The sequence below is a fragment of the Aquimarina sediminis genome, assembly GCF_002895435.1.
GTDB lineage: Bacteria > Bacteroidota > Bacteroidia > Flavobacteriales > Flavobacteriaceae > Aquimarina > Aquimarina sediminis.
Window position 1 is genome coordinate 403,700 of sequence record NZ_POYJ01000001.1, and the last position, 57,671, is coordinate 461,370.

Below are 57,671 nucleotides of genomic sequence, written 5' to 3' on the forward strand. Positions count from 1 at the left end.
TTTAAAAAACAAATTACTCAATGTTTCAAGCATAAAAACCAGCAAGAAAGCTCCTGTATTAATGAGTATAGTATTCTTTATGGACCTATTAAACATATATGTTTTTCTTAAAAGGATATAAAGATACTATCTATACCCAGCAGTTACTATAATTTCTTACAAAAGCTATATATCAATGATGAAATGATTTTGTCATTTAACTTTTGCGTTTATCATATTTATGTTGTTAAACATAAGTTATGCGATAATTTAGTATTGCAAGTAGTAAAAATAAAGCAAATATGAAAATTACTAAATTATTAACATTAATATGTATAATAGTGTTAAATACTGTCTTTGCTCAAGAAAAGGCAGAAAAAGATCCTGACAAACCAGTAGTTACCTTAGGCGAAATATCTTCACTTCATTCAAAAGTCTTAAACAAAACTATTCCACTATCAATCCATTTACCTGAGAACTACGATAGCTCCAAGAAAAGCTATCCCGTGCTGTATATGTTGGGTTCAGATTACCGAGCACGGTTCGCCATGTTAGCTTCTACACTAGACTACATGGGCGAGGGACAAATTCCTGAGATGATACTTATTGGAATAGATTTACCCGAAGGAAATAGTATTTTGTTGCCAACAAGGAAAAATCAAGACACAAAAATTCCAGATAATTATATTAACTTTTTTGAGACAGAGCTGATACCGCACGTTGATAATAATTACCGGACTGCTCCGTTCAAAGTTCTTTTTGGCGGTTCTAACAGTGGATTTTTCTGTGTGTACACACTACTCAACAACCCTCTTCTATTTAATGGCTACTTCGCAAGCAGTCCATCCCTTATGATCATACCGACAGAGCTTCAACAAAAAATAAAATCAGGTCGGTTAAAAACGCTTTCGGAAAACAGATTTCTACACATCATTTACAGCGATGATGAGGGATTAACAAATCACGTTTCTGAATTCACTCGTGTTTTAGCAGACCATAAACCAGAGAGTTTTACCTATAAAGTGGATGAATTGGTGAACCAAGGTCATGTACCAGCGATGGATTTCACAATGTTTCTTCTCGCGCTATACCCTGACTTCAATCCCTACGAAAAATTGGACTCCTTGGATAAAGTTATACAACATTTCGAAATGCTATCAAAACGATATGGATATGAAATCCAGCCACCTGTATCGGTCATAATGGACCTTGGTTTTGACAACATAATAAGTAAGAATTTAGTTGTCGCAGAAGAAATATTTCAACGTTCCTTACAACTGTATCCTGAAGCTAAGGAGTTTTATGTCGGAATGGGTGTTGTACGAAGAAATCAAGGTCAGCTAGAAAATGCTAAGGTCATGTTCGAAAAAGCATTGGCAATTGACCCTGATTTTTCTCTCGCTAAAAGGTGGCTAAAAAGAGTCGAGAAATGATATCTGGCTTTACTCATCGAAGATCTACTGGGTGGGTACTCAGGTTTTTGAACACCTCAGATCCGAAGAATATCTATAGAAGCATCAAACTCCTTAACGACTAATAAACATAAATCAAATCAAAAGAAGAATTTCTTAAAAAGCTATTAATAATGAAAAAAAGTGTCACAATCTTCCTCCTCATCATTCTTTTTCAATCATGTGCAGAAGAATCGAATACCGATACTACAGTTGATATCATTAAAAAGGTAGAAAATGGTCTCACAACTCGTGTGCACATAGATGGTGATTCAACATGGTCTATACAAGAGCGTATGAAACATTACGGAATTCCGGGTGTTAGTATTGCGGTGATACATAACGGCAAAATTGCCTGGACAAAAGGGTATGGTGTCGTGGATAAAGAAAGTAAAGCTCCCGTGACAGAACAAACACTTTTCCAGGCAGCCGCAACTAGTATGCCGGTAACGGCTTATGGAGCATTACGTCTTGTAGAACAAAATAAAGTAGTCTTAGATAAAAACATTAATAGCTACCTAAAATCCTGGAAAGTACCAGAAAATGAATTCACTAAAGAAAAGAAAGTTACCCTAAAAAATCTTTTGAATCATTCTGCAGGAATACATCCTCGTGGAACAGGATCATATAGTATAAATGAAAAAAAACCAACACTTGTAGATATTTTAGGCGGAACTTATCCAGCCAAAAACGATCCAGTTACAGTAAACAAAAAGCCTGGTGAAAGTGTTCGTTTTGCATATACTAGTTATGTACCTATTCAACAAATGATGCTGGATGTTGAGAAAAAAACATTCCCAGAGATCATGCATGAACTCGTGTTACAACCCTTAGAAATGGATAATAGTACTTTTAATCAATCTCTTACTACAGAGCAATTGACTAAAGTAGCAACGGGTTACTTAAAAGATGGTTCTGTGGTAAAAGGTAAAAGAAATATCTATCCTTCAATGGCTTCATATGGGTTATGGACAACCGCAGAGGATTATGCAAAATTTATAACCAATGTACAACAAACCTTAAAAGGTAAGAGTACTAAAGGATTATCAAAAAACCTGACAGAATTAATGGGGACACCATATGGAGTGAGTAATTCTGGTTGGTCATATACACTGGGGTTAGGGTTTCAACTTTTGAATAAAAGAGATGAAATCTACTTAAGGCATCACGGATGGAATAGAGGTTTCTATGCTGAGATTGTGGCTCATAGAGACAAAGGTTATGGTGTGGTAGTGTTCACTAATTCTACTTTTCCAGCTTTTAATGCCGAAGTGATTCGTTCTGTTGCTCTGGCTTATGATTGGGATAATTATGTTCCAGTACATAAAAATATAGAGATTGAACAGTCTTTAATCAACAAAATTACTGGTAGATATATGTCCAATGGTAGGATTGTAGAAGTTTTTCAAAAGGATAATCAACTGTTTTATAAAAATATACTTGACGTACAAGCAGAAGAACTCATCAAAATCTCTGATAGTAGTTTTGTTAGAAGAAATTCTAGTCGATTTATTCAATTCAAACCAGATACTGCAAATAAAACAGTGAATTTACTTTACCTGAATAGAAACGATGGGACAGTAGCTGCAACTTTTGTTAAGATGAATACTTATAAAAAAGAACCAGTAGAATTCCTTCTGGAAGGCGACTTTGACAAAGCACTTAATGCATATAGAACCTTAATCGAAGATGACCCAACTTATCTTACTGTTACTGAAGACTATTTAAATGATGTAGGATATAGTTTTTTCCATGAAGATAGAATGAGATTATCACAAGACATTTTCAAAATGAATATGATACTCTATCCAGATAGTTTTAAAGTGTATGATAGTTATGCAGAAGCTTGTACGAAAATAGGAGAAATTGATCTGGCAATTAAAAACTACACTAAATCGCTTGAGTTAAACCCTAAAAATAACCGTACCAGACATAAGCTTGAAGAACTACAAAAAAGTGAATAATACTACCATAAAAGAAATAGAATCAAAAATATATTAAAACGAAAAATTTAATAACGACTATGAAAAACAAAATAGGATTATTATTTATCACTCTTCTTGTTATTACGATTAGTAGCTTCGCTCAACAAAAAGAGAATCATGCACCAATGGTCACAACCGCAGAAGCAGAACTCTCATTTTGGGATATTCCTTATTTAGAAAAAGCCTTTATTGATACAGCACCACAGGCTAGAGAAGATAATATTCTGGTTGGTAAGCTAGGAGTTGATGGTGGTAATAAAGCAATGGTTCTAAAACTAGCCCAAGAGATTATTGATACGACGCTACATGGCGATTACGATGCCTTACTTATTTCACACAAAAACAAATTGGTTTTTGAATCCTATTACAGAAAAGGTCGTGTCGATCTGCCACATCCGCAAGCTTCAGCAACTAAAGCCTATACCAGTTTGTTACTTGGTCGAGCTATACAGCTAGGCTATTTATCTATGGCTGATTTAGACAAACCTCTAATCAGCTTTCTCAAAGAACTGGATACAACAAATCTTGCTAAAGGTGCAGAAAAAATCACGCTCCATAAAGCATTGATTATGCATGGGGGTCTTGGTATTAGTGAAGAACAGCGTAAAAAATTAGAAAAACCTTCTAGTGAGTTAAAAGGGCAAGGATTTGTTCAGACTCTTTTGGAATATAGTACACCAATCACTCAAGACACTCAGGTATACAAATATGGTAACTATAATCCCATTTTGGTAATGCAAGTAATTGATGCCGTTGTACCTGGAAATGCCCAAGATTTTATTAAGAAAGAGTTGCTAGACAAATTAGGTATCACCAATTATCATTGGAAGAATGCCGTAAGTGGTCAGCCAGAGGCGGGATGGCGTGTAAGTCTAAAATCACGCGATATGTTGAAGTTGGGCTCCTTAATTGCCAATAAAGGCAAATGGAATGGAGAACAGCTTATTTCAGAAGATTACCTAGCAAAGGCTATCAGTAACGTTACTAAACCTACTCAAGATTGGATGCCCAAAAATTATAACTACGGTTATTTTTTTTACCAAACAGATATCACAGTTGAGGATATAGATTATAGTACCAGTTTTGCTTGGGGAGGAGGAGGACAATACATTATAACAGTAGAAGAATTGGACTTGATTATTGTGATTAATGGTCATGACAGGGAGGATACGATAATGACTCAGGTTTCAAAAGTAATCATTCCAGCATTTGTAAAAAGTGGTTCTCCATCCTTTGAAGATCGTTATTTAGGGCAAAAACGACCCGGTTTAACGCCCAAAGTTTTCGCTCCTGATATTGTTTCTACGAAAGGATGGGAAGTAAGTGGTGTCTTCACGCCCGACTTTAAAGAATTCTATTTCATCAGAGAAGCTGGAGAAAATAAAAAACAAGAATTTGTAGTTTTTCAATATAAAAATAATCACTGGCAAGAGTCAGTAATATCTCCAAGAGTGGGACAACCTTTTATCTCTCCTGATGGTAAGGTTATACATTTGGGCAAAAATTATAAGGAACGCACTATGACAGGAGGTTGGTCTGAGTTAAAAAGTTTAGGAAAACCTTTTAAAGACATCCACATCATGCGTCTAACAGCTTCATCAAAAGGAACCTATGCTTTTGACGAGGCAACCAGAGACGGTAATGGTGTTCTTCGTTATTCACGATTAATAGAAGGTAAACGTGAGGATCCTAAGCCATTCAGCAAAGAAATAAACGCTGGAAAATGGAATGCTCATCCATTCATTGCTCCAGATGAATCGTATATCCTGTGGGATTGTGAAAGAGATAGTGGGTTTGGCGATGCTGATATCTATGTTAGCTTTAAGCAACAAGATGGTTCATGGGGGAAAGCTATCAACTTGGGTGAAAAGGTAAACACCGACGCTTGGGAAGCGGGTGCACGTGTAACGCCAGACGGGAAATACCTTTTCTTTAATAGAAACATGGGTTCTGACCAATATGAAAACATAGATATATTTTGGGTGGATGCGCAGATTATTGATAATTTAAGACCTAAGCAATAGTGTATTTAATTAATTGAGGTTGGTTAGTTGTATTTGTTTTTTGTCATCATTTCCCAAAAGGATCACAATTCAGAAACCAATTACGACATTTCAAAATATTATGATTTCATTTTTTTGTGAATCCTAAGATATTTGAATTGCTAATAACAGTATTCCTTTTGGTTTGTATGCAATTCAAATAATTCCGTTATTCGTATTAACCTAAAAGTAATATCACTAATAAGCTTATAATTAATGGCACTATTTAATAAAAAAAGACGCATACAGTATTTAGGCTTTAATGATATTTGGTTTTCTGTAATTGGTATTCTTATTATAAGTCTTATTACAAACTATTTATTCAATAATCCATCAGAAAGAGCATCAATAGTATTAGTAGTTATAGGTTGGTTTGCTGCATTAATTAATGTCATTTGTGATTGGTTTATCATAAGGTCTATTTTGATTTTTTTACGAAAAAAATATCCCGATTTCAAAGATGATTTTAAGCGTATTATTTTCTTGCTTTTTGCAATTATTTGTGTAATCCTATTTGTTGATTTTACAATGGGTTTTTTACTTGCACAATTTTTTATCTTTTTAGGATTCGAATCTTCACATATGGTAATTTTGAGGGTTCTTTTACCCGTTTTTTTGATTATTATTATGACAATGGCAATATATGAGGCAATTTATTATTATGTTAGGCTTAAAAAATCAATTCGAGAAGAAGAACAAACAAAACAGGTAATGATACAGGCGCAGTTAGATACTTTAAGAAATCAAGCGCAGCCTCATTTTTTGTTTAATAGCTTAAATACCTTGCGAGATATTATTGACAATGACACTAAGGAAGATGCTAAAGATTTTGTAGATAATTTATCTGGTGTATATCGCTTTATTATCGAATCTGATAATTCAAATTTAATTTCCTTAGAAAAAGAGTTGAAATTTGCTAAAGCGTATATTCATATTCAATCAGAGAGATTTGGAGATAACCTAAAAGTGAATTGGGATATCCCCGAGGATAAACACTCCGCAATGATAGTGCCTATGAGTATACAACTTTTGCTAGAAAATGCCATAAAGCACAACATCGTTTCTAAGGCCAAACCTTTACTTGTCACTGTAGTCATTAAAGGCGATACCTTGGTTGTAAGTAACAAAATTCAAGCAAAATCAACCCAAACACCATCTACAAAAATCGGGTTAAAAAATATTGAACAACGATATATTTTAATTTCTAAAAAATCACCAGAAATTATAAATGATGGAAATCAATTTACCGTTGTGTTACCTTTATTAAAATTATCCGATCAAAATAAAAATTATGCAAATACTAATCATTGAAGATGAACCGAGGGCTGCAAGGCAATTACAAAATTTATTATCCAAAAGTGCCTTTAATTTTCAGTTATTAGATATTATTGATACTGTTGAAGATGCAGTTTTATGGTTTGCGCAAAATACTTCGCCAGATCTTGTATTCATGGATATTCAATTAGCAGATGGGCTGAGTTTTGAAATATTTCAGAAAGTAGAAGTCGTTGCCCCGATTATTTTTACAACAGCCTTTGATCAGTATGCTATTCAGGCATTTAAAGTAAATAGTATCGATTATTTACTTAAACCTATTCAGAACGATGAATTGGATACAGCCTTACAAAAATTTATGAATTCTAATAAGGCAGCTACTCAAATTGAACCGGTACTTCTAAAAGAACTTCTTAGTTCCATGCAAACACCACAAAAACGATCGGGTATACTGGTTAAAGAGGGTAGTGGGTTTGTTCAAATTAGAATCTCAGAACTCTTATACGCATATTCTCAGGATAGTATCACTTTTGGCGTGACTCATACTAAACGATACATTATAGATGAGACGATGGATCAATTATTTGACTCGTTAGACGATACTAAGTTTTATAGAATTAATAGAGGTCAGATTATATCCAAAAATTCAATCTATAAAATTGACCCTTATTTTAACCATCGTGTTAAGTTATCTATTACCAATCCCCGTGATCAAGAGTTTATTGTAAGTAGACAAAAGACAAGTGATTTTAAAGAATGGATGAATAGATAGATAGCGACATTTCAAGTATTAATACCTACGTTTCAACAGAAGGTACTACTATAGAAGATGTGTTAAAACTATGTTTGTGATGTAATCAAAAGCAACATCATGAAACTAAAACTAATTGCGATAACAACTCTATTTGTTACTACAACACTTTCTTCTCAATCCCTAAAACCAAGCAATACTTACCAGCATTTTGTAAATTCTACCAAAGAGATTTTTGATAGCTTAGTCAAAATAAGACGTGATTTACATATGAATCCAGAAATTTCTAAGCAAGAAAAAAGAACATCTAAAATCGTTGCTAAATATTTAAGGGATTTAGGATTAGAAGTAAAAACTAATATCGGAGGTAATGGAGTCGTTGGAATTTTAAAAGGAGGTAAAGAAGGTAAAAAAATAGCATGGCGAGCTGATATGGATGCTATAAAAACAAAAGAACCAGATGTTGTTGATTTTATATCCAAAAATGAAGGTGTACGACATATTTGTGGCCATGATGTGCATACCACAATTGGTTTGGGTATTGCGACTGTTTTATCACAGCAAAAAGAAAACCTGAAAGGTACTGTATACTTCATTTTTCAACCAGCAGAAGAAACCTTTACTGGTGCAAAAGATATGATTGAGGACGGCTTATTTGATATTATTGAACCAAATGAAATTTATGGATTACATATCGGCCCAGGTGAATCGGGTGTGATTAATTTTAAATCTAATGAGTTGTTTGCATATCAAAGATCTCTAAAAGTAACATTCCAACCTAGTGCCAATAAAAAGGAATTAGAAAATTTTATGAATGATATTTTAAACGGGTTTTCTCGTAATCCCCTTAAAGGTTCACCTTGGGATATCATAAATAATACAACTGATCCTAAAATAGGAATTACAAGTAAAGAAACAATTTATAGAGATTACTTTTTTATTGAAGGAACAAAGCTTTATAAAGATCAGGGGACTACTATTTTTAGCGCTAGTTTCTTCGAAACTAATAGTAGCAATACGTATAGTATCCCTCTTGAAATAAAGAACCAAATCCTTAATTCTAAATATAAAAATCTTTTTATTTCTATTGGCTATTCAAGGGATAATCCAACCCCTATAAATGATTCTGAACTTACAAAAATGGCATCAAAAACAATTTCTAGTTTCTATAACAAGGAAATGTTTAAACCTTTGTATGGGCAAATTCCATTTTTTGGCGAAGATTTTATTTACTATCAACAAAAAGTACCGGGCGTATTTTTTCTCTTAGGCGGATCTAATATTGAAAAAGGCATCAATTCTATGCCACACACACCAAATTTTGCTGTGGACGAAACCACCATAAAATATGGCGTGCAATCTTTTGCTACTTTAATTTTTGAACGAGCAAACAGTAAATAAAACATTCATTTTTAAATCACTAATACATAATCAAAATTCCCGAAATATAAATTCGGGCTTAAACATAGCATCATGAAAAAAATATTAATTATTCTCAACCTAATCCTATTTTCTCAACTATGGTCACAAGAAACCGTAACTACAGCCCAATGGCAAGAAGATCTTCGTTTTATTCAAAATACCGTGCATAAAGACTACTTATTTCTTTTTGTAAAAACGACCAAAGACATATTCGACGCAGAAGTAGAAACCTTATATAAGAACATCCCAAATTTACAGGAACATGAAATCATCGTTGGCATGGCAAGAATCATTTCCTTATTCAAATATGGGCATACCTATATTAGTTTTCATCAAAAACCTTTTGAGTTTTCGCAATTGCCGTTCAATGTATATGAATTTAATGATGGAATCTATATTCAGGGAGCACACAAGGGCTACCCAGAAGCAGTTGGAGCCAAAGTCATAGCGGTAGAGGGGAAGCCAATTACAGAAGTTCTAAAAGCAATCGAACCGACCGTAGAAGTAGAGAACTCACAATATTTTAAAGCCTATGGAATTAATAATATACGATATCCTGAAGTCTTACATGCCCAAAAAATTACAAAAACCCTTCAAAACAAGGTTGCACTGACATTAGAAAAAAATGGAAAAGTATTTACCCAATCTTTTACTGCATTGGCCAAAGGAGAAAGAGTACCAACACACCGTGGTTTTGTTCATCAAAATGAAAATTGGTTAGATGCCAGAGATCAGTCGACAACACCTTTATATTTACAGCACTTGGACAAGATTTATTTTTCAGAATACTTAGCCAAAGAAAAAGCGATGTATATAAGACATAGTAGAATTGCTGATGAAGCTGAAGAAAGTACCAAGGATTTTTATACCCGTGTTTTTAAAGATATAGAAACTAATGACACAGAGAAGTTAATTATTGATTTGCGTTTAAACGGTGGAGGAAATAACTACTTAAATAAAGATGTTATAAAAGGTCTTATTAAATCTGAAAAGATAAATAAAATAGGAAAGTTATTTGTTATTATCGGAAAACGTACTTTTTCTGCTTGTCAAAACCTGGTTAATGAAATTGATAATTATACCAATGTTATTTTTGTAGGAGAACCCACAGCAGAAAATATTAATTTTTGGGGTGATAACCGTCCTGTAACACTACCAAACAGTGGAATTGATATCTCTCTGTCGTATTTATGGTGGCAAGATAAGCCCGCATTAGAAAATGCAGATTGGATAGCCCCTAGTGTTCCAGTTACTATGAGTTTTGAGGAGTACGCTAGTAATCAAGATCCTGTATTAGAAGCAGCATTAACGTTTAACGCACCAGATTTTAAACCTAGACCAATGGATTATGTAGTAAGTTTATATTTATCTGGACAAACACAAAAACTGGCAGAAGAACTTCCAAAAATGATCCAAGATCCACTGTATGCTTTTTATGATTTTGAGAAAGGGTTGATTGTTGTAGGGAACATTTTATTACAAAGTGGTCGCGTACCTCAAATTCAGGCTTCAATTCAAGTGTTTTCTATGATTTTAGGGTTATTTCCAAATTCGGCTACAGCTTATAAATATCTTGGAGAATCGTATATTGCTGCAGGAGAGACTCAAAAAGCCAAAGAAGTACTCAAAAAAGCTATTTCCTTGGATGTCGATGGAGAAATAGGCAAAAGTGCCAAAGAAATTCTGAATTCAATCACCTTATAAATTTTACCTTAAAATAAGATCTGGATAACAAGAGCACGATAACTATTTTGTGCTCTTGTTATGTTATGTTAAGTACTTTAAATATGGATTGAAAAGTTCTTCAATCCATATTTAATATTTTTATACTCTTTAGATGTATTTTTTATTTTCGGTCTCCTGCCACATTTTATTATAGTAATTCTGTTCCTCAACATAAAGATTTAAACAGAAAGATTTGGGTAAACCTGGAAGATTATGTTTTACACAAAGAAACTGAAAATAAAGATTTAAAAGTTTGCGTGTTTACCGGACCAGTTTTATCATCCAATGATCCCGAGTTTGTAACTAAAGTCAATGATACATACATTAAAATACCTAGATTATTTTGGAAAATAATTGTTTACCCAAAGAGTGATGGGAAACTATATCGAGTTGGGTTTATGATGAGTCAAGAAAGCTTAATGAAATTTCATAATGCTATTGATTCTTATACAGATAATAGAAGCAAAGAGCTTGTTTTAAGAGAAATTGATATTGATCCTGATTTAGAAAGTTATTCTGTAGAACAATATTTAAGTTATAGTATCGAGAATATTGTTTTATAAATATTTCTCCATTATCCTTATCCTTGAGAATCGCATATTTAATAATTTATATACGATTGTACAGAATATGCGAATTATTGATTTGACTTTGAAATACACTAAAATATTTTTCACAGAATTTATTATTGCTTAAGCTCAGAATAAAGCCAGTTTTCACGCTTTTTTCATGAAATTTTTCACATAGCGGATTCTCGTAGGTACTATTAATTATAGAGATATCATTTTGTATAGCTAAGGATAGTCTATATTTTAAATAATCCCTGTCCATATTTTAAATTGTCAGTAACAACCATTGTACGGAATATTCGATTTATGAGAATTACGGATTTTACTTAGAAAAGTATTTTTCACAGAATTTTATATTGCTAAACTAGAAATGAAGCCAATTTTCACGAGTTTTTCACGAAATTTTTCACAGGACAAATTCTTGTAGATATTGTGAATGCTGAAAAAGTATTTTTAGAGTCTCAAAAAAATTCCACATTTTAAATTATTATAATCCACATTTTAAATTGTCAGTAACACAAGCATCCGCCAATTTGCTACAATACATTTGTACTATAATGTTCTGCGTTATGTAACTTTGCTTTGGAAAAAAGCTTTTACGAATACTAATCTTCTTTTATTTTTTTCTTCCTAAATGTTTCTTTAAAAATGTAATGGAATACGCTTTGCCCGAAGCGACGATAGGAGTGAAGCGGGAATGTGTATGGAATGGGATTACAAATCTAAGAGTTCATTAATTTGTTCATCTGCCGTTTTATCATTAGAATCTGAGGGAAGACTATTTTCCTTTTTTTCAATAAGAAAAGTATTTTCATCAGCCACGTTTCCTAAGATTAAATTTGCGAGAGAATATCTATATGAAGAGATTTTGGAAGGAGACTTTTCACCTCCAAAATTCAAAATTATTCGTATTTCATTATTTGCTTGAATCAATTGTTGAGAGGTTACTATCAAATTAAATTCAGACATACTAGGTCTACCATTACTTAATATTTTCATTCCTGGACTATTATAATTTCCTCCAAATTGCTCATTATTTACAATGATAATACCAGGAGACGCTACAACTCTAATAAAGACATTTAAATCATTATTAAATTCAGATGTGTTAAAAACAACTTTCCTGAATCTTAATGAAATTCTATGTCCATCTAAATTTTCAATACTTTTTAACCTTAGATGGCCTTTAACTATTGGGAAATCTACACTCTTCATCATTGCACTAATTAAGTAATGGGGTGCAACTTTAGTTTGTCCATCTAAACGGATATAGTACTTGTCTTTAAATTGATGTGGTTTAAAATTACTTTTTTCTACTTCAATTATAAATATAGAATTTCCATTTGGGTCATCTAATTTTTGAACACGAATCCCAATAGCTAACGGTACAATAACACTCGAAACTTTATTAATTAATCTATCTCTATCCAAAGTTGTCGAAAATGGAGTTAAAGCTCCTGCAGCAGAAGTATTGCCTTGAGCGTCTCGGGTTTCAACTGGAGCCCCCCAAACAACAATTCCTCCCTCTGAATTCAATAAACCACAAATAGCTTTAAAAACCGCATTTTCTTTATCATTATGGTTGCCTTGAGGTGGATACGATTTAAATTCTAAATTTAAAGTTTCCTCTTTTTCTTCATTGAAAAATTGGACAATATCATTGTATTCTAAATCATACAAATCTTTACCAAATATTATCTGCGAGTATTTCATTATTTATAGTTAAAAAATTTTAAATTGTAATTTATTGATTACAATTGAATTAGTATATACGTATCTAAAAATAAATGACAAAAGAAATTTATATAAAAGAAATAAGAAGTAAAATTGAACAAGAAAAACTTAAAATAAGAAAAACATTTTCTTTTGATGATTCTCGTATCGCTATGCTTGAATTAACTAGGTCTATAGATAGTGCATTCGTATATATTTATTTTCTTTTGCCAAGAGAAGACAAAGAATATGAAAATGCATATATAGTTTTCAGTTATATTTCAGCAGGTTTTTATAACAGCTTAAAAACATTTATTGATAAAAGTATAAATAAATCTGGTTACCCATTATTCGTGTCTGATAGTAATGGAGTTAAATGGGCTAACGATACAAATATTAGATTTGGACACATAGGCTATATTGAAAAATATATAGAACTAGCTAATCAACAATTATTTAGTATAAATAAAATAAATGCTAATGATTATAAATTTACTAATCTTTTTCCATCTCCAAATAGGGAACAATTAGTTGTAGAAGATTTTAATTGGTGGCAAAACCAAATTTCTTTTTCTGAAAAAGATTTAACACGATTAAAGTATTTAAAACCAATAGTTGAGAAACAGGTTTTTGAAAAAGTTTCTATTTGGAAAGAACATTTTATAAGGTATGATTCTACCAGTGAATTAGATGAACATTATGAAATAGTAGGAAGGCTTTTTAGAAGAAGAATGACTGGTAGTGATTCTTTTCCTTTAGATGCAAAATTTGGCTTATTGAGTTTCGGAGAAATTATTATGATTATAGAAGCTATTATTGGTTATTCTTTGAAACATAAAGACCATTGTTTAGCACTTTTAAGAAAAACTAATTATACAATTAATCCTTGGAATTTATACCCCTTGGATGAGAGAATTGATGATTTGGCGTATAGTATTTCTATTCACAAAAAACTTGACTATAAAAAAGTGTTTTCCTTTTTAGTTAAACTTTCAATTGATGAAAAGGATGTTGATAAACTTGGAGATTCTGCAGGAAATGCACCACCGCCATTAATAAGAATATCAAAAGAGTTTATATTGAAATCATTAGCAGGAATTTTAAATAATCCATTCGCATATCTAACTCGTTCTTTAAAATTTAATTATGAAAGAGATTACTTTAACGCAGTGAACCACAGGGAAAAAGTTTTTAAAGATGATCTGTATAAACTTTTAGATGCTAAAAATTTAATTTCTATTTCTAGAAATATCAACCTTAAACTAAATGGTAAATTGATAACAGATATAGATGCTTTAATATATGATATTAATAGTAAAACAATATTACTAGTTCAGCTAAAGTGGTTAGATGATTTTGGTGCTTCTATGAAAATGAGATATAGTATGTCTAAAAACTTTTATAGTTCTAGTATTAAATGGATTGATAAAGTTGAGAGTTGGCTAAAAGAGAGAGAAATATTTGAACTAATTAAAAATGATATAAAAGGAATAAATCAGAATGATATTAAGAACATTGAATTGTTAATTTTAGGACGTAATTTTTCTCATTTTTCTGACCAAAAAGAAGATAACAGAGCATCTTGGTGCTCTTGGTATACATTAATTAAATTAGTAACTGAAAACAGTAATTATAAAAAAGATATAAAACTCTTAACGAGAAAGATAAAAGAGAATAATTTAAAATATGATAAAAATCTATCTAAAGAAGAAATAGATTCTATAGAGGATGAAATATTACAAGTTCAAAAGAGTAAAATCTCTATAGGTTTTTAGCCTTTATTCAAGCTTACCACTCCCATAATTAACTCGTTTTTTAAAGTCAATCACTTCATCCTTTAATTTTTTATTAGCATTTTCAATCAATTCGTTTTGTATTTTCATAATGCGAAGCAAGTCGTGAATTGCATTTAGATTATCTAGTTGTGTATATACGATTTTTTCAAGGTCGGCTTTGGTGTATTTAGGATATGGCATAAAATTTGAAATAAAGTTATTAACAATAAAAATTCAACTAAAAATTACATTTATATAATTTTAACTTACATAAAGTTAATTCAAACTTATAAATTTAATTTTTAAAATACAAGTTTAGATTACTAAAATTTAATTTAAACTTATGTTTTATTAAGTATGTATTATATATTTAGAGTAGAATACATCAAATAATTATGGCAATAGAAAGGATAAATAGAATAAAAGAGGTATTAGTAATCCAAGGGAAATCACAAGTTTGGCTTGCAGAAGAGCTAGGAAAAAGTACGACTTCTGTAACTGCATTTTGTAATAATAAATCACAACCACATTTAAAGGATTTAAAAAGAATAGCGGAAATCCTAGACGTGGATATTAGAGAGTTATTAGTTTCTACAAAATGATTGCCTTAGAGTTCCTAAAATCAGAATTAAAAAGTCATAACATAGAATTAACTGCTAAAACCGATGGGAGGGAAGGGGTTGATTTTTTAATAGGAAACAATACAATATATCTACAACCGCTTGATTTAGATACAGTACAACTTAGTATTAAAATCTTAAAGAAAGAGTTAAGAGAGCTAAAAGATAACTCGTTTATCGCTTTAGTTTTGGTAATGAATCAAGAACCAAGAGTTGTTTATGTAATCCCATCTAAACAACTATCAGAATCCGACAGTAATATCTTTATAAACAATGAAGTTAGTTTAATGCCTAGTTTATCTAATTGGGAGATTAAAATATCAAGCAAATCCATTAAAGAATTAGAAAAGTATGCCTTGAAACATATAATTCGTAAACTAAAAGTTTAGCTTTATTACATTATGTAAAATAGAGCGTGCGTTTTTACCCAGATGAAGCGTTGGTAAAACGGCCTCAGAAAACTTTGGCTAAAACAATAGGTGAAAGAGCGTACATATTTTAGAGGTCTAGCAATACATATTCTTAATATTTATATGGTTTAAGGTTAGTTCAAAGCAATTCCAGTTCTAAATATTCTTAAATAGTAGAAATCAAAAAATGTTGAATCTTAGTAGAATTTGAGCAAGTGTACAGAAATTATCTCGCAGAGTAATTTTGTACTCTTGCGGAAACCTTTACGAGAATGCCGTAGAAAAAAATATTGCAGGATTATTATCGAATACGCGATTTTTAAACAAATCTAAAAGGTTAGCTTTTTTATGGCGGTGGCTATGCGGTTGGAAATTGAGTTTAGAAATAAACGCCAGTAAGCGTTTAATTTATAAAAAGCAATCGAGCGCATAGGCAGCGGCAATTTTACATAATGGCTAATTATAGCTACAAACAGCAGAATGTTTCTTGTTTAGTACTAAACCCAAAGCCAAATGTTTAATGACCCAAGTACAAAGGTTTATTACGAAGAACTAAACATTATGGGATATTTTACATAATATAACATTATAGCTATCAAATGGCATAACAACCAGATATAATCGAAATATGATATTTGTACTATAATTTATATTATGTAAAATAGAATATTTCAGAACATGCACTCCTTTTTAAGATTTTGAAGGTTTTATATGTTTTTCAGTACTGTTATCATTACTTCTTTAAAATCAAATTCCCGAAGACTGGCTCCGGGAATTTTACTTCGTTTTTATTTTATTTCTTTCTTATATACCAAATCGTCCAATAGTCTTTTTCAAATGCGCCTTTACCTCTTTAGCAACAAACTCATTATCTTCCTTTAACTTTATCAAAAAATCACTTCGCTTTTTCAAAAAATCTTCCTTCATTGTCATGCAAGCAATATTACTTTTTACTCCATTAGCTACTACACATTTTGCCAAAGTAATTGCTTCTTGCTTTAATTCATTTACCTGTGTAGTTAATATATAGTTCTCCGAAATAAATGGTTCATCTACATAATGCTCTAACTCATATGCTAGTCTAGTACGCTTAACATACATTCTTTTTCGCAATCCAAAATCTTTATCCGTTTTTGCTACGGTATCAGCAAGCTTCAAGTTGCGTTCTACAGGTGTTATACGTTCTATTTTTAATTCTTTTTGCTTAAAATCAACCTGTCTTACTCCAGCTTTATCGATTCCATTGCTATCAAAGCCCAAAAACTTTAATAAGGGCATCATATTTGGTGCTTTTGTATCAAAAATTACCTGTACATTTTCCTTTTTATCTCCTTTTGCAACTTCTAAAGAGCAATATACCAACTCTTCCTTTATATCTTTTTCTAAAAATTTAAAACTTTTAAAGAAGGATTTTACTTCATTTTTCACCTTGATATTGTCACTTATCCTATAATATGTACCATCGGTTTCCATCAATAGATCATCTTTTGTATCGATAATCAGTTCTTGTTTTCTTCCTACTATGGCATATACACCATCCCCCACAAAAATATGCATTTTTCGATCATTTACTTTGCCACGGTTACTATCTGTATACGTCAATTGGCTATTAAATTGATAAGACCTTTCTTGTGAAAAAGCCTGTTGAGTACTTATGAATGCGAAAAAAAATATGGTAATAATAGATGTAAGTGTGTTTTGCATTTGTTGTGATTTATGTTTTAAATAATTTTTCATTACTTGGTTTATATGCTTGTTATAATTATATGTTTAACCCTCTTTATAAACATATATCATTATTTGGTTTCAAATTTTGACGTTGAAAATATTGGTTGTTTCTATGGTATCTTACCGCTATAAGAGCATGAATATTTATGAAGATATTAGAAGTAATAGTTTTATAAGATTTTGAAAAAATATAGGTGGTACCAGTGGATTAAAAAGCATCTACGTTGTGGTTGGTTTAAACTAGCAAATGTAAGGTAATCCCCTAAGTTATAATACACCAAAATCCTTAAAAATTTCATAAAAACTACTTGTATATAACCGTAGGGAGTGAGTTTCTAAAAATTATTTACACAACAAAAGGACACCTCCTCTAATTGATAAGCCCACTGTCTTCTTTTTCTAACTTTAATACTCTCCCTCTATAGCTAATTGACGTACGGTGATTGCTAATAACAGTAATATCACTAGACAAATTATTATACAGCAGTACAGACACTACAAAGGATTCTGTATTTTTTTTGAGTCTTAGTTTAATTAAATATCGCTGTTTTTTTTCATGATATGAGATATCGCATTCATCTGCGATACCATCAAATTCTAAATTATTATTGGTATTATATCCGTTAGAAATTTGTCGTTCCCCATAATACGGTAAATACATAGAAATACTATCCCCATACATTCTAAAATGATTTCCGTTACCAGAAAGGTTTATATTGTTTGCGGTACTTCCCCAGGGAAACAATCTACTATTAGCCAAAGCATTAAGACTTCTGCTTGCCATAGGCGATGCCCAGTCTGATAAGATTTCAAACTTTTTTTGAGCTACTAACTCCGTAAGAACTTTGTTTTTTTCTGCTGATACCTTCAGATCTTGTGAACTCCCACAGCTCACTAACATACAGGAAACTAGTATTAAAATAAGAGTTTTCATTTTTTATTAAAATATACCAAATAATGCCTCAAGTACCATCCCAATTTAAAAAACATTAACAGATACCAATGTCTAGATATACAATGATTATCTCCAAAACATACGGTATTAAAGTGTTTTTACGCTTCATTATTTATATATTAAATAACATTTATAACATCCATTAATCATAGTAAATACGCTACTTTTGCCGGATGTTAAAAAAGAAATTTGCACAGTTTGAATTCGTAATACTGATGGCATCACTAATGTCTATTGTTGCACTGGCTATTGATGCTCTTTTGCCAGCACTAGATATTATCGGAAATACCATTGGTACTACCAACCTGGCTGATAATCAGTTATTGATTACCATGATTTTTTTAGGGCTGGGTATTGGTCCTCTTGTTTTTGGTCCTATATCTGATAGTTGGGGTAGAAAACCCATAGTCTATATTGGTATTGTTCTCTTTATTATTGCTAGTTTTATATGCATTTTTTCGACCAGTTTGGAGATGATGATTTTAGGTAGAATTCTACAAGGTATTGGGTTATCTGCTCCCAGAACGATTAGTATTGCTATGATTCGAGATATTTATAGCGGGGATTATATGGCTCGCATTATGTCTTTTATTACTGTAGTATTTATTTTGGTTCCTATTATTGCTCCAGCACTGGGCAAATCTATACTCGATCATTACAACTGGCAGGCTATATTTTATATCCAATTAATATTTGGGGTACTGATCTCTATATGGTTCTGGAAAAGACAGGCCGAAACATTAGAGGTCTCAAAGCGTATTAAGTTTACGCCAAGTATCTTTGTAGATGGGATAAAAGAGTTAGCAAAACACAAAGATACTATTGGGTTCACAATCATTTCTGGATTTATCACGGGATCCTTTATGGTTTATTTGAGTACTTCTCAGCAAATTTTTGAGCAACAATATCACCTAAAAGAAGAATTTCCGTATATATTTGGTTTATTAGCTATATCTATTGGTACTGCTATTTTTTTAAACGGAACTCTTGTTTTAAAATATGGAATGGAAAAATTGGTAACCACTTCCCTATTTGCTTTTTTCGGAATTTCGCTATTGTATATTGTAATGTTTTATAATAGTCCGAATCCAAGTGTTGTTGTTTTATTGCTGTTTTTTGGGTTGCAATTTTTTGCTATTGGTTTTTTATTCGGAAACTTGAGGGCTTTGGCAATGCAACCTGTTGGTCATATTGCAGGAATAGCCGCTGCCATCACAGGTTTTATATCTACCATTATGGCAGTACCTATTAGCACTTATATAGGAAGATTTGTACTAGACACTACACTACCTTTATTTATTGGTTTTTTGGTTTGTGCAATACTTTCTATCATAATTCTTGTGTATCTAAAAGTATCTGTAAAAAAACAAGCCATTAGCAGGTAATTAAAAGACGTTCTATTAGGATCACGACCTTTGTTCTTCATCTAAATCGTCACTCGAAGCTAATAATTCTCCATTTCCTGCAATTGCAAACCGATCTCTTTTTGATCCATATCCAAAATTAGAAGATCTACGATATTTGTTTTGGAAGTCTGCGAATCGTCTTTTTCTCTTGGGTTTTTCTTTTTTACTCATAATGATAAGTTTTTATGAATTACCAGACTGATTATTAATTCTCTTTCTAATTTATTAATTTTTTTGATCTTAAATGAATTTAATTGACTCTTTTTTAACAACTTATACTTATTTAACAATCAATACCGCTAAAAATTCTTACAAAACATCTTACTTTAATCAATGTACTAGTAAATAACTTTGTAGGAAAAATTGAATCTTTGAAAACGTATAATTTTTGAGAAGAGTAATTTGTCAAAAAACTCCCAAAATAACATTAACCCTTGGAATGGTTCTTGATTCTTTTTATATTTAAATGATTTAATAGATTTATGAGATTTTTTCTCAACATACTATTCGGGGGACTATTATTCTTACAAGGATTCGGACAAGATATTATTTCAAATCCTACAGATCTTCCTACCGCAAATATATTTAGCCCCACTGCTGATTATTCCTTAATCAATGATTTTCGTGGATTAGAATTTGATGTCGAAAACTCAAAAGTGTCATTTAATTTCGTTCATGATAAAACTTCAGGTACTATTTCGGGATTAGATTTTAAAATTAATTTTAACCCCAAAGACCCAGATAATGCCACTTTTAAGGGTACTGCACTTATAAAAACACTGGATACTGATAATTTTATACGAGATGGACATCTGATGTGGGAGAAATTCTTTTACAAGAAAAAGTACCCCAAAATAGCTTTTGCCAGCACACATGTAGTTCATTTTGGAACAGATACATATAAAGTCATAGGAAATCTGACTATCAAAGGAAAAACTAAAGAGGTAATAATCACCTTCTCTCTAGACGCTCAAAGACTATTGGGCAAAACAACAATATTTACTAGTGACTATGGAATCCATATTCATGAAGAACGAGAAAAAAACAAACTGGATATTAAGTTTTACTTCCCTATCCTTCTTTAACACTATTTATGATCTAGATAGTTCTTCTTTTATAAATTGATTAATTTGCCATTGATCGCCCATTAGTGCATTGGTATTGGGTGTATAAGTAGCATATGGATATGGACCATACTCTGGAGTAATAGTAATATAGCTTCTCTGTTGTGCTTTTGCATGATCAATCATGGTTTTCCACCATTTTATAAAAGTAGATAACTCCGGCTTATATCGATCTTCTCTAGGATCTATTACTTGTGGTGTTTGAGCAGATCCTACACGAGCATGTATATGATAACTATGCTTAATCGCCTTAGCAACCGTCTCTTTTTGATTATCTAACATAGATTCTGCTACGCAACACCAGTGGGAGAAATCTGAAGTAAGTTTCAGATCAGGAAAACTATCCAGGTATTGGGCACAGACATGGGCCGCAAAAGAGAACCGTGATCTATGTGTTTCATGAGCGATAGGAACTCTGGTTTCTTTTTCTATTTCTTCGGCTATCTGAAGTAAAGAAGCATTTTTTTTGAAAGTGAAAAAATCCATTCCTGTATGAGAATTTATCAGTAATGGCGAGGCTTCTGCCAGATTATATAAATGCCTTTTATAAGAATCTTTATGTTTATTAAAATCAATCTCCTTGGTCTCCCAATGCTGAGCTACTATTTCTAATTCATGATCAGAAATAATAGCCAGGATTTCTTTTTTCTCATTTATATTTAGTGGCAAATCAATCTCTATACCATCGTAACCAGCATCTTTGACCTTTTTTAGAAAAACACTCCATTTTAGATCTGCACTTCCCCATCTTGGATATATAAACTTTAATTTCATTATGATATCCTACTTAATTGTGATTTTATATTCTATTACCATTAATATCCAATTCTATAACTACCTTATTGAGTTTTTTAACTTCTTCAAATTGAGTTGTTTTATCACCCACCACAACATAAATCATTTTATTCTCCTCAAAATATTTGTTGATTATTGACTTAAAATCGAGCTCACTCATCGCCAAGAGTTCCTTTTGATCATCTTCAATATAGGAAGCGGGCTTATTATACTTACTCATTTCTCTCAGAATGTTTAGTTTATCATTTAACCCTTCATAATCTCTGGTACTACTTTTTAATATTTTAGTTTTTGTGGTTTCTGCATCGTCTTCATCAAAACTATCGCCATAGCTAGTAATCATTTCTTCAATGATTTTTAATGATGGTAAAGTAGCATTGGCACGAACACTTGTCGCCACAAAAAACGGAGAAGTATGTTGCTGAGCTCTAATCCCCGAATAAGCACCATAGGTATACCCCTTTTGAATACGTAATGTTTGAAACAATCTTCCACTGGATCCTCCCCCTAGAATTTCATTTGCATAATCCAAATTATTAAATTCTGGATTTACAGCAGATATTGCTAATTTACCTATAAAAATTACGGATTGCTTGGATCCTGGCATATCGATAAAAAACAATTTATCGATATGGTCTTTTTCGGTAATTTCTATTTTCGGAACGGTCGTTTCTTTTATTTCCCAATTCGTAGCAATTGAAGATAGCGCTTCTTCTACTCTACTTTTATTTATGTTTCCTGCAATATGAAAAGTTGCATTTTTGGGAGAAAGATTAGTGTAATGTGCCTTTATATCTTCTAAAGAAATATTATTTAGTGTTTCTAGAGTGCCAGAGTTAGGCAGTCCCAAAATATTATTTTCTCCATACAATAACTTGTTAAAATTAATTGATGCAATGGCTTGCGGACTTGCCTCTCTACCTTTTAGGCTGGTTTCTAACGCTAGTTTTAATCTATCATATTCTTTTTCATCCCAGCGAGGTTCCAATAAAATCTCTTCAACCAACTTAATCGTTTTTTCAAAATTTTTGGTCAGACAAGATCCGGTAATCCTTATTTCTTCTGTTCTACTAGATATATTAATGGATGCACCTAGAAGTCCTATAGCTTCTTCTAGCTCTGCAGGAGTTTTAGTTGCTGTTCCTTCCATCATCATACTTGTAACAAAGCTCGAAATTCCTGCTTTTTCTACAGGGTCTAACAAATGTCCTCCAGGAATAGTAATATCAAAACTCACTAATGGCAATTCATTATTTTCTATACCATACAATCGCATACCATTAGCAATTTTTCCTGTCCATACTTCTGGAGATTTGAACAATGGTAATTTTCCAAAATCTGGTTCACTTCTATCATTAATAGAAGGGGTTTTTTCATAAATAGCTTCTTCTCCCTGGCTTACTTCTTCATTGGCGACATCTGTTTTTACTTCTTCTATCCATACTTTGGCTTCATTTGCATTGGTTATAGCCAAGTTTACTTGTTCTTTGGGAACAACACTCGTCATTACATAATTTTTTCCTTTGATATAGGTGTTATAGACACGCGTGATATCTTCTCTGGTAACTGCATTAGATAGTCTAGCAGTTTCAGAAATATATCCAGGATCTCCCTTAAACTCATTGTCCTGAACTAATTGAAAAGCTTTATTAAGGACTGTACTAAACCCTTGATACAATCGAGTCTCTAGCTCTGCTTTAATTCTTTTAAGTTCATTATCTGTAAATCCATTTTTTTCAAACCTTGCTAAACCTTCGTTTATAGCCAATTTTACACTGTCTAGATCTTTGCCTGCATTAGCACGCACGATAAATGAAAATTCTCCTGCGATCTCGCTAGATCTTTGAAAACTACGAGGATTGGGGGCTAGTTTCTTTTCTTCAACAAGTATTTTGTATAACGGAGATTTTTTACTCCCACTTAATAATTCTCCTAAAACTTCTAGAGCATATGTATCTTTATGGTATTCTTCTACAGTAGGATATACTATTCTTAGCTCAGGCAGTTTAGCAAAATTATCTTCAAAATATAAGGATTTGCTATTTTCAAGAACTACAGGCATAGGCTCTAGTTTTGGCACATCTGGTCCTTTTCTAATTTCGCCAAACCACTTTTTCACCAATTCTTTAGTCTCTGCGATATCAATATCCCCAGCAATCACTAAGGAACCATTACTTGCTCCATAATATTGTGTGTAAAACTCTTTTACATCTTCTAATGTTGCCGATTGTAGATCTGGTAATGAACCTATTACTGTCCAACTATAAGGATGACCTTCTGGATATAAATTTTTTCGGATTATTTCATCGGTATATCCATAAGGAGCGTTATCTACACGCTGGCGTTTTTCGTTTTTAACAACTTGCTTTTCTCTTTCCAGAGCTGCTTCGGTAACGGTATTAATCATATATCCAAAACGATCAGAATCTATCCAAAGAATCTTTTCAAAAGCATCTTTGGGTACTACTTCATAATATACAGTTCCATCGCTCCACGTACCCCCATTGCGTTGACCTCCCCATTCAGGGATTAATTTTCTATTGGCGCCTACAGGTGTATTTTCAGAATCATTAAAGGACATATGTTCAAAGAAATGTGCAAATCCTGTTTTACCAGGTTTCTCTCTATTGGATCCAACATGCATCATTGTTGCTACCGCCACAATAGGGTCACTATGATCTTCATGAAGAATTACTTCCAGACCATTATCCAGTGTAAATTTTTCGTATGCTATCTTAAACTCTGTTGCTACACTAGTATCAGGTGTTTCTGTATTCTTTTTTTGTTCCGAATTTGAACAAGAGTATAACATCCCCCATATTGCGAGTAGTACCAATTTGTTTTTGAAAAATGACATTGTGTAAGGTGTTTTTTTGGTTAAAAATGCTTAGTTGAGAATCAAAAATAAGGAAACACATCCCAAGAATTTCATAAAATGGTTATAAAACTAAGGTTTAAGCCCTGACAAATTACTAAATAGAGACAACAAATGCCGAATATTGCCCATGGTGAGTTATAGAAACAGGAATGGCAGAAGCTTTTTTGTCAATACATACCACAGGCACTCTATTTAAATCTTTAGAAAAAGAAATCAAAGATGTGGGGATTCCTAACTCCTGAGAAATTACTGCTTGTAGTTTTGATCTAATTTGAGTCCTGCTTTCTACTACTTGAGAGCGACATTCAATGTGACCATCGCGCGCAATACTATATATATACTGAGGATGAAGTATTGAATCTACGGTATATAAAAGGTTATCAATATTTACTGTCTCTTCTTGGGTACATTCAAAATCCCTGGGATTGTATTTGGGTATTAAGGTATGCCTTCTTTGGTGTGCTTTATAAACAGCTTCTTTCATACTCCAATACTTCCAAACCAGTATTCGTGGATTTTTAGAAGCGTAAATATCGGCTTGTTCTCTATCAGTAAATATTTTTTGTACCCAGCCTTTTCTCTGCCAATTACTTTGCTGATTTGCAAGGCTAAGGTCTACAATATCATTACCTATCATTTAGCCTCCAGTTTTTCTTCTATTACTAATAGAGAAGCCTTAACGGTTAGCATTTTTTCCATAGCTTCGTTATCGATCTGAATATCGAATTCATCTTCAACATCCAGAACCACATCTACCAAATTGGCAGAGTTGATCTCAAGATCTTTAATAAAATCTGTATTCTCATTTAGGGATTCAAGCCCTTTTGTGTTTTGTACATATGGTGTTATTATGGTTTTTAACTTGGATAGTAATTCTTCTTTTGTCATATCTTATATGTTGTCATTAGTATATTTTTTAAAGATGATACAGGCATTTACATCACCAAAACCAAAGCTAGCCTTTGCAATTACAGAAGGTGCAAAATCAAGTGTTTTGGTAGGAATTTTATCTCTATCAATTAATGATGCTATTTCAGGATGTAGGTCTTCACAATTATTATTACCAAAGATGAACTTTTCTTTTAGCTGCAATATGGTAGCTACACTTTCTATACTACCGGAAGCCGCTAGACAGTGACCAACTAAGCTCTTAAGTGAATTGATATATGGAAAATCTTTTCCTTTTAGGCCTAATGCCTTACTCCAGTTATATATCTCTGTACTATCCATAGTTGTAGCAGTCAGGTGACCATTTATGGCATCTATTTCCTGAGGGTTAATTTCTGCATTAATTAATGCTTTGCGAATACAGTGTTGTACAGCTTCACTATTTGGTGCAGTCATGCTTCCTCCTTTGCGTTGCCCACCACTATTGACATGTCCTCCCATAATTTCGGCGTAGATGGTTGCTCCTCTTTTTTTGGCATTCTCAAGGCTTTCTACAACCAAGGCTCCTGCACCACTACCAGGTACAAACCCACTAGCTGTAGCGCTCATAGGTCTTGATGCTTCGGTAGGGTTATCATTATATTTGTAGGGTAAAATGCGCATGGCATCAAATCCGCCCCATATGTATGGTCCACTATCACTGGTGCTCCCAGCTAGGATAATCTCTGCATTGTTATTGGCAATACGATCATAGGCCATCAAAATAGCTTCTGTACCAGTACTGCATGCTGAAGAATTCGTAGTAACGATATTTCCACAACCTAGTTTTCCCCCTAAAAATGCGCTAATACCACTTGCCATAGTTTGTATAACACTCGTACTACCTAACCTCCTTACTTGACCAGCATCTACTTTATATATGGCTTCGCGAAATTTGTCTACACCTAGGATTCCTGTACCAAAAATTACACCAGCATCCCATTGTGGTGTATCTGAAGTATTAATGGATAATCCAGCATCTTTCCATGCATCAATTCCCGCAATTACTCCATACTCCATCCCAGATGCATTTAATCCTTTTAATTGCACTGTATTAAAGTAATTGTTTAAATAATCTTTCTCATATATAGGTATACCAGCTATTTGACATGAAAATTTTAAGCTGCCTAATTCCTTTAAGTATTGTATCCCACTCATTCCGTTTATTATATTCTTCTCAAAAACTGAAATGTTCGTTCCATTTGGAGCAACAATACCCAATCCGGTTATAACAACTCGTCTTTTATTCATCCTCTGTAGCTGAATTTATAATCGAAATTATTTTTGCACGTGCTTTTTTTGACTCTGCCATAATCGGTAATATGGGCCACACATGGGGCATACCTTCTCCTACTATTACTTCTATTTCTCCTTTATTCTCTTCAATTTTTTCTATTAATAGCTCTTGATCTGGTGCAAGTATATCATGAGTAGCCATAAAAAGGTGTATTGGTGGAAAACTATCAAAATTTCCATACAACGGAGAAATTAACGGGTCTTTTAGTGATCGCTCTCCTGCACACATTTTTTTTGAAGACCTAGACCCTTTTACACTTAGAATCGGATCAATTGAGTCAATTTTTTTAATTTTAGGATTGGTTAAACTGGCATCCATAACCGGAGTAATAGCAATTAATCTATTTGGAATCTTCTTTTCTTCATACAGCAATCTTTGAGTGAGTGTCATAATTAAATTTCCACCGGCCGAATCTCCAATTAGAATGATTTTAGAAGGTTTATATACCTTTATAGCTTTCAGATAAACCTGATATACACTTTCTGTAATTGTTCTTATATCGTTTTCTGGTGCTTTGGGGTAATCTATCATCCAAGCATTGGATTGGGTTTGTTTTGCGATTTTAGCAATTACCAACCAATTCTCACGAGTTGGTCCATAAACAAAAGCTCCGCCATGACAATATAATAATAAGAAATCTGTACCTACATTCTTAGGAGTTATAATAGTTACTTTACTACCATTTACTTCATTTGTTTTATACGTACTGCCCTGTAAATGCCATTTCTTAGGGATGTGAATATCTTGCGTTCTCTTTTTTTGATAATCAATTGGATCTTGAGACCATGATTTCTTTTCTCCTTTTAGTTTTAGAACTAATTTTACTAAAGCATACCCTATACTCATTTCTCTATATTATTTTTGAATGCGACTCCTGCTACAACCCCTTTGGCAACCAAAACATTTTTTGAGTTATACATGGCTACATTGCATTTTAGTTTATTGAATCTAAAATATACCTTATCAGCTTCTACATAAACCTTTTCTCCAGGGAAAACCGGTGCATAAAAGTTAATATCGCTACTTGTCATTGCTACATTCCATGCTTCTTGATCCCATGTGTCTTTTAAAAGAAAGATTCCAAAGCATGCCATTCCTATCTGTGCCATACATTCTGTAAGTATAACACCTGGAGTTACAGGATTACCTTTAAAATGTCCTTTATAGAAATACTCATTGTGCAAAAATGTGTAATTACCCTTGATATGATCTTCATTAACCTCTACAATCTCATCAACAAAGAGAAAAGGTTTGGTATATGGTAATTTTTGTATGATTTCTTTTTTGGTCACAACACACTAATTTATTTATAAACTTACAAAGAGATGTTTTCTCTTCTAATTTAGATGCTCTCCTCCATTTACAGGAATAACGCAACCGTTGATCCATGAAGCTTCATCTTTACACATAAGATATACAGCATTAGCAACATCTTCGGGCATGGTAATTCGGTTAAATGGGTTTCGTTGAATGCTATGCTCTATAATTTTCTGGTAACCTGGTATCATTCGTAATGATTGAGTGTCTACTGCTCCTGGTTGTAAACAATTTGCTCTAATACCATATGGGGCAAACTCCAACGCTATGCTTCTTGTTATTGCTTCTAAAGCAACTTTTGCGGCAGATACTGCGGCGTAATTCTTCCATGCTTTGGTATTTCCTTCACTGGTAAAGGAAACAATTCTTGTATCTGTGGCAAATAATCTGTAATCAAAAATAGTTTTTACCCAATCATAGAGACTTAGCGCCATGGCCTCAATAGTTAAATGAAAATCATCATTTTTTAGCGTATTACTTTCATCGACCATAGGTTTTAGGTTTCCTTTGGCAATGCTATGTATAAGTACTTTTATACGGTCATTACCAATCGAATCACATATATCATTAATAACCTGAATACGTTTTTCTGATCTTAAAAGATCTATATTAAATGAAAGGAACTTAACTTTTAAACCTTGTATTTTTTCAAAATCTGCATAAATTTGATTCATCTCACTTTTACGGTTGCGATGAACAATAATAATATTCATGCCATGCAAGGCTAGTTTTTTTGCAGTGGCTAATCCCAAACCTGTACTGCCTCCCAAAATAAGAGCCCATTCATTTTTATGTGCAAAATCTTTATTCATACAAAATGTTTTTACCCAAAGGCACTGAAAAATTACTACTTTTTTACCATTCTAACAATATTCTCTGCGCAGAGAATCCTGGCCCAAAACTAAGCATCAATCCCGTTTCTCCGGATTGGGGCTGTCTATCCATAAATCGTTCTAAAACATATAAAACAGTGGCACTACTCATATTCCCGTACTTCATTAAAACTGCTTTAGTATCATCAATATTCTTACCTAGACTTCCAAAAAGCTCTTCTACAGTTTGTACAATTTTTTTTCCTCCCGGATGAAAGATAAGATGATCAATATCCTGAATACTCCTTCCATATTTTTTTAAAAAAGGATGAATTACATTAGGAAAATGCGCTGCTATTGTTTCTGGCACTTTGGGGTCTAAGATCATTTGCAACCCTCCATTTGTTAACTTAAATCCCATCATAGTTGTAGCATCATAAAAATGATACATCTCATCACCGATAACTTTGGGTCCAATTGCATTTTTCTCTGAAGACAGCAAGGTACATGCAGCCCCATCTCCAAAAATGGCAGCACTCACCATATTAGTCATACTATAATCATCTAATTGAAATGTGGCTGTTGGTGATTCTATAGCAATTACTGCTGCTCTTTTTCCTGGATTGGCTTGTAGAAAATTGCGGGCATAAATGATTCCAGAGACACCAGCGGCACATCCCATTTCTGTAACAGGAAGCCGTACAATATCTTGTTTAAGACCTAGATCATTAATGATATATGCATCTACAGAAGGAATCATAATTCCTGTACAACTTACAGTAATGATATAATCAAGAGATTTTGGATCCCATTCTGCTTTTTTTAGGGCATTTTGTAATACAGAGGTACCAAGTTTCTTTATTTCTCTGGTATAAATATCATTTTTATCTTCAAACGAAGTTGCAGAAAACACTTCCTCAATACTCATAATTCCATAGCGTTTATCAACGGCTGCATTTTCAAAAATTTTGATCACTTTACGCCTAAAACGATCATCTTGCGTTGATAACCAATGAGAAACAAAAGGTAATATTTCTTTGGTTTCTCGCATATATTGAGGTAGCTGCTTAGCTACAGAAACAATTTTTACACTCAATTTCTCTTATTTTAAAATTTTTAAACATTCCCCTTATTAATGACCCATAGATACCTAAAAGCCCATTTCCAGTCAATTTGGTGTTTTTTTAAATTTAATTCTTCTGCAAAATTTAGCAACTCTCGCTTTTTGAATCCTCTTTTTATAGACACCAATCCATCATTTTTTGCTACAAAACCTCTTATAAAAAAGAAACTAAATATTTTAAATAGATAATATGCTATTGGACTACGATGCAAATCATTAATTATTACTCCAATATTGGCCAATTGAGTAGCTTTACTTAGTAAGGTAATTATTTCTTCATTTTTTAGATGATGTAATGTCAACGTACAGATAATAATATCATAAGAGTACTCTGTGGTATTCATATCCAAAATATCTTGCTTAGTATATAATATCTCTGGATACAAAACACTTAATTTTTTGGCATATCCCAAGCTTTTCTCATTTAAATCAACTCCTATAAGTTTTACATCTCGGTTTTCCTTCTTTAAGGAGTCAGCAATGGATCTAAGCATTTCTCCACTACCACATCCTAAATCGAGTATCGTAAGTTCTTTTAAAAGATCCTTGTCTTTTAACAATTTATGGATTGCATGAATAGTTATAGTATTGCCTCCTAACCATTTATTTACCCTAGATATATCTGACAAAGCTACTTGTAATGCCTTTTCTTCGATATCTACATTGTCCATAAATTCTTGTTCATCACTTCTATATCTAAATTTTGCTAGCATAGGAATGGTTCTCCGTGAGTTTGTTTTATTATCTTAGGAACAATAGCAGGTATTGCATTTGCCAGTATGTAAGATACTTGTTGCATACTACTATTAAGTAGTACCTTTTGTAATATTCTACCGGTGTATAATCGTTTAGAAAATGCTTTATTCCATTTTTTTATATATATCTTTTCTATTTCTTGTCTGGAGAGTCCTTGATTTATGGTATAATTTTCTATCAATAATTCACTTATAATTTGCGCGCTTTGAATAGCCATAGCCATCCCATTACCACAAAGGGGATGAATTAACCCTGCCGCATCACCGGTCATAAAAACATGGTTTTCTATAGGTTTTTTCTTGTCAAAATTTATCTGACTAATGGTAATAGGTTTATCGAAAATTAACTCCGAATTTTTAAAGAATGCATTTAAATGAGGATTCTTACTCATTACCTCTTTTTGAAATGTAATAATATCTTTATACTTTTTAAAACTATCGTAAGAAACAAGATAACAGGTATTTATTGTGGTATTTTCTACCATAGAAAGACCACAATAGCCTCCTTTAAAATTATGTAAGGAGACCATTTTTGAGTCAAAATCACCTTTATAATGCCCTTTGACCGCCAGCCATGGGGATTTTTTAAAGCTAAAGGCTCTCTTTAAGTTTTTATCAAGCTGTGATCGTTTTCCATAAGCCCCAATAACATAATCACTGGTTAGCACCAATCCATTACTTGTTTTTAATGAAAACTTGTCATTTTCAAATACAACATCGATAACTTGATCATTTAATAACTGTACTCCTAGATTTTTAGCTTTTTCCCAGAGGTAATGATCTAAAGTATATCTACTTATTCCAAAACCACCTAAAGGTAATTTACTTTGGATACTATTACCCTGTTGAGTGGTTATCATAAATTTTGAAATTGTAACTGCTTGTAGTGACGCAATATCAATTCCTAATGAATCAAGATAAGGAAGTACCTCATTAGACACATATTCTCCACAAACCTTATGAATTGGATAAACACTCTTTTCTATTAAAGTAACTGGAATCCTTGCATTTATTAAGTGAATTGCACTAGTCAATCCAGCTAATCCCCCTCCTATAATTATTATGTGCGAATGCTTATCCAAGTACTGAAGATACATAAAATTTGAGCATAAAAAAATCCCAACTATATAGTCGGGATTTTAAATATTATCTTACAAAAAGATTATTGCTTCACTTGATTTTGAGCATCTTGCTTCATCTTTTCATTGGCAACAATACCAAGTTCTACTCTTCTGTTTTTTGCTCTACCTTCTGCAGTGGCGTTATCATACTTCGGAAGCGTTTCTCCGTGCGCATAAGTAGTTAAGCGAGTTCTACTTATTCCTTGAGATACTAAATATTCTGTAACTGCATTGGCTCTTTTTTGCGATAATTTCATATTGTAGGTATCATCACCTGAGCTATCTGTATGCCCTTCAACAATAATATTAGTATCTGGATATTCTTTAAAAATACCTGCCAATTTATTAAGATTAGCTTTGGATTTAGCATTGATAGTAGATTGATTTGTAGCAAAATATACTCCACTATTTTCATCAAAAACTACATCAATACCCTCTCCTACTCTTGTAACCTCTGCTCCAGGTATTTCTGATTCAATTTTTTGTGCTTGTTTATCCATTTGTTTACCAATGACTCCACCGGCAACACCTCCTACAACACCTCCAATTACCGCTCCTAGTGCAGAATTCTTTCCTTTTACATTATTTCCAATGATTCCCCCAAGAACCGCTCCCGCTGCGGTACCTATAACAGCTCCTTTTTGTGTATTATTAGCATTATTAACAGCTTCACAACCTGCTAACATTGTAACTGCCATTACCGCAACTACTATCTTTTTAAGATTTGTATTCATCATTATATAGATTTGTATTATTGTACTTTATTAAAATTCATTGTGATCACAAAAGGTTTCCCTTCAAGACTAACCGTCATTGTCCAAGTCATAGTAGACTCATCAAGGTGTTGTAAAAGCATCCTATAACCAGCGTTATTATTTGTGCTTTTTTTCTTTTCATTTATAGGTTTAAATAAAAAACTATACTCTCCATTTGCTTCTGGCTTAGGGATTGTAAATCTAAAATTTCTTAACCCTTTGGATACACAGCTACTTTCATATAATTCATAGCTTCCGGTATTATTATTTGGAACAAATCTCCAAAAACTACCGGCAAAGCATTCAGATGGTGCGTCGTTATATAAATTGACAGCAAAAACACCATCGCGATCGTAAGATATTTTGTCCAAGGACCATTTCCCTTTAAGTGTTTTCTTTGCCGCTATAACGGTTTGCTGAGTAGTATTACAAGAAGCTAATAGGACTACTACTAGCAGTAACATAAGTTTTTTCATTGTTGTAAGTTTTATTATATAAAAATAGCTAATAACGATAACGTTTCCAATATTATTATATTTCAAAATAATATATTAATTGAGTAAAATAATAAACGCCAAAAAGTGGATAAAAGACACAAAAAAGGGATAAAAAGCCTTTCCTAATCTTAAGCCATCCTGTCATTACTTTAAAACCATATTAAAACGGAGATTTACCAAAATATGACTTGATTTTTGAAAAAGAGAAAAACAAAATAAACTACCAAATTTATTCTTGTTCATCAGATTTTGGCACTCTGAACAATAAAATAATACCAATAATAAAAAATACGATCAAAAACATGGTTGCATTCCTCATACTACCAGTTACCAAATCTACTGTTGCGTAAATTGCCATACCTATAACAATTCCTATCTTCTCTGTTACATCATAGAAACTAAAGAAAGATGTAGTGTCCTCAGTTTCAGGTAAAAATTTAGAATATGTAGATCTTGATAGTGCCTGAACACCACCCATTACTAACCCTACCACTCCAGCGGCAACATAAAAATGTATTGACTCAGTCATAAAGTATGCATAAATGCATATAAAAGCCCATATAATATTAATAACTATCAGAGTTTTAATATTACCAAACCTCTCAGAGCATCTAGAAGTAATAATAGCACCAAGTACAGCTACTAATTGAATTATCAATATACTAATAATTAATCCCATAGTTTTTTCACCATCATCTCCCCAATTTATTTCCTGTTCCCCAAAGTAAACAGCAACTAACATAACAGTTTGAACAGCCATACTATATACAAAAAAAGCTATAAGATATTTTTTTAATCTGATGTTATTAGACATTATAGTCCATACCTGTTTAATTTCCTTAAAGCCCTTAAAAAAAACATCTTTGGTAATTTTATGCCCTGTAGTATTCCCTTTAGGTAAATAATAATAAGAAATCTGACTAAATAAAATCCACCAGATTCCCACCATAATAAACGAATACCTCATTGCTTCTATACTAGCTTGCTCATTTTTGGCCATCATTACCATTGCCAAATTAATAATCAATAGAATTACACTACCAATATATCCTAAAGAATAACCTTTGGCACTAATTCTATCATGTTGTTCAGAGAATGCGATATCGGGTAAATAAGAATTATAAAACACAATACTTCCCCAATAACCTACTAATGCCATTATGTAAAAAAACAAACTAATATAGATATGATCCTTACTAAACCAGTACAAACCTACGCAAGATAAAGCCCCAATATAATTGAAAAACTTCATAAACACTTTCTTATTTCCAATATAATCCGCTATACCAGAAAGAATTGGAGATGCCACAGAGACAATTACAAAACCGATAGTAGTCGCATAATTTATTAGAGGAGTACTTCGTATTTCGGCTCCAAAAACTTCTATCGTTTCCCCTTTTAGAAATAATGTTCCATAAAAAATAGGAAAAACAGCGGATACAATAGTTAGGCTATATACCGAGTTTGCCCAATCATAAAATGCCCAAGCGTTTAATAGTTTCTTGTGTCCTTTAGGTAGTATAGTTTTCATAGTATTACATAAAAGTTATAAAAAAACAGATCCCACTAAACCTCTAATAAACATTATATAGGTAAAAGTGGGATTTAGCTCAAACTACTATTTTACTAATCATTACATTTTACATGATTATAAATAGCGTATCACTAAATAAAAAAAGCTGTTCTGATTTTTCTCAGAACAGCTTCTAAAGTAAGTATAATCTTTTTAAGAATATAAACTTTATTATTATTTAAATGTAGTTACTCCAAATTTTTTGGCTTCAGCCTTTGCTGCAGGCGACCATGCTGTAAGGTTAGCAATACGTGTATCACTAGAAGGGTGAGTGCTCATAAACTCTGGAGGAGCCTGACCACCACTGTTGGCTTTCATACGTTTCCATAATTCTGCGGCTTCATCTGGGTTATATCCTGCAATTGCCATTAGTTGTAATCCAATACGATCTGCCTCGGTCTCATGACTTCTACTAAAAGGTAGCATTACTCCAAATTGACTTCCCAGTCCGAACGCTGTACCTACAATTTGTTGTGTTTTTGAATCTTTTCCGCTCACTGCTACTGCTGTTGCAGCTCCTGCTACTTGCTGAATTTGACCAGCACTCATTCGTTGTTGACCATGATTGGCCAACGCATGGGCAACTTCATGTCCCATTATAGCAGCGACACCAGTTTCGCTTTTTGCGATTGGCAAAATACCTGTGTATACTACAATTTTTCCACCAGGCATACACCATGCATTAACTGTTTTATCTTCTACCAAATTGTATTCCCATTTATAATCTTTGAGATACCCTTGATAACCATTAGCATTTAACCAACGTTCTGAAGCTTTGGCTATCTTTTGACCAACCCGGGTAACCATTTGAGCATCAGATGTACCTTTTAACACCTTATTCTCTCCCAAGAATTGATTATACTGCTGAAAAGCCATTGGTAATATCTGAGAATTGGGTACTAGTGCCAATGTCTTCTTACCAGTAAATGGATTTGTTGCGCAGGACATAAATAATAAAATGGTCCCGATTGCTACTATAGATTTTCGTGTGTTCATATCAAATACAGTCTTGTAAATTTCCTTTTTGTTTTAAATTTACAAAAATAACAAGCTACCTTCAAAAAACATAGTGTATTATTTCTTTTAAAAAATCCATGTAATACTCTATTGATCGATTAAATGCTTATACTACGCTACAATATGAAGTTCTGTAAAGTTTTTTGGCACCAAAAGAGTATTATTCTCGATATCAAAACTTGCACTTTCAAAAGTAACAACCACATTATCAATCTCAATTTCATTAATTTTAAAAGGCAGCCCGATCAACTCTATTTTTATAAAATCATATTCTGTAATGTAACTCCCATTTTTATGTTGTTGAATTATGACCTCATTTTCTTTTCCTGTAAAAGAAAAGCTTCTAAGGCTATATCTTCCTTTTGCATAATCATAGCCATCCTGTGCATCTTCATATACCATGGATACTTCTTTAATACCAAACTTATAATATGCTTCAAGTTTTAATTCATCAATTATTTTTTCTCCTACATATTGTTGTATTGGGTATTTAGGAATAATTGCCCCTTCTTTTACAAATAATGGAATTATATCCAAATCAGCATCGACCCATTGTTCCATCCCTCCTTTTACATATTCACGCGTCCAGTAATTATACCAGTTTCCTCTAGGGATATACATTCTTCTACCTTTTGCATTTGGTTCTTGTATAGGACAGACCAGTATCTGATTTCCAAAAATAAACTCATCAGTTCTATAATGTGTCTGTAGATCTTTCTGATCGTACAATACCAGGGATTTTAACATGGGTATACCGGATTCTGCATATTCCCAAAACATAGTATACAAATATGGTAATAACTGATAACGTAATTCTACATATTTTCTGGTTACATCTACCACTTCATCACCAAACGTCCATGGTTCTTGATTGCCGTGATCCCCAGATGAATGTGTTCTACAAAATGGATGGAATACACCTAATTGAATCCATCTGGCATATAGTTCTCCGGTAGGGTGTTCTGCAAACCCGCCTATATCACTACCGGTAAAAGACATACCGCTCATACTCATCCGTTGTGCCTGAATATTGGCTATCCAAAGATGCTCCCAAGTAGCAATATTATCTCCTGTCCATGATGAAGTATAGCGCTGTGCACCAGAGTATGCCGATCGTGTGATAATAAAAGGACGTTTAGGATAAGCAAATCTTTTTACCCCTTCATAAGTGGCTCTAGCCATTTGGGTCCCATATATATTATGCGCTTTTCTATGACTACAATAATTGCCATCATAGCTATGTCGTACATCATCAGGAAATGTTTTTCCGGGGACTTCCATTACTGCCGGTTCATTCATATCATTCCAGACTCCTTTTACTCCTATTTCATCAATAATACCTTTGAATAATCCTGCCCACCATTCTCTAACCTCGGGGTTTGTAAAATCTGGGAAATAACATTCTCCAGGCCAAACTTTTCCTCTCATATATGGTCCATCCGCTCTTTTACAAAAATAATCATTCTTCATAGCTTCTTGATAAACAGAGTAATCATCATCTATCTTGATCCCTGGGTCTATGATTACGACTGTTTTAAATCCATCTTCGGCTAATTCTGCAACCATACGCTTTGGATCAGGAAAATATTCTTTGTTCCAGGTAAAACATCTAAAACCTTCCATATAATCGATATCCAGATAGATAGCATCACATGGTATTTGAAGTTCTCTAAATTTATTTGTTACTTCTTTTACTTTACTTTCTGGATAGTAACTCCATTTGCACTGGTGATATCCCAAAGCCCATAAGGGAGGCAACTCTGGCTTTCCAGTAAGATCGGTATATCGAGTTACGACCTCTTGCATATCAGGACCATAAAAAAAGTAATAATTCATTTCTCCTCCTTGTGCCCAAAAACTGGTTACATTACGTCGTTCATGACAAAAATCAAAAAAGGTTTTGAATGTATTGTCAAAAAATATCCCATACGCTCTTTCTTCATACATACCTATATAAAACGGAACACTTTTGTATAAAGGATCCTGATCTTTACCAAAAGCATACTGGTCTGTTGCCCAATTTTGAACCCGCTTTCCTTTAAGATTCAAATGCATTGGTTTATCACCAAGACCATAATAACATTCTCCTTGTGGAGCAGATTTACTCATTTTTACTATGTTTCCTCCATACTCATAGCTCTGTTCCCAATGAAAGCCCCAATCATCTTTACAGATTATATTGCCTTCTTTATCCTTAATTGTTACATGAATGTTTGCTTTAGAAATATGTATACTAATTTTTGCAGTGATAATAACATATGCATCATCATTTTCTTGCACCTCCAACTTGCTATACCCTCTCACTCCTGTTTCGCTAATCGCATAAGAGAAATCTTTTTCAAAATTATTATCGGTGGCATATCTAAACCGAATTACACTACCCCGAAGAATAGTAACTTGTAAAATCACCCCATTTTCAGTGGTAAAATTGAGTTTATCTACATTTTGCGAAAAGGAAATAATCTTACCAGGGAATAAATTCCCTTTTTGTTCTAATTCTGTATTAATAATCATATAAATTTCTTTTTCAGTTGGTTTTTTAAACTATAAAAAAACAATATCCGTATCAATTTTTAAATCATTTTTATTACTATTTATTAAAAAAAATCAACGAAAACGTTTGAATTTCAAATAGATAACCATCAAGCCGTTATAGTGGCTATTTTTACATATCCTTTTGAATCAAACCATTTATTATTTTGCTAATCAATTATATATTTTGAATACCACTATTGCTAATGGAGGAATTGTAATTTCTACAGAATATTCTTTGTTGTGCCAATTTTTGGATTGGATAGTTATCTCTTTTTTATTAGACATATCACTCCCTCCATACTTTTTAGCATCACTATTAAATATCTGAGTAAGTTTGCCATTATTTGGTAGTCCTATTCTATAATTTGTTCTTGGAACTGGAGTAAGATTACAAACAATAATTAGATCATCTTCTTTTTTCTTTCCTTTTCTTACATATGCAATTACAGAATTGTCGTGATCATCATAACTTATCCACTCAAATCCCTGTGAACTAAATTGTTGCTCATATAATGCAGGATGAGTTTTATACAATATATTTAGATCTGTTACGGTTTTTTTGATCCCTTGGTGATACTCATATTGAAGTAAATACCAATCTAAATCACTTTGGAAATTCCATTCTTTTCGTTGTCCAAACTCTGATCCCATAAATAATAGATTTGAGCCTGGGTGGGTAAACATATATCCATATAACAGCCTTAGATTTGCAAACTGTTGCCACTCATCCCCTGGCATCCTTCCAATGATACTAGATTTACCATAAACTACTTCATCATGAGATAAGGGAAGCATAAAGTTTTCTGTAAACGCATAGGTCATGCTAAATGTGAGGTCGTTTTGGTGGTGTTTCCTATGGATAGGTTCTTTGGCAAAATATTGTAAAGTATCATGCATCCATCCCATCATCCATTTCATACCAAACCCCAGCCCTCCTGCATAAGTGGGTTTTGACACCATGGGAAAAGATGTTGATTCTTCTGCTATCGTTTGCACATCGGGGAAACCGCGATATACTTCTTCATTTAACTCTTTCATAAAGGCAATAGCCTCAAGATTCTCTCTGCCACCATATACATTTGGTTCCCATTGCCCCTCTTCTCTAGAGTAGTCCAGAAAAAGCATTGATGCAACCGCATCTACACGTAATCCATCTGCATGATATTGATCTAACCAAAAGATAGCATTACTAATCAGGAAGCTTTTTACTTCATTTCTTCCATAATTAAAAATAAGGCTTTTCCAATCGGGGTGATACCCTTTTCTTTTATCTGGGTGTTCATATAAACATGTTCCGTCAAAAAAGCCCAGACCATGTGCATCTTCTGGAAAATGTGATGGAACCCAATCTAGAATAATTCCTATATCATTTTGATGAAGTTTATCGACTAATAATTTAAATTCTTCGGGATACCCAAATCGCGATGTAGGAGCATAATATCCTGTAATTTGATAACCCCATGATGGATCATATGGATACTCCATAACAGGCATAAGTTCTACATGTGTAAACTGCATTTCTTTTACATAGGAAACTAACTCATTTGCGTGCTCTGCATATGACAAAGATCGATTTTCGTCAATTATTTTTTTCCAAGAACCTAGGTGTACTTCGTATACTGAATAAGGAGCATTAATGCTATTATGATTTTTACGTTTTTGCATCCAGGTAGTATCTCCCCATCTGTATTCATCCTCCCAAACAACAGAAGCCGTTTTTGGAGGATGTTCGCAACGCCTGGCATATGGGTCTGCTTTTTCGGTTGTATAAGCATTATGATGAGAATGAATCTTATATTTATAGAGATTTCCTTTTCCTACATCAGGAATAAAGCCTTCCCATATTCCTGATTCATCCCATCTTACATGTAACTCATGTTCGCCTTCTGCCCAATAGTTAAAATCACCAATAACTGAGACAGATTTGGCAGAAGGTGCCCATACGGCAAAGTATGTCCCTTGTACATTATTGACTGTTGTAATGTGTGAACCAAACTTTTCATACAATCTATAGTGTTTGCCATCCTTAAAAAGGTTTATATCAAATTCTGTAAATAAGCTAGTTGGAATAACATTACCCATATATAGATTTTTCAATTATAGTTTAAATCCATCTGGGATTATTGTCCCTTTTCTTATAACAACTACACCTTCTCTCACAACATAAGATTTCTCTTCTGTATCTTGCAAGTGAGAACCTCCGTTAATTACAACATCATTTCCTATTCTTACATCTTTATCAATAATAGTATTTGTTATTTTACATCTATCACCAACCCCAAGAGATGGTACTCCGTTTTTATGATCTTCTTCCAAATCATTTATATCTTGGTAAGAATTACTACCAATCATATAGGTGTTTTTTATAATTGTTTCGTCACCAATTCTGGATCTAATACCAATTACAGAACGTTCAATTTCTTTGGCATTAATTATACATCCTTCGGCAATAATAGATTTATCCAATCGAGTTCCTGATATTTTTGAAGGTGGTAATACTCTAGGTCTTGTTAACACTGTATTATTTTTATTAAACAAGTCAAATTGCGGTATATCATCTGTTAGCTTTATGTTAGCTTCAAAAAATGAAGGTACATTTCCTATATCAGTCCAATATCCTTCATACTGGTACGCCAATACTTTATATTCTTCTATGGCCTGCGGAATAATCTCTTTTCCAAAATCTATGGTTTCTGTATTGGATAGAATATCTATCAGTAATTGTCTGTTAAAAATATAAATTCCCATTGAAGCAAGATAGGATCGATCTTCCTTTTTCATCTCTTCGCTCACCTCAGATTCCCATCCCTGTAACTCTTCCATACTTGGTTTTTCTGTAAAGGAAGAAATAAAACTATTGCTATCCGTTTTAAGAATACCAAATTGAGTAGCCTCTTTGGGTTTTACTGGTATTGTAGCAATAGATATATCGGCCCCTTTATCAATATGGCTATCTAGCATCTCATTAAAATCCATTTGATATAATTGATCCCCAGAAAGTATTAGTGCATACTCGAATTCATGATTTAACAATTGATACATTGATTGTCTTACTGCATCTGCCGTACCTTGATACCATGTTTTATTATCAGGTGTTTGTTCTGCTGCCATAATATCTACAAAAGCATCACTAAAATTACTAAAAACATAAGTGTTCTTGATATGCCTGTTTAACGATGCCGAGTTAAATTGAGTTAATACAAACATCCTTTTTATATCACAGTGTATACAATTGGAAATAGGTATATCTACCAATCTATACTTTCCAGCTATAGATACGGCAGGTTTGGATCGTTGATCCGTAAGTGGGGATAATCGGGTTCCTTGACCCCCACCCAAAATTATGGCAAGAACTTTTTTGTTAATCATATTGTTATATTAGTGATTTATATATGGTTACGTACTGATTTGCGGATCTATCCCATGAGTGATCGATTGCTAAGATTTGTTTTTGTATTTCCCGATACTTTTTTTGGTCATTATATAAATTAACGCCACGTTTTATTGAATAACAAACATCCCATACTGAAGCATTATTATGAGATATCCCAAAACCATCATCACCAATATCTATGATGGTATCTTTGAGTCCTCCCGTTTTTCTAACTATGGGTATTGCTCCATATCTTAATGCGTACATTTGATTAAGACCACAAGGTTCTACTCGAGAAGGCATTAGTAAAAAATCTGTACCTGCATAGATAATGTGGGACAGTTTTTCATCATAACCGATATATGAATTATATGATCCCGAAAATTGTTTCTGCAAGGATTGTAATTGCTCTTCAACTTCATGATTCCCAGAACCTAAAATTAAAATATTGCTATCACTATGATTACTAAGGTATTCTGTAATTATTTCTGGCAGTAAATCCGCTCCTTTCTCCCCTACCAGTCTTCCTATAAAACTAAAAAGAGGCTTGTTTATATCTAGATCAAAATGGTCACAAAGCCATTTTTTATTTTCTTTTCTTCCCGAAACTACATCCTTGCTTTTATAATTTTTGATTATCATTGGATCAGTTTCTGGACTCCATGCTTCTATATCAATTCCATTAAGAATACCCACGCACTTATTTTTTTCATGTGCAAGAAGCTTCTCTAATCCATTTGCTTTCTGCTGTAATTCCTGCATATAACTGGGAGATACAGTAGTAACTTGCCAGGCACATTTAATTCCAGAAGCCAAAGGGTTAATACAATTACCCCAATCTAACAACCCAATCTTTTCTTTATCAAATAGAGGTAAGTAATGCAATTTTTCATAAGATAACTGACCTTGATATTGAGCATTGTGAATTGTCAAAACAGAAGGAGTATTCTTCAACGAATTATATTGATTGGCATGACTCATTAAAAAAGGAATCAATCCTGTATGATGGTCATGACAATGTACTAGGTCTATGGTTTGATCTGTAGAAGATACCCAATCTAAAACTGACAGTTGAAAAGCGATACATCGCTCAGAATCATCTTCATAATTATAAACATTAGGCCTATCTAATAAACCTTTGATATAAACAAGATATATATCGAAGCCCAAAGATGGAGATACAATTTTTTCTATTGAATATGGATATAAAACCTGACCAATCTTTATTTCTCCTTTATAAATAGACTCTCTTTTAGAGTCTTTAATAAATGAATTATCATAGTATGGTGCTATTACCATAGCATTAACTCCTGAATTGTTTTGATATTTTGGCAGTGCTCCTACCACATCCGCTAATCCTCCGACCTTAGCTACGGGATAGCATTCAAAACTTGCGTGAAGAATATTCATAAAAAACCTACTTATTTTTAAAAGATTCTAAATAGCTTTTAAAATCATTTAAAACTATAAAAAACCTAGTAAAAATGCGGTGTGATAATCCTAAAAAGGAGAAGTGATAATGATTATTTAATAAAAAAGTAACTTAAAATTTTCAATATGAGTATTTTTCCCCATTTTCGGACAAAATGAGCTATAAAGGTTATTCTACTTATTTATTGTTCGTAATGCTTTTTTGAGAATATACTGGGTTTCTTTAGTAGAAGATTCCTTTTTCCATCTAGCACATGTTTTTTTAACCCAATCTGGTCTGGTTTTACTAGCATCATTTAACCAATTTCCGACTGAGTCTCTAACATATTTAGACGAATCAGATTTAAGAGGATCCAATAAGGTAATAGCTTTTTCAGGATGCTCCTTAAGTTCATCAATCTTTTTAGTCCACACACCTATAGGGCGTATCGCTTCTATTGCATACCGCCTAATATTCTCGTCATCACTGGATATCCATTCTGACAGAATATTAATTGTGGTATCCAGATTAGCAATAATAGCTTCTTTGGATGCAAAGATAGCCACTTCTCTAACTCCAAAATGCGAATCTGCGGCATATGGTTTAATGGCTTTGAGTTTTTTATCAATTTCTGTGTCCTGAAAAGCTACCCAATGAGCAGCCCAACATCTAGGTACATCAGAATCATGAGAAGCAAGGTGCTCAATAATATTTTTATCATTGGTCAACTGCAAAAATGTTAAACCGATAACTTTTGTATTAGAATTTGCTGATGGTTTTTTTTGTGCTGATACCGCCTCATAAAAACTATCATACCAGTCTTGTTTCTTTATCTCTTTAAGAGTTTTCTTTAATAACTGTAATTGATCCACAGCTAACCACTCCATAAGATTAGCAGTTTCTATAAGACCATTATTTAGATATGTAATAACTTCTTGATCTAAATCTTTAAAACTTCTAGCTCCTTTTCTGTTAATAATATGTTCTGGGATCATCTATGGAAATGGTTTAAATAATACATTTTATTTATTTAAAAACAAACAGATTACAAGATCTTATAAATTTACAAAACCTATAAGATCTTGTTGAATTAATTCTGTTTTAAACTAAATACATAATTTATATATAATAGTAGAAAATTTTACTCTTCGAATTGGTTAAACGCATCAAAATGATACAACTGAGTAGATTCTGGTTTTATAATACTAAAAGCTGCTGCTGCCTTCTCATTTTTTATAATATCACTCGCTGCATCTTTTGCTGATTTTATATCACTCCAATAAATAATATCAACAAATTTACCATCACCATTACTTGCAGTGGTTCTTTCTAAAAATCCATAATATAGTTTTACTATATCATTAAGAGAAGTTAGTGCTTTTTTAGCCTCTTCTTCAGAATACCCTGGGTTTACTTCAAATAATACGACTTCTACTACTTTTGATTTTGTGCTCATTAACAAAGTGTTTTGATTAGGTGGTGCTGTACAATTAAACAATAGATTTACCATAATGATTAGAATTAATCTGTTCATAATTCTTAATTTTAATCAAAACTAAACCCCGCTTATGACAACCCTATGTCAGTAGTTTTTTTGGTAAAAATATCAGAGGATTCATGAGCTTCTGCATACCTTTTATAATAGTCTTCGAGGCTAAACTGTTTTGGAGGAAAAAGTTCCTGTGTTTCTATAAAATTTTGAATCCTGTCTGTTCTAAATTCTCTATAATCTTTCCTTAACCTGCAATGTGCGATCATGATCCAAGTATTATTAGTAAAGTATACACCGAGTGGCTCAACTTTTCTCTTACTAAATTCACCATTTGCTTTTGTATATTGAATTTCTAACACCCTATAATCTGTAATAGCTTGTTGTATTACAGATAACGAAGTACTAGGGTTAATTTTTTCTCTATTATAGGTAAAAACTCTTTGTTCTAAAACTTTTAGTTTTTCTTTTTGAGTAGTTTTAAGAACAGCAATAACCTTATCTATCGCTTCATGATATTCATTAATTAGTGATTGATCATTATTGGTATTAATAATTTTTGAAGCAGTCAGTAAGGCGTTTGCTTCTTTTTCTGTAAACATTACAGGAGGTAAAGAGTATCCATCAACCAGATAATATCCTGTTCCTGCTTCTGCTCCAATTGGAACACCCGCATCTGTAAGAGCCTGCATATCTCTATAGATAGTACGCAAACTAACTTCGAATTTAGTTGCTAACTCAGCTGCCTGAACGATTTTTTTGGACTGTAATTTTACTAAAATAGCCGTTAATCTGTGTAAACGTTTCATTCATTATTCGGTTTCATGTTCATCAGGAGAAGGTAAAACATCATCTATTTCACTTAAATCTGTTGTATTATTAATAAAATATTCGGTTTCTTCAATACTTTCATCAGTTTTTGTCTCTTCTGACTCAACAGGGTTTCGCTTTTTATCCCTAATCATCCCTCCCGTCATAATTAGACTAGTACCTATAATTACAAACAGCAATATACCAGGCTCAAAACCTTCGACTATAGCTTCTGCAGGAATAGCATAAAACAACAACACAGTTATCAACCCTCTTGGTGCAATAAACAACTGTGGAGAGATATCTTTACCCATAAAAAGGCGTAGTAACCCATAACGTATGACATAAATAGAAATCAATATTAGGACACTTATCAAAGTTACTTTTAAACTTAGTAAAGATGAAAGTACAATGGTAATTCCAAAAATCACAAAGAATAGCGTGCGCACAACAAAAGCTGTCTCTGCAGTTATGACATGCAACTCATGATATATAGATTTTGCTTTCTCTAGATGTAGGTAACCTCTAAGTTTACCTTGAAAAAACAATTTCATATTAGCGATTACCAAACCAAAAATCAAAATAATAATCAAAGAAGATAAATGCATTTTTTTACCCAAGGCATATAGCAATAATAATACTGCAATTAGAAGAAATAATTTCACCTGACTTTTAATCTTCTGAAAAATTAAAATTATTGCATAACTCGCGACCAACGAAATCACTATTGTTACAATAAGATTCAAGAAAAACCCTCCTACACCTGAGTCTTCAGCTGGGTTTAATCTTCCTGTTAGAAAATAAAACAGCATAATCCCTAGGATATCAGAAAATGTAGATTCGTAAATATGGAACTCTTTTTTTGCCGTAGATAATGAAGATACACTAGGAATGATAATTGCACTAGATAATATTGACAAGGGAGTAGCATACAACCAAGCAGATTGCATTGTCATTCCTTTTACCAATGCCTTTAAAATTACTGCCGCAATAAATGTAGAGGCTACAAGTCCTATCAAAGCAATGGCCAATGACTTCAGAATTGGCATGAGTTTATCTCTCTTTAATTCCAATTCTAAGGCAGCTTCGAGAACAATCATAATCAATCCTACAATACCCAATACCTCCAGCATAGGGAAAAAATCAATAGAGTCACCTCCAAAAGCTTTAAGAACATATTGAAAAATAATTCCCAATACAATTAATAATAATACAGCTGGCACATTTGTTTTTTTGGCTACTCCATTAAAAATAAAGGATAAAATAATGGTAAGTGAAATTCCAATAATAACATTGTATGAAGAAAAAATTTCCATAAGTAGGTTTAAGATTGATTATATTAGTTGATTTCAATAACGAATGAAAAGATAGTAAAATATTTTAACGTATAAAGAAGCACTATATTACAGTTCGAAATTTGGAAAAAGTATGTCGCAGAGACAGAGGTTTTTACTGAACAGAAAGGAATGTCTTTAGTATATTTTTAACTTTTTCAAAATATTAAAAACATAAATTTATCAAAAACACAAATATGTCTAACCAAGGATTGATTATTGAAGAGAGAAGTAGAGATATTGGAGATTTTCTAGTAGGAAGAATACTTCCTTTTAGAAAAAAAAGAATGGTAGGACCTTTTATATTTATTGACCACATGGGGCCAACTATTATAAAAGATGGGCATTATATGGATGTCGGTCAACATCCACATATTGGTATATCTACATTAACATATATGCTAGAAGGAGAGATTATCCATCAGGATAGTATCGGTACAACCCAACGAATATCACCCGGCTCTGTAAATTGGATGGTTGCTGGTAAAGGAGTTACGCATACAGAACGTACTCCTATGGATCTCAGGGATGGGTCAGAATTCATTGCACACGGTTATCAAATATGGGTAGCATTACCAAAAGAATTAGAAGATATCTCACCAGAATTCCATCATTTTAAAATCCAAGATTTGCCTAGTTGGAAAGATCAAGGTACACAATATCGTTTAATTGCTGGAAATGGATATGGTAAAACTTCTCCTGTACCTGTGCATTCTGAATTGTTTATGGTAGATGTAAAGGCTGAAGAACGATATGAATTACAGATTAAAGGAGAATTACAAGGAGAAATTGGCATTTGCATAGTAAGTGGAGAGATTAGTGCCTGTGACACCAATATTCGGGAAGGAAATATGTTAGTTTCTAAGGCAGAGGATAGCTGCTCAATTGTACTCGAACCCAAAACACATGTGATATTATTTGGAGGACAGCCATTTAAAGAAAAACGCCATATTTATTGGAATTTTGTATCATCGAGTATTGAGAAAATTGAAGCCGCAAAAAAGCGTTGGGAAAATCGTAAATTCCCCAAAATTGAGAGTGATACAAGCTACATTCCTCTACCAAAATGATAGTTTTGTTATAATAAGCATTTAGTTCAACCTGTAATACCCACACTTCAGATACGCTCCCTCTGGGAAATTAATAGGGTGGTCAATATCATGTTTCGTTTTTTGGAGTATACTAAATGTTCTACCCGTCGAAATAATGCTCTCTTCAGAAATATCAAAAAAATCTTCTGCAATAACTCTGGATGAACATGATGCCAACACCAAAATCCCATTATTCACTACTAGTTTTGACCCTAGTACTGCCAGTCTAGCATAGCTGTTCTTAGCTTTTTGTATTTCGCTCTCTCTTTTGGCAAATGAAGGAGGGTCTATAACTACTATATCAAATTTTTTCTTAGTATCAATTAGTGATTGCAATCCTTCAAAAGCATCTGCCACCATGATTTTATGCTTTCCTTGATGGATATTGAGAGTAGAATTTTCTTTAGCCATATCCAATGCTTGTTTACTTATATCCAGGCTTATAACCTCTTTAGCCCCTCCTTTTAAAGCATGAACAGAAAAACCACCAGCATAAGAAAAAACATCCAAAACAGTTTTTCCTTTTGCCAATTCCCCTACTCTTTTTCTATTATGTCTATGATCCAGAAAATATCCTGTTTTATGACCTTTGATAACATTAGCAGAAAACAAAACACCATGCTCTCTAAAAATAATGACTTCATTTTCTAATGTACCATAAATAACCTGACCATCCTTAAGATTGTATATCTCTCCTTTGGATTGCAGCATTCTACTCAATCTAAGCACAATGCAGTCACAACCTGTAATGTCAATCAGGGGTTTGATTATCCAATTAAGATATGGAAACCATATATGTGAATACAATTTTACAACCAATACATTATCATATATATCGGCAATAAACCCCGGTAGATTATCATTTTCTCCAAATAACAATCTATAGCTGTTTGTATCTGTTTTTAATAAAGGCTTTCTTATTTCGTAGGCCTGAGAAACCTTTGCGGCAAACCAGTCTTCATTTATTTGAGTTGGTTTCCCAAAATGAATTAGTTTTACTCTAATGGGGGAATAAGGATCATATAAACCACAGGCCAAAAAATTATTCTTCTTAGTATCGTAAACAATTACCAAATCACCCGTATCTCCTTCAATGTTTTGTTTAGCAATACTATCTTCAAACACCCATGGGTGTTTTCGTTTTACAATCTTCTCTGCAGATGGTTTTAGCTTTATAGCCAACCTCTTTGTCTTTATGGTAGGTAAAATATTCATTGTAGACAAGAATACTATTATTTTTGCGATTCTTAATAGTAAAATAAAATAAAAACGAGACTGTTTTTTTACAACCTCGTTTTTAAAAATTGTTTTTGAGTAATGGTCAATACCAAAAACAGTTTTCCGCTACTCCAACACTTATCTCTGAATAATAACAAATCTAGTACGGCAAAACTTATCACGATGTCTTAATATCTCGTTGGTAATATTAAAATCTTGGGTAATCTTGCATTAGTGTACATATTTATGGTTACTGTAAAAATTAAGTTTATAACTCAATAACAAATAAGGCGTTACGCTTATTAAAAATAATGCAATAATATCATACTTTGATACGGTATCAGCTCAAAAAAAATACAACTTAACCATATTTTATAAAAAAAGCACTCATCCCAAGATATATCAGGATAAGCGCTCTTTATGTCTCGTTAAACTATAATAATTTTAGTAAAAAACTCTTTTAAATAATGTAAAACTTTTCTTCAAGCATCTATCTTAAGGCGTATCAAGATACACGCTCGATAGTTTTACTGGTTTACTTACTGTCTTATACCTACTAGACGCTTATAAACGATTTTTGTTACAATAAAATCAAAGATTTATTTTTTGTGCTTCTTTGTTATATACCTATAAAATAAGTTCAAAAAAAGAAAAGCTACCATTTTTTGGTAGCTTTTCTCAAAATATATTATTTAAAAATTAATACAGAACATTCAAAGCAATCTTATCATTGTTGTTAAATGAATCGGCCGGACCGCAAGCCTGCATCAAAGATGTTGCATCAGATGTAGTTGGTGTACCACTTATATGGATAGCTCCCACTCCTGCACTACCTTCATTAACATTTTGACCACAACTTTCTCTAGTCATATAATCAGTATGGCGAAACCCAATACAATGCCCTACTTCATGAGCCATAGTACCAGTAACTTCTGCTAAAGAAGGATTAAGAAGCTCAAACCATCTACTATTTATACCAAAACCTTTAGCCGGATCTCCTTTTCTTGTTGGAAAACCAGCTGCTCTACCCAAAGTAATGAACCCTCCAGATTCCATTTCATAAAATTCAGTTACTTCGATATTAGCTTTTCTTTTACCTTTCAGTCCAAATGCAACTCGCGTAAATGATAATTGCAAATTTTCTGCATTATACATATTAATCATAGCATCTAATGCATTAGAACCTAGATTACCTAAGGCAGGATCAACACTCACAGTAATAGTTCTTGGAAGTTTTTTTACCAAATTTGTTGTACGATATTGTTTTTGTGGACCAATGGCATCCTGCGATAACTCATCTATCTGTTCATAAGTAAAAAACATATCTTCAACAGCAATTCCTTTTTCCCCCATAAATTCTGTTATAAAAGCATTCTGTGTGCTAAAATGTGCTTTCTCCAATTTAGACAAAACATCTTTAGAAATCTGAGTTGTTACTTCATTTGTTGCTTCAGTAGTATCAGATTCACAAGAAGCCAACAAAATAATCGATAAAGCTGCAACAACACGGATTGATAATAATTTAATTTTTTTCATTCTTTTTAATATTATAGTTGAGTAAATTAATAGAATTCGGAAAGTAGTTGTTTTATTTTCTAAAAATGTAACATATTTAACAATTTTCGATAAAGTGTTATATTTTAAGATTAAATACAGTTATTGTTAAAATTTTATACTTGTAACAATCTTGTTTTTCCGTTTTTATGTTAAAAAATCACCTTTTATGTTAAAAATATACCTGTAAAACCTAAAAAAAACTTTATTTATGTTAAAACTACCTAAATGCCATCATATTTAAAAAACTAAATATGTATATTTGACACATGAATAAGGAAAGAATACTTGAAATAAATAAGGCATTATCTAATGCTACACGTTTGGATATTTTGGGATGGTTAAAAGATCCAGAGTCCAATTTTCCTCCTCACAAAGAGCTAGGTCATTTTAATGATGGTGTTTGTGGGCAACATATTCAGGATAAATCTGGGCTATCTCAGCCAACAATATCACATTACCTTAATAGTATGCAAAAAGCGGGATTATTGAGTACAACAAGACATGGTAAATGGACCTATTTCAAAAGAAATGAAGAAATTATCGAAGAATATTTAAATGCGATACATAAAGAGTTATAAAAATTTGACATTATATATCGATAAAATTAAATATATAAGTATAATAATATAAAAATGAAGCCAAAAAAAATAAATATTAAACAAAAACTGTCACTATTCTCTGATCATTGGAATCCCAAAATTATTGGAGAACTAAATGAACAGTATGTAAAATTGGTCAAATTTAAAGGTCAATTTGTTTGGCATAAACATGATAATGAAGATGAAATGTTTTATGTTATAGATGGTGAGTTCAAAATGGAGTTTCGTGATCGCATAGTAGATTTAAAGCCAAACGAATTTATAATAATCCCCAAAGGCATAGAACATAGACCAGTTGCAGAAAAAGAAGTTTCTGTAATGCTTTTTGAACCCAATACCACAATTAATACTGGTGATAATACGGGTGATTTGACTCAAAAAGAAATTCAAACCATTTAAATAGCATAATTATGAAAATATTGATAATTGGATCTACCGGCACTATTGGTTCGGCTATATATAATACTCTAAGGAACGAGTACAAAGAAGTATATGGCGCTCATCGCAATAGTGATCTGTATCCTGTAGATATAACCGATAAAGCATCTATCAAAAATTTATTCGAAAAATTGCCGAAACTTGATGCGGTAATAAATGCCGCAGGAACTGCTTCCTGGAAACCATTATCAGAACTAAAAGAAAAGGATTATTTACTTGGAATACATAGTAAACTAATGGGGCAGGTAAACCTGGTACACGTGGCTACAGATTATTTAAGTGATAATGCTTCAATAACGCTAACAACTGGTATTTTAGCAGAGCATTATGAGCCAAATGCTACAAGTTTATCGCTTGTAAACGGAGCAATACATAGTTTTGTTAATGCTGCATCCAATGAGATTGACAGAGGCATTAGACTTAATGTAGTTGCACCAGGAGCGATTGCAGGAGATTTTCCCGAAGATCAAAAATTCGCTGGATATTTACCTGTTAAAATGAATGAGGTTGTAGATGTTTACAAACAAGTATTAACTAATAATAGTACTGGCACAATTTATAAAAAATATTAAATATAAAAACTTCTAAATACTGAATATATGAAAATCCCAATGTATCAAATCGATGCTTTTACAAAAAATATTTTTGGGGGTAATCCTGCTGCAATTTGCCACCTACCCCACTGGTTGGATGATCAGACTTTGCAAAATATAGCTATAGAGAACAACTTGGCCGAAACAGGCTACTTTGTTAAAAAAGACAATTTATATGAAATAAGATGGTTTATGCCACACGCAGAAATAGATTTGTGCGGTCACGCAACTTTGGCATCTGCTTACGTAATCTTTAATTATATTGATACCACTATTGACGAAATAACATTTTCTTCTAAGAGTGGAGTTCTAAAAGCCAAGAAAGAAGATAACGGATCAATCACTTTAGATTTTCCTTCGAGACCTCCACTACCTGTTGAAATCCCTAATGAGATACATCAGGCTTTCAAAGCTAAACCTATCGAAGCTTTTGCTGCTCGTGATCTAATCATCACACTTTCTTCTGAAGAAGAAGTATTACATGAAACACCTATAATAGAACTCCTTAAAGATTTGCCTTATTTATGTATTATAATTACAGCTGAAGGAAAAAATTCTGATTTTGTATCGCGGGTATTTGATGCAAATGGTATCATTCAACCAGAAGATCCCGTTACTGGATCTGCCCATGCTTCATTAGTTCCTTTTTGGTCAGAGAGACTAAACAAATCTCATCTGAAAGCTATACAACTATCTGCCCGAAAAGGCGAATTAGATTGTAGAATTGAAGGTGATCGTGTATTTCTTAGTGGGTATTCAGTTCCATATCTAATCGGAGAAATAAATATATAATGTTTTGACTTAATTAAGATAAATTAGAATCACTTTTAAAAGGATTGCTACTCAAAAAAATAGATAAACATGAAAACTATTGGATTAATTGGCGGAATGAGTTGGGAATCATCAGCCGTTTATTACGAATTGATTAACAAGCACGTAAAAGAATTACAAGGTGGATTTCATTCTTCCAAATGCATCTTGTACTCTGTAGATTTTGCTGAAATAGAAGAACTACAACGCAAAGGCGATTGGAATAACCTAAATAAACTCATGGTTGATTCTGCCAAAAAATTAGAACAAGCTGGTGCAGATTTAATAGTTCTTTGCACTAACACTATGCACTTATGTAGTGAAGAAATTATAAAGAATACCTCTATCCCTTTTTTACATATTGCCGACGCAACAGCAAAAGCAATCAAGTCTCAAGGATTGAAGAAAATAGCTCTACTAGGTACAAAATTCACTATGGAAAAAGATTTTTATAAAACTATTCTAAAAAACTATAAAATAGAAGTTTTAATCCCTAGTGATAAGGATAGAGAAATTATTCATCAGATAATATATCAAGAATTAGTCCTAGGAAACATTCAAGATTCTTCTAGGGAAGAGTTCAAAAGGGTAATAAAAACACTACAACTTGAAGGAGCAGAAGGCACTATTTTGGGATGTACAGAAATACCACTTCTGATAAAATCAAAGGATGTAGACATTCCTGTTTTTGACACTACAAGGATTCATGCCGAAAATGCAGTTAAAATAGCCTTAAGTGTAAACTAACAAACCTCTAATTACCCTTAAAAAATGCAACTAATCTTTTTTTAAGGGTAAAAAAGTAATATCACATCAACTATCCATAAATAGCTGATTGATTTTAGATCTTAATTTTCGTTTATAATCTTCTTCTAGCCAATCTCTATAATTCTTGGTACTTTTACTTATACAATATGAATATCTACGTACCCTATATTCTATATCCTGATCCAAAAGCTTACTTAATATACGTGCATCAAAAACATCTTCACTATTTTGCACACACATTTTGGCATGTTGTTCTATAGAATTTTCAAGAACAGTCAAACTTCTTAACCCATATTTTTTAGTTTTTGAGTATTCATCTTCAATATCAAATTCAATATCATCAGAATTTGAAAATTCCTTTCTCAAATCTTCGGGTAAAACATATTTGAAATTTCGTTCAATTTCTTCATCTCCTACCAAGTTATCGTAATAAAAATCTGGAGATCTGAATATAGATTGCCAATCCACATCAGAATTCCATAATCCAAATCTGGCAGTGTTATTTCCTAAATCAAGTATAGAAAATTCAGACTTTGTTGGTAAAATTCGAGACCCCCTACCAATCATCTGAAAATATAAAGTCAGTGATTTGGTAGCTCTATTTAAAATTACTGTTTCTACAGTCGGTTCATCAAAACCAGTAGTTAATATACTTACAGAAGTAAGTATTGCATTACTTGTGTTTTTAAACCACGCTAGAATATCTTCTCTTTCCTGTTTGCTATTTGTGTTATCCAAATGACGAATAGGATACCCAGCTTTTTTAAAGGTGTCATACACATAGATAGATGTGTTAATACCATTATTAAATATCAGGGTTTTTTTATTTTTAGATCTCTCTTCATAAGCATGCAGCAATTTATCCTGCATCATCATGTTAGTATACAGATCTTCTGAAGATTTTACTGTATAATCACCATTCATACCTATTTTTAAAGAGCCTAAACCTACATCGTATGTATAGATTACAGGTTTAGCTAAGAATCCACTTTTAATTAATGAATTTATAGTATCTCCTACGATCAACTCATTATAATTGTCTTTCATAGGTAACTTCATATTAGAGCTTAAAGGAGTAGCTGTAACACCAAGAATAAAGCAATTATCAAAAAATTTAAAAAGCTTTCTGAAAGAGTTGTAATGTGCTTCATCAATAATAACCATCCCAACATTATGAAGCTCTAAATGGTCTTCATTTAGTCTATTATTTAGAGTCTCCACCATGGCAACAAAGCACATGTATTCATCTTGGTCATCAAGGCCTTTAACCGAGCTATTAATGATTTTATTCTTAACCCTAAACTCAGTTAGCATTTTTGAAGTTTGCCCACATAGCTCTATACGATGAGTCAGAACCACAACCTTTTTTTTCGATGATTCGATATACCTTCTAACAATTTCTGAGAATATAACTGTCTTTCCACCTCCTGTAGGGAGTTGATATAAGAGGTTATATTTACCCGGAAACTCTTTTAAACGATAAAATATCTTATCAATATCCCGTTGCTGGTAATCGTATAGTACTTTCTTCTTCTTTTTATCAATCTCTGTGGGTTCTAATCCCATGAATTCTTTATTAAAAATAAGCTACAAAATTAAACACTTTTGAAGGTTCTACGAAAGAATTGCGTAAATATATTTTACTTGTTTCATTTTTTTTGTTTTCTATTTTGATATATAGTTCATCAATAATCATTTGCCTCTAGAACTGACCTGTGATAAGCCTACATATTCGCATTAACAGTTTTTATAATGTTAATTTGTATTAATTATTCCTCTTAAGGAAGATTCTTATTTTAAATTTAACCTCAAAAATAAATTACCAGATAAAATGACCAAAAGTGATAAGGATCAAATTCCTGTTCAATCTCTTCTAATTCCTAAATTTATTTTATACACCGCAAAAATTCTAAACTGGATCTCACCTTTTTTAGCTTCAAGATTTGCGGCAAGAATATTTTTGACACCATTTGGTTATAAAATACCAGATAGAGAAAAAATGATGTATCAAAAAAGTAAGAAAGAGAAAATCCTGATAAACAAAATAAACCGCGAAGTGGTCGTATATAACTATGGTAATTCTAAAAAGAAAATTCTTTTAGTTCATGGATGGTCAGGAAGTGGTACACAGCTATCCAAAATTGCAGATGCATTACTGGATAGTGGATATAGTACAGTAAGTTTTGATGCACCAGCCCATGGAAGCTCCCCGGGAAAAAGAAGTATGATGCCTCATTTTATAGAAACCATACATCAATTAGAAAGTACTCATGGTCCTTTTGAAGCTGCGATTGGGCATTCTTTAGGAGGAATGTCTTTATTAAGAGCTACAAAACATGGTTTAACTATAAAAAAACTAGTAATTATTGGTACGGCAAATAGTATTACCGCAATAACCAGAAATTTTATAAAAAACTTACAGCTTGATCAAAAGGTAGCAAACCTCCTAAAATCTTATTTTGATAAAAGATATGGAGAAGATTTAGATAATTATTCTGGAGCAGTTTCTGCCATTGGTGTAAAAGTACCAACATTAGTCATACATGACAAAAATGATGTAGATGTTCATTATAGTGCTGCCTATGAAATAGCAAATAATCTACAGAATCAAAAACTAATAATAACAGAGCAATTGGGGCATCGAAAAATTTTAGGGAACCCTGAAATTATAAATAAGATTGTACAATTTGTTTTGGAATAATTATTGATTAGTTATTCTTGTGCAATTTGTACGACTAATTGGGTATAACTATATTTAATTAAAATTTAAAATACCATGAAACGATTTGTTTTATTATTCATTGGAATTATCGCAATTAGTTGTACCAGTACAGCGCAGAAGGAAATTAAAAAAGAAAAAAAGACGTATTCCGTATCTAAAACCAATAAAGAATGGAAAAAGATTCTGACCTCAGAACAATACTATATCCTAAGGCAAGCAGGAACAGAAAGGCCTTTTTCTAGTCCATTAAATAAAATATATACAGCTGGAACATTTCATTGTGCGGGTTGTAATACACCTTTATATGAGAGTAAACACAAATTCGATAGTGGTACCGGTTGGCCAAGTTTTGATCGTGCCGTCGAGGGCAGTATTGATAAGGACGTAGATCATAAATTGGGATATGCAAGAAACGAATTATTATGCGCTACCTGTGGTGGTCATTTGGGACATGTGTTTAATGATGGTCCTAGAGAGACTACAGGAATGCGTCATTGTATTAATGGCGATGCGATGATATTTAAACCAAGTAAAAAATGAGTAAATATCCTATACAAAAATCAAACGCCAAGTGGGAAGAACAACTCACAAAAGAGCAATATAGAATCTTAAGAGAAAAAGGTACAGAAAGACCTTATCGGGGAATATTATATGCATTTTGAAGAAGGTGTTTATACTTGTATAGGATGTAATCATACACTATTTAATAGTGCAACAAAATTCGACTCGGGATGTGGGTGGCCAAGTTTTGATAAATCTATAAAAGGGACCGTAGAGTACATAAAAGATTCATCACACGGCATGGTACGTATAGAAATATTATGTGCTAATTGCGGTAGCCATCTAGGTCATGTCTTTGATGATGGCCCAACAAAGACTGGGCAGCGGTATTGCGTTAACTCTGTAAGTATCAATTTTAACAAGAAATAAATTTACAATAAATATAAAAATTAGAATTCATGAGAAAAATTTTCACTTTACTATGCATAACCACGTTAATATTTACATCTTGTTCTAGCGATGATGATGCCGATTTGGATACAATAGGACAAACTTTTGAACTAGATAATGTTGATTTTATAGCACCAGAATTTGCAGTTAACATTCCTTTTCCTCAAGGTATTGA

At 32.6% G+C, this 57,671-nt stretch carries 54 protein-coding genes and 1 pseudogene (2 of these 55 running past the window's edge); 23 read left to right on the plus strand and 32 right to left on the minus strand.

Annotation, left to right across the window (positions count from 1 at the left end):
• A protein-coding gene (locus tag C1X07_RS01840; protein ID WP_103068264.1) for a sensor histidine kinase crosses the window boundary here: on the minus strand, positions 1 to 96 show its 5' end (the start). The gene continues 906 nt to the left of window position 1, outside the view; only the first 96 of its 1,002 coding nucleotides appear in the window; the start codon lies at positions 94 to 96; its stop codon lies off the left edge, out of view.
• A gap of 185 nt (positions 97 to 281) precedes the next feature.
• Between C1X07_RS01840 and C1X07_RS01845 the strand changes: the two genes are divergently transcribed.
• The 8 genes from C1X07_RS01845 (at position 282) to C1X07_RS01880 (ending at position 11,193) form a co-directional block, all read left to right on the plus strand.
• Positions 282 to 1,412: an alpha/beta hydrolase-fold protein gene (locus C1X07_RS01845; RefSeq protein WP_103068265.1), complete on the plus strand. Its 1,131-nt coding sequence runs from the start codon at positions 282 to 284 to the stop codon at positions 1,410 to 1,412.
• Positions 1,413 to 1,564: 152 nt separating this feature from the next.
• Positions 1,565 to 3,394: a serine hydrolase gene (locus C1X07_RS01850; protein ID WP_103068266.1), complete on the plus strand. Its 1,830-nt coding sequence runs from the start codon at positions 1,565 to 1,567 to the stop codon at positions 3,392 to 3,394.
• Positions 3,395 to 3,453: 59 nt separating this feature from the next.
• A complete protein-coding gene (locus C1X07_RS01855; protein ID WP_103068267.1) occupies positions 3,454 to 5,439 on the plus strand; it encodes a serine hydrolase domain-containing protein in 1,986 nt (661 codons plus the stop codon).
• Between the two features lie 234 nt (positions 5,440 to 5,673).
• On the plus strand, positions 5,674 to 6,768 hold the full coding sequence (locus tag C1X07_RS01860) for a sensor histidine kinase (RefSeq protein ID WP_103068268.1): 1,095 nt from the start codon (positions 5,674 to 5,676) through the stop codon (positions 6,766 to 6,768).
• Complete coding sequence (locus C1X07_RS01865; protein ID WP_103068269.1) at positions 6,749 to 7,504, plus strand: LytR/AlgR family response regulator transcription factor; 756 nt, start codon at positions 6,749 to 6,751, stop codon at positions 7,502 to 7,504. The genes C1X07_RS01860 and C1X07_RS01865 overlap by 20 nt, the downstream gene beginning before the upstream one ends.
• 99 nt (positions 7,505 to 7,603) lie before the next feature.
• Positions 7,604 to 8,884, plus strand: a complete 1,281-nt coding sequence (locus C1X07_RS01870; protein ID WP_103068270.1) for a M20 metallopeptidase family protein — start codon at positions 7,604 to 7,606, stop codon at positions 8,882 to 8,884.
• Positions 8,885 to 8,956: 72 nt separating this feature from the next.
• Positions 8,957 to 10,609 (plus strand): S41 family peptidase, encoded by a 1,653-nt coding sequence (locus C1X07_RS01875; protein WP_103068271.1) that lies wholly within the window; start codon positions 8,957 to 8,959, stop codon positions 10,607 to 10,609.
• Positions 10,610 to 10,746: 137 nt separating this feature from the next.
• Positions 10,747 to 11,193, plus strand: a complete 447-nt coding sequence (locus C1X07_RS01880; RefSeq protein ID WP_262494899.1) for a DNA/RNA non-specific endonuclease — start codon at positions 10,747 to 10,749, stop codon at positions 11,191 to 11,193.
• A 720-nt stretch (positions 11,194 to 11,913) separates the two neighbouring features.
• On the opposite strand, the gene C1X07_RS01885 is transcribed toward C1X07_RS01880, so the two are convergent.
• A complete protein-coding gene (locus tag C1X07_RS01885) occupies positions 11,914 to 12,912 on the minus strand; it encodes an AlbA family DNA-binding domain-containing protein (protein WP_103068273.1) in 999 nt (332 codons plus the stop codon).
• A gap of 74 nt (positions 12,913 to 12,986) precedes the next feature.
• Here C1X07_RS01885 and C1X07_RS01890 point away from each other — a divergent pair, with 74 nt between their 5' ends.
• Positions 12,987 to 14,687: a hypothetical protein gene (locus tag C1X07_RS01890; protein WP_103068274.1), complete on the plus strand. Its 1,701-nt coding sequence runs from the start codon at positions 12,987 to 12,989 to the stop codon at positions 14,685 to 14,687.
• A 3-nt stretch (positions 14,688 to 14,690) separates the two neighbouring features.
• Here C1X07_RS01890 and C1X07_RS01895 read toward each other — a convergent pair whose 3' ends face one another.
• Positions 14,691 to 14,888, minus strand: coding sequence for a hypothetical protein (locus C1X07_RS01895; RefSeq protein WP_103068275.1), 198 nt, complete (start codon positions 14,886 to 14,888; stop codon positions 14,691 to 14,693).
• A gap of 194 nt (positions 14,889 to 15,082) precedes the next feature.
• Between C1X07_RS01895 and C1X07_RS01900 the strand changes: the two genes are divergently transcribed.
• Entirely contained in the window at positions 15,083 to 15,289 is a 207-nt protein-coding gene (locus tag C1X07_RS01900) for a helix-turn-helix transcriptional regulator (protein ID WP_233783279.1), read from the plus strand.
• Positions 15,286 to 15,696, plus strand: coding sequence for a hypothetical protein (locus C1X07_RS01905; protein WP_103068276.1), 411 nt, complete (start codon positions 15,286 to 15,288; stop codon positions 15,694 to 15,696). The genes C1X07_RS01900 and C1X07_RS01905 overlap by 4 nt, the downstream gene beginning before the upstream one ends.
• 825 nt (positions 15,697 to 16,521) lie before the next feature.
• Here C1X07_RS01905 and C1X07_RS01910 read toward each other — a convergent pair.
• Positions 16,522 to 17,454: a hypothetical protein gene (locus C1X07_RS01910; RefSeq protein ID WP_103068277.1), complete on the minus strand. Its 933-nt coding sequence runs from the start codon at positions 17,452 to 17,454 to the stop codon at positions 16,522 to 16,524.
• 361 nt (positions 17,455 to 17,815) lie between these two features.
• The gene (locus C1X07_RS01915; RefSeq protein ID WP_103068278.1) at positions 17,816 to 18,379 is read right to left on the minus strand and encodes a DUF4251 domain-containing protein; all 564 of its coding nucleotides are present in this window, start codon (positions 18,377 to 18,379) and stop codon (positions 17,816 to 17,818) included.
• A gap of 194 nt (positions 18,380 to 18,573) precedes the next feature.
• Here C1X07_RS01915 and C1X07_RS01920 point away from each other — a divergent pair, with 194 nt between their 5' ends.
• The gene (locus tag C1X07_RS01920) at positions 18,574 to 19,785 is read left to right on the plus strand and encodes a multidrug effflux MFS transporter (protein ID WP_103068279.1); all 1,212 of its coding nucleotides are present in this window, start codon (positions 18,574 to 18,576) and stop codon (positions 19,783 to 19,785) included.
• 21 nt (positions 19,786 to 19,806) lie between these two features.
• On the opposite strand, the gene C1X07_RS24890 is transcribed toward C1X07_RS01920, so the two are convergent.
• Positions 19,807 to 19,977, minus strand: a complete 171-nt coding sequence (locus C1X07_RS24890; protein ID WP_164914076.1) for a hypothetical protein — start codon at positions 19,975 to 19,977, stop codon at positions 19,807 to 19,809.
• Positions 19,978 to 20,288: 311 nt separating this feature from the next.
• On the opposite strand from C1X07_RS24890, the gene C1X07_RS01925 reads away from it, so the two are divergent.
• The gene (locus tag C1X07_RS01925; RefSeq protein ID WP_103068280.1) at positions 20,289 to 20,891 is read left to right on the plus strand and encodes a YceI family protein; all 603 of its coding nucleotides are present in this window, start codon (positions 20,289 to 20,291) and stop codon (positions 20,889 to 20,891) included.
• 6 nt (positions 20,892 to 20,897) lie between these two features.
• Here the strand turns inward: C1X07_RS01925 and C1X07_RS01930 are convergent, their stop codons facing one another.
• From C1X07_RS01930 to C1X07_RS02040, 23 genes are all read right to left on the minus strand, one after another.
• Complete coding sequence (locus tag C1X07_RS01930; RefSeq protein WP_103068281.1) at positions 20,898 to 21,704, minus strand: sugar phosphate isomerase/epimerase family protein; 807 nt, start codon at positions 21,702 to 21,704, stop codon at positions 20,898 to 20,900.
• A 25-nt stretch (positions 21,705 to 21,729) separates the two neighbouring features.
• The gene (locus tag C1X07_RS01935; protein WP_241507173.1) at positions 21,730 to 24,582 is read right to left on the minus strand and encodes a M16 family metallopeptidase; all 2,853 of its coding nucleotides are present in this window, start codon (positions 24,580 to 24,582) and stop codon (positions 21,730 to 21,732) included.
• A gap of 115 nt (positions 24,583 to 24,697) precedes the next feature.
• Positions 24,698 to 25,240, minus strand: coding sequence for a 4'-phosphopantetheinyl transferase family protein (locus tag C1X07_RS01940; protein ID WP_103068282.1), 543 nt, complete (start codon positions 25,238 to 25,240; stop codon positions 24,698 to 24,700).
• Positions 25,237 to 25,491: an acyl carrier protein gene (locus tag C1X07_RS01945; protein WP_103068283.1), complete on the minus strand. Its 255-nt coding sequence runs from the start codon at positions 25,489 to 25,491 to the stop codon at positions 25,237 to 25,239. The genes C1X07_RS01940 and C1X07_RS01945 overlap by 4 nt, the downstream gene beginning before the upstream one ends.
• Before the next feature lie 3 nt (positions 25,492 to 25,494).
• Positions 25,495 to 26,781, minus strand: a complete 1,287-nt coding sequence (locus C1X07_RS01950) for a beta-ketoacyl-[acyl-carrier-protein] synthase family protein (protein WP_103068284.1) — start codon at positions 26,779 to 26,781, stop codon at positions 25,495 to 25,497.
• Positions 26,774 to 27,673, minus strand: coding sequence for an alpha/beta hydrolase (locus C1X07_RS01955; RefSeq protein ID WP_103068285.1), 900 nt, complete (start codon positions 27,671 to 27,673; stop codon positions 26,774 to 26,776). Before C1X07_RS01955 ends, C1X07_RS01950 begins: the two co-directional genes overlap by 8 nt.
• Positions 27,670 to 28,119, minus strand: coding sequence for a 3-hydroxyacyl-ACP dehydratase FabZ family protein (locus tag C1X07_RS01960; RefSeq protein ID WP_103068286.1), 450 nt, complete (start codon positions 28,117 to 28,119; stop codon positions 27,670 to 27,672). Before C1X07_RS01960 ends, C1X07_RS01955 begins: the two co-directional genes overlap by 4 nt.
• Before the next feature lie 45 nt (positions 28,120 to 28,164).
• On the minus strand, positions 28,165 to 28,956 hold the full coding sequence (locus C1X07_RS01965; RefSeq protein ID WP_103068287.1) for an SDR family oxidoreductase: 792 nt from the start codon (positions 28,954 to 28,956) through the stop codon (positions 28,165 to 28,167).
• Between the two features lie 43 nt (positions 28,957 to 28,999).
• Positions 29,000 to 30,052, minus strand: a complete 1,053-nt coding sequence (locus C1X07_RS01970) for a type III polyketide synthase (protein WP_103068288.1) — start codon at positions 30,050 to 30,052, stop codon at positions 29,000 to 29,002.
• 20 nt (positions 30,053 to 30,072) lie between these two features.
• Positions 30,073 to 30,792, minus strand: a complete 720-nt coding sequence (locus C1X07_RS01975) for a methyltransferase domain-containing protein (RefSeq protein ID WP_103068289.1) — start codon at positions 30,790 to 30,792, stop codon at positions 30,073 to 30,075.
• A complete protein-coding gene (locus tag C1X07_RS01980) occupies positions 30,786 to 31,931 on the minus strand; it encodes an NAD(P)/FAD-dependent oxidoreductase (protein WP_103068290.1) in 1,146 nt (381 codons plus the stop codon). Before C1X07_RS01980 ends, C1X07_RS01975 begins: the two co-directional genes overlap by 7 nt.
• 65 nt (positions 31,932 to 31,996) lie before the next feature.
• Positions 31,997 to 32,689, minus strand: coding sequence for an OmpA family protein (locus tag C1X07_RS01985; RefSeq protein WP_103068291.1), 693 nt, complete (start codon positions 32,687 to 32,689; stop codon positions 31,997 to 31,999).
• A 17-nt stretch (positions 32,690 to 32,706) separates the two neighbouring features.
• Positions 32,707 to 33,186 carry a lipocalin family protein gene (locus C1X07_RS01990; RefSeq protein ID WP_103068292.1) on the minus strand — a complete coding sequence of 160 codons (480 nt, stop codon included), beginning with the start codon at positions 33,184 to 33,186 and terminating at the stop codon, positions 32,707 to 32,709.
• A gap of 250 nt (positions 33,187 to 33,436) precedes the next feature.
• Positions 33,437 to 34,738, minus strand: coding sequence for an MFS transporter (locus tag C1X07_RS01995; RefSeq protein ID WP_103068293.1), 1,302 nt, complete (start codon positions 34,736 to 34,738; stop codon positions 33,437 to 33,439).
• Between the two features lie 216 nt (positions 34,739 to 34,954).
• A complete protein-coding gene (locus tag C1X07_RS02000; RefSeq protein ID WP_103068294.1) occupies positions 34,955 to 35,776 on the minus strand; it encodes a M48 family metallopeptidase in 822 nt (273 codons plus the stop codon).
• 132 nt (positions 35,777 to 35,908) lie between these two features.
• Complete coding sequence (locus C1X07_RS02005; protein WP_103068295.1) at positions 35,909 to 38,311, minus strand: glycoside hydrolase family 31 protein; 2,403 nt, start codon at positions 38,309 to 38,311, stop codon at positions 35,909 to 35,911.
• A gap of 192 nt (positions 38,312 to 38,503) precedes the next feature.
• Entirely contained in the window at positions 38,504 to 40,414 is a 1,911-nt protein-coding gene (gene glgB, locus C1X07_RS02010; RefSeq protein WP_103068296.1) for a 1,4-alpha-glucan branching protein GlgB, read from the minus strand.
• 15 nt (positions 40,415 to 40,429) lie between these two features.
• Positions 40,430 to 41,701, minus strand: coding sequence for a glucose-1-phosphate adenylyltransferase (locus C1X07_RS02015; RefSeq protein WP_103068297.1), 1,272 nt, complete (start codon positions 41,699 to 41,701; stop codon positions 40,430 to 40,432).
• Between the two features lie 4 nt (positions 41,702 to 41,705).
• Complete coding sequence (locus C1X07_RS02020) at positions 41,706 to 43,115, minus strand: glycogen synthase (RefSeq protein WP_103068298.1); 1,410 nt, start codon at positions 43,113 to 43,115, stop codon at positions 41,706 to 41,708.
• A gap of 195 nt (positions 43,116 to 43,310) precedes the next feature.
• Complete coding sequence (locus C1X07_RS02025; protein ID WP_103068299.1) at positions 43,311 to 44,111, minus strand: DNA alkylation repair protein; 801 nt, start codon at positions 44,109 to 44,111, stop codon at positions 43,311 to 43,313.
• Between the two features lie 146 nt (positions 44,112 to 44,257).
• Complete coding sequence (locus C1X07_RS02030) at positions 44,258 to 44,650, minus strand: hypothetical protein (protein ID WP_103068300.1); 393 nt, start codon at positions 44,648 to 44,650, stop codon at positions 44,258 to 44,260.
• 32 nt (positions 44,651 to 44,682) lie between these two features.
• Positions 44,683 to 45,414, minus strand: a complete 732-nt coding sequence (locus C1X07_RS02035) for a helix-turn-helix transcriptional regulator (RefSeq protein WP_103068301.1) — start codon at positions 45,412 to 45,414, stop codon at positions 44,683 to 44,685.
• Positions 45,415 to 45,417: 3 nt separating this feature from the next.
• Positions 45,418 to 46,731 (minus strand): cation:proton antiporter domain-containing protein, encoded by a 1,314-nt coding sequence (locus C1X07_RS02040; protein ID WP_103068302.1) that lies wholly within the window; start codon positions 46,729 to 46,731, stop codon positions 45,418 to 45,420.
• Between the two features lie 215 nt (positions 46,732 to 46,946).
• On the opposite strand from C1X07_RS02040, the gene C1X07_RS02045 reads away from it, so the two are divergent.
• Entirely contained in the window at positions 46,947 to 47,819 is an 873-nt protein-coding gene (locus tag C1X07_RS02045; protein WP_103068303.1) for a pirin family protein, read from the plus strand.
• Between the two features lie 21 nt (positions 47,820 to 47,840).
• Here the strand turns inward: C1X07_RS02045 and C1X07_RS02050 are convergent, their stop codons facing one another.
• Entirely contained in the window at positions 47,841 to 49,055 is a 1,215-nt protein-coding gene (locus C1X07_RS02050; RefSeq protein ID WP_103068304.1) for a class I SAM-dependent rRNA methyltransferase, read from the minus strand.
• A gap of 702 nt (positions 49,056 to 49,757) precedes the next feature.
• Positions 49,758 to 50,594 (minus strand): M57 family metalloprotease, encoded by an 837-nt coding sequence (locus C1X07_RS02055; RefSeq protein ID WP_103068305.1) that lies wholly within the window; start codon positions 50,592 to 50,594, stop codon positions 49,758 to 49,760.
• A gap of 287 nt (positions 50,595 to 50,881) precedes the next feature.
• Here C1X07_RS02055 and C1X07_RS02060 point away from each other — a divergent pair, with 287 nt between their 5' ends.
• The 5 genes from C1X07_RS02060 to C1X07_RS02080 all read left to right on the plus strand — a co-directional run bounded on the left by C1X07_RS02060 (position 50,882) and on the right by C1X07_RS02080 (position 53,802).
• Positions 50,882 to 51,193: an ArsR/SmtB family transcription factor gene (locus C1X07_RS02060; RefSeq protein ID WP_103068306.1), complete on the plus strand. Its 312-nt coding sequence runs from the start codon at positions 50,882 to 50,884 to the stop codon at positions 51,191 to 51,193.
• Positions 51,194 to 51,247: 54 nt separating this feature from the next.
• Positions 51,248 to 51,613, plus strand: coding sequence for a cupin domain-containing protein (locus tag C1X07_RS02065; RefSeq protein WP_103068307.1), 366 nt, complete (start codon positions 51,248 to 51,250; stop codon positions 51,611 to 51,613).
• Positions 51,614 to 51,624: 11 nt separating this feature from the next.
• On the plus strand, positions 51,625 to 52,224 hold the full coding sequence (locus C1X07_RS02070; RefSeq protein ID WP_103068308.1) for a short chain dehydrogenase: 600 nt from the start codon (positions 51,625 to 51,627) through the stop codon (positions 52,222 to 52,224).
• A 27-nt stretch (positions 52,225 to 52,251) separates the two neighbouring features.
• Complete coding sequence (locus C1X07_RS02075) at positions 52,252 to 53,037, plus strand: PhzF family phenazine biosynthesis protein (RefSeq protein WP_103068309.1); 786 nt, start codon at positions 52,252 to 52,254, stop codon at positions 53,035 to 53,037.
• Between the two features lie 69 nt (positions 53,038 to 53,106).
• Positions 53,107 to 53,802 carry an aspartate/glutamate racemase family protein gene (locus tag C1X07_RS02080; RefSeq protein ID WP_103068310.1) on the plus strand — a complete coding sequence of 232 codons (696 nt, stop codon included), beginning with the start codon at positions 53,107 to 53,109 and terminating at the stop codon, positions 53,800 to 53,802.
• 66 nt (positions 53,803 to 53,868) lie between these two features.
• On the opposite strand, the gene C1X07_RS02085 is transcribed toward C1X07_RS02080, so the two are convergent.
• A complete protein-coding gene (locus C1X07_RS02085) occupies positions 53,869 to 55,389 on the minus strand; it encodes a DEAD/DEAH box helicase (protein ID WP_103068311.1) in 1,521 nt (506 codons plus the stop codon).
• A 265-nt stretch (positions 55,390 to 55,654) separates the two neighbouring features.
• Between C1X07_RS02085 and C1X07_RS02090 the strand changes: the two genes are divergently transcribed.
• The 4 genes and pseudogenes from C1X07_RS02090 to C1X07_RS02105 form a co-directional block, all read left to right on the plus strand.
• Positions 55,655 to 56,524, plus strand: coding sequence for an alpha/beta fold hydrolase (locus tag C1X07_RS02090; protein WP_103068312.1), 870 nt, complete (start codon positions 55,655 to 55,657; stop codon positions 56,522 to 56,524).
• A 75-nt stretch (positions 56,525 to 56,599) separates the two neighbouring features.
• A complete protein-coding gene (gene msrB, locus C1X07_RS02095) occupies positions 56,600 to 57,085 on the plus strand; it encodes a peptide-methionine (R)-S-oxide reductase MsrB (protein WP_103068313.1) in 486 nt (161 codons plus the stop codon).
• Positions 57,082 to 57,475: pseudogene (msrB, locus tag C1X07_RS02100) on the plus strand (peptide-methionine (R)-S-oxide reductase MsrB). The gene msrB (C1X07_RS02095) and the pseudogene msrB (C1X07_RS02100) overlap by 4 nt, the downstream one beginning before the upstream one ends.
• Before the next feature lie 29 nt (positions 57,476 to 57,504).
• A protein-coding gene (locus C1X07_RS02105) for a hypothetical protein (RefSeq protein WP_103068314.1) crosses the window boundary here: on the plus strand, positions 57,505 to 57,671 show its 5' portion. Its footprint extends 310 nt past the window's final position; the window shows 167 of its 477 coding nt (coding positions 1-167); its start codon is at positions 57,505 to 57,507; its stop codon lies beyond the right edge, outside the window.

Excerpts from the sequence above, each read along its gene's own strand:
- C1X07_RS01845 (WP_103068265.1), top strand. The coding sequence starts at position 282 with ATGAAAATTACTAAATTATTAACATTAATATGTATAATAGTGTTAAAT.
- C1X07_RS01850 (WP_103068266.1), top strand. The coding sequence starts at position 1,565 with ATGAAAAAAAGTGTCACAATCTTCCTCCTCATCATTCTTTTTCAATCA.
- C1X07_RS01855 (WP_103068267.1), top strand. The coding sequence starts at position 3,454 with ATGAAAAACAAAATAGGATTATTATTTATCACTCTTCTTGTTATTACG.
- C1X07_RS01860 (WP_103068268.1), top strand. The coding sequence starts at position 5,674 with ATGGCACTATTTAATAAAAAAAGACGCATACAGTATTTAGGCTTTAAT.
- C1X07_RS01865 (WP_103068269.1), top strand. The coding sequence starts at position 6,749 with ATGCAAATACTAATCATTGAAGATGAACCGAGGGCTGCAAGGCAATTA.
- C1X07_RS01870 (WP_103068270.1), top strand. The coding sequence starts at position 7,604 with ATGAAACTAAAACTAATTGCGATAACAACTCTATTTGTTACTACAACA.
- C1X07_RS01875 (WP_103068271.1), top strand. The coding sequence starts at position 8,957 with ATGAAAAAAATATTAATTATTCTCAACCTAATCCTATTTTCTCAACTA.
- C1X07_RS01885 (WP_103068273.1), bottom strand. The coding sequence starts at position 12,912 with ATGAAATACTCGCAGATAATATTTGGTAAAGATTTGTATGATTTAGAA.
- C1X07_RS01890 (WP_103068274.1), top strand. The coding sequence starts at position 12,987 with ATGACAAAAGAAATTTATATAAAAGAAATAAGAAGTAAAATTGAACAA.
- C1X07_RS01895 (WP_103068275.1), bottom strand. The coding sequence starts at position 14,888 with ATGCCATATCCTAAATACACCAAAGCCGACCTTGAAAAAATCGTATAT.
- C1X07_RS01900 (WP_233783279.1), top strand. The coding sequence starts at position 15,083 with ATGGCAATAGAAAGGATAAATAGAATAAAAGAGGTATTAGTAATCCAA.
- C1X07_RS01905 (WP_103068276.1), top strand. The coding sequence starts at position 15,286 with ATGATTGCCTTAGAGTTCCTAAAATCAGAATTAAAAAGTCATAACATA.
- C1X07_RS01910 (WP_103068277.1), bottom strand. The coding sequence starts at position 17,454 with ATGAAAAATTATTTAAAACATAAATCACAACAAATGCAAAACACACTT.
- C1X07_RS01915 (WP_103068278.1), bottom strand. The coding sequence starts at position 18,379 with ATGAAAACTCTTATTTTAATACTAGTTTCCTGTATGTTAGTGAGCTGT.
- C1X07_RS01920 (WP_103068279.1), top strand. The coding sequence starts at position 18,574 with ATGTTAAAAAAGAAATTTGCACAGTTTGAATTCGTAATACTGATGGCA.
- C1X07_RS24890 (WP_164914076.1), bottom strand. The coding sequence starts at position 19,977 with ATGAGTAAAAAAGAAAAACCCAAGAGAAAAAGACGATTCGCAGACTTC.
- C1X07_RS01925 (WP_103068280.1), top strand. The coding sequence starts at position 20,289 with ATGAGATTTTTTCTCAACATACTATTCGGGGGACTATTATTCTTACAA.
- C1X07_RS01930 (WP_103068281.1), bottom strand. The coding sequence starts at position 21,704 with ATGAAATTAAAGTTTATATATCCAAGATGGGGAAGTGCAGATCTAAAA.
- C1X07_RS01935 (WP_241507173.1), bottom strand. The coding sequence starts at position 24,582 with ATGTCATTTTTCAAAAACAAATTGGTACTACTCGCAATATGGGGGATG.
- C1X07_RS01940 (WP_103068282.1), bottom strand. The coding sequence starts at position 25,240 with ATGATAGGTAATGATATTGTAGACCTTAGCCTTGCAAATCAGCAAAGT.
- C1X07_RS01945 (WP_103068283.1), bottom strand. The coding sequence starts at position 25,491 with ATGACAAAAGAAGAATTACTATCCAAGTTAAAAACCATAATAACACCA.
- C1X07_RS01950 (WP_103068284.1), bottom strand. The coding sequence starts at position 26,781 with ATGAATAAAAGACGAGTTGTTATAACCGGATTGGGTATTGTTGCTCCA.
- C1X07_RS01955 (WP_103068285.1), bottom strand. The coding sequence starts at position 27,673 with ATGAGTATAGGGTATGCTTTAGTAAAATTAGTTCTAAAACTAAAAGGA.
- C1X07_RS01965 (WP_103068287.1), bottom strand. The coding sequence starts at position 28,956 with ATGAATAAAGATTTTGCACATAAAAATGAATGGGCTCTTATTTTGGGA.
- C1X07_RS01975 (WP_103068289.1), bottom strand. The coding sequence starts at position 30,792 with ATGCTAGCAAAATTTAGATATAGAAGTGATGAACAAGAATTTATGGAC.
- C1X07_RS01980 (WP_103068290.1), bottom strand. The coding sequence starts at position 31,931 with ATGTATCTTCAGTACTTGGATAAGCATTCGCACATAATAATTATAGGA.
- C1X07_RS01985 (WP_103068291.1), bottom strand. The coding sequence starts at position 32,689 with ATGAATACAAATCTTAAAAAGATAGTAGTTGCGGTAATGGCAGTTACA.
- C1X07_RS01990 (WP_103068292.1), bottom strand. The coding sequence starts at position 33,186 with ATGAAAAAACTTATGTTACTGCTAGTAGTAGTCCTATTAGCTTCTTGT.
- C1X07_RS01995 (WP_103068293.1), bottom strand. The coding sequence starts at position 34,738 with ATGAAAACTATACTACCTAAAGGACACAAGAAACTATTAAACGCTTGG.
- C1X07_RS02000 (WP_103068294.1), bottom strand. The coding sequence starts at position 35,776 with ATGAACACACGAAAATCTATAGTAGCAATCGGGACCATTTTATTATTT.
- C1X07_RS02005 (WP_103068295.1), bottom strand. The coding sequence starts at position 38,311 with ATGATTATTAATACAGAATTAGAACAAAAAGGGAATTTATTCCCTGGT.
- glgB (WP_103068296.1), bottom strand. The coding sequence starts at position 40,414 with ATGGGTAATGTTATTCCAACTAGCTTATTTACAGAATTTGATATAAAC.
- C1X07_RS02015 (WP_103068297.1), bottom strand. The coding sequence starts at position 41,701 with ATGATTAACAAAAAAGTTCTTGCCATAATTTTGGGTGGGGGTCAAGGA.
- C1X07_RS02020 (WP_103068298.1), bottom strand. The coding sequence starts at position 43,115 with ATGAATATTCTTCACGCAAGTTTTGAATGCTATCCCGTAGCTAAGGTC.
- C1X07_RS02025 (WP_103068299.1), bottom strand. The coding sequence starts at position 44,111 with ATGATCCCAGAACATATTATTAACAGAAAAGGAGCTAGAAGTTTTAAA.
- C1X07_RS02030 (WP_103068300.1), bottom strand. The coding sequence starts at position 44,650 with ATGAACAGATTAATTCTAATCATTATGGTAAATCTATTGTTTAATTGT.
- C1X07_RS02035 (WP_103068301.1), bottom strand. The coding sequence starts at position 45,414 with ATGAAACGTTTACACAGATTAACGGCTATTTTAGTAAAATTACAGTCC.
- C1X07_RS02040 (WP_103068302.1), bottom strand. The coding sequence starts at position 46,731 with ATGGAAATTTTTTCTTCATACAATGTTATTATTGGAATTTCACTTACC.
- C1X07_RS02045 (WP_103068303.1), top strand. The coding sequence starts at position 46,947 with ATGTCTAACCAAGGATTGATTATTGAAGAGAGAAGTAGAGATATTGGA.
- C1X07_RS02050 (WP_103068304.1), bottom strand. The coding sequence starts at position 49,055 with ATGAATATTTTACCTACCATAAAGACAAAGAGGTTGGCTATAAAGCTA.
- C1X07_RS02055 (WP_103068305.1), bottom strand. The coding sequence starts at position 50,594 with ATGAAAAAAATTAAATTATTATCAATCCGTGTTGTTGCAGCTTTATCG.
- C1X07_RS02060 (WP_103068306.1), top strand. The coding sequence starts at position 50,882 with ATGAATAAGGAAAGAATACTTGAAATAAATAAGGCATTATCTAATGCT.
- C1X07_RS02065 (WP_103068307.1), top strand. The coding sequence starts at position 51,248 with ATGAAGCCAAAAAAAATAAATATTAAACAAAAACTGTCACTATTCTCT.
- C1X07_RS02070 (WP_103068308.1), top strand. The coding sequence starts at position 51,625 with ATGAAAATATTGATAATTGGATCTACCGGCACTATTGGTTCGGCTATA.
- C1X07_RS02075 (WP_103068309.1), top strand. The coding sequence starts at position 52,252 with ATGAAAATCCCAATGTATCAAATCGATGCTTTTACAAAAAATATTTTT.
- C1X07_RS02080 (WP_103068310.1), top strand. The coding sequence starts at position 53,107 with ATGAAAACTATTGGATTAATTGGCGGAATGAGTTGGGAATCATCAGCC.
- C1X07_RS02085 (WP_103068311.1), bottom strand. The coding sequence starts at position 55,389 with ATGGGATTAGAACCCACAGAGATTGATAAAAAGAAGAAGAAAGTACTA.
- C1X07_RS02090 (WP_103068312.1), top strand. The coding sequence starts at position 55,655 with ATGACCAAAAGTGATAAGGATCAAATTCCTGTTCAATCTCTTCTAATT.
- msrB (WP_103068313.1), top strand. The coding sequence starts at position 56,600 with ATGAAACGATTTGTTTTATTATTCATTGGAATTATCGCAATTAGTTGT.